Here is a 55,686-nt window from a genome sequence, read left to right on the forward strand (position 1 = left end):
GCCCCCCACTCTTGTCCCCCTCCCCCACCCCCCCCCCCCCCCCCCCCCCCCCCCTCCCCCCCCCCCCCCCCCCCCCCCCCCCCCCCCCCCCCCCCCCCCCCCCCCGCGACGGGGGAGGTCACCAGGTGACCGGCAGCTCCCACAGGCTGTAGATCACCGCGCCCTCCTTGCGCGGGAGGCGGTCGAAGGGCTTGGCGAGCCTCAGGGTCGGGATGCGGTGGAAGAGCTTGCTCCACACGATCTCCAGCTCCAGGCGCGCCAGGTCGGCGCCGATGCAGTGGTGCACCCCGTGGCCGAAGCCGAGGTGCTTCCTGCTGCCTCGGGTGATGTCGAGGCGGTCGGGTTCCGGGAAGATCTCCGGATCGCGGTTGGCGGCCAGCCCCAGGCAGAGGATGCCGTCGCCCTTGCGGATCACCTTGCCGCCGATCTCGATGTCCTCGAGGGCGACCCGGGGCACGGCCGTGTCCCCGATGGTGGCGAACCTGATGAGTTCCTCGACGGCGGGTTTCACCAGCGAGGGATCGCTGCGGAGCAGGTCCAGCTGGTCCGGATGTTCCAGCAGGCAGGCGGTGCCCAGCGAGATCTGGCTCGCGGTGGTCTCGTGCCCGCCGTTCATGAGCAGCCGGACCATGTTGAACAGGTCCCGGTCCGTGTACTCCTCGCCCGACGCCTCGTAGTCCGCCATGGCGCGGCTGAGCAGGTCGTCCCCGGGCTCCCGGCGCTTGGTCTGGATCAGGTCGCCGATGTAGGCGTTGACCTCCACGATCGCCGCCCGCCGCTCCTCGCTGCTGCTGTGCCCACCCAGCAGCGCCGTTCCGTGCTTGATGAAGAAGTCGTGCCGGTCCTGGGGGATGCCGAGCAGCTCGCAGATGACGGTCATCGGTATGGCCAGCGAGAACACCCGGTGCATGTCCACCGGCGGGGAGAGGGACAGCATCTTGTCGAGGTGCGCGTCGACGATCTCCTCGATGCGCGGGCGCAGTCGCTGCACCTGCCGGTGGGTGAAGGTCAGCGCGGCCTTGCGACGGGTGCGCACGTGCTCCTCGCCGTCGTAACCGATGAAGGACGTCTCGGTGCGGTACTCCGGCGGGGCGATGAAGTAGAAGGGGAAGTTGGCGTGCTTGCGGGAGGCGCTGACGCGCGGATCCGTGAGCAGCCCCCGGATGGTCTCGTATCCGGTGACCGTCCATACCCGCAGGCCCGAGCCCCGCAACACTACCTGCGAGACGTCCTCCTCGATCATCGCGGTGTACTCCGGCGGCGGGCTGAAGGGGCACTTCCGCTGGTACGGGAAGTCCTTGCCCTCCGCTGCGGAGCCGGTCCCGGGTTCGGTCGAAATCGTCGTCACGGGTGGGTTCCTCCTGATGGCTTGTCGTCAACGCAGGGTGCGGAAGAAAGCGCGCAGTTCTCCGACGAGGGCGTCCGGCTGTTCGAGAGCCGGGAAGTGGCCCCCGACGGGGTGGTCCGTCCAACGGCGGAGATCCGTGAACCTGCGTTCGATCCACGACCGTGGCATCCGGCCGTCCTTCGGGAAGTTGGAGACCGCGGTCGGTACGCCGGTCGGGGCGAGGGCCAGCTTCTTCTGGCTCTCCCAGTAGATGCGCGCCGAGGACGCCGCCGTCGCGCGGAACCAGCCGACCGAGACGGCGTCCAGCAGCCGGTCCCTGGGGATGACCTTGTCCAGATCCCCGTCGTGGTCGCTCCAGGCCCAGTACTTCTCGGCCATCCAGGCGAGCTGCCCCACCGGCGAGTCGGTCAGGGCGTAACCGAGCGTCTGCGGGCGGGTGCTCTGGATGGCCGAATAGCCGCCCTCCTGTCGCTGGAACTCCTTCATCGCGGCCAGCCCGGCCAGGTCGCGCTCGTCCAGTGCGACCTGCTCCTCGGGCGGCCGGGCGAACGGCATCGTCAGATGGATGCCGGCCAGGTTGCCGCTGTCGGTCTCGGCCATGGCCGCGGTGACGAAGGAGCCCCAGTCCACACCGTGCGCCCCGTACCGGTCGTAGCCGAGCCGATCCATCAGTGCCGTCCAGGCGGCCGCGACCCGGTCCACCGGCCAGCCGGAGTCCACGGGCTTGTCGCTGAATCCGTATCCGGGCAGCGACGGGCAGATGACGTGGAAGGCGTCCGCGGGGTCCGGTGGATCGGTGAGTGGGCCGATGATGTCCAGGAACTCCGCCACCGACCCGGGCCAGCCGTGGCTGACCAGCAGGGGGAGTGCGGAGGGATGCGGCGAGCGGGCGTGCAGGAAGTGGATCCGCAGCCCGTCGATGTCGGTGCGGAACTGGGGAACGGCGTTCAGCCGGGCCTCGGTGGCTCGCCAGTCGTACCGCTGTGCCCAGTACGCGGCCAGATCCTTCGCGTACGCCAGTGGCATGCCCTGCGACCAGTCGCCGACCGTCTCGGCCTCCGGCCAGCGGGTGCTCGCCAGCCGGTGCCGCAGATCGGCGAGCTGTGCGTCGGGGACGTGCACCCGGTAAGGGGTGACGCGCGGGTTCATACAGGCTCCTTTCCGGATCCTCGGGAGGTCGTGGGCGGCCGCGCAACAAGGTCGCGCGCCGGTGTCGAACGGGACTCGAGTCCGCGTGCAGCGGTGGTCCGGCCCGGCACCGGCGCCTACCGCCGAGGCGGGCCGTCCCCGCCGGGAACCGGCGCCGGTGGGGCAGGCGCCGGACGTACGGTGTCCCACAGGTCCCGCATGGACTCGTCGATGTCATAGCGGGGCCGCCAGCCCAGGAGCCGCCTGGCGCGGGAGTTGTCGACGCGGATCCAGTCGGCTCCGGCGCTCCGGCCGGCCACGGGGCCCTGACGCTCACGGACGCTCTCCGGCGGCAGCCCCGTCGCCCTGACCAGCGCGTCGACCAGTGCGCGGATGGGCAGTGCCTCCCCTCGGCCGATGTTCACCAGGGGATCGGCGAGTGGGCTCCGGGCCGCCCGGACGACGGCGTCGGCGGCATCCCTGACATCGACGTAGTCCCGTCGGGCGTCGGCGATGGTCAGCTCGACGCCCTCGGCCGCCCCGCCGTCCCTGAGCCGGGCGGCGAGCGCGCCGAAGAGGCTCTCCGGGGCCGGATGCGGGCCGACCGTGTTGGTCACCCGGAGCACGATGCCGTCCAGCAGGCCGGCCCGAACCGCCTCCAGCACCATGCGCGAGGCGGTGAGCTTCGCCCGGGCGTACAGCGTCTGCGGCTGCGGCGGCACGTCCTCGTCGATCAGCGTGCCGTGCGGCACCGGGCCGTACTCGTGGATGGTGCCCAGATGAACCAGGCGCGGGGGATCCGCCATGCCGCGCAGTGCGCCCACCAGCCGCTCAACCAGACGCACGTTGGTGTAGCCCATCTCCTCTTCCGTACGGCCCCAGCCGAGCGTGGCGTTGACGACCGTGTCGACCTTCTCGGTGGTCAGCACGGCGGCCAGTTCCCCGGCCGTGCACTGGACGGCGTCCATCGGGAGGAACCGGTAGGCGTCGACGACGGGTGTACGACGGCGGGAGACGGCCACGACCCGGGCGCCCCGCCCTGCGAATGCGGCGCAGATGTGGCGGCCCATGCAGCCGGTGCCGCCGAGGACCGCGACGGCTCCGGCCCTCCGGGCCGAGGTCACTCCGGGCCGCCGGTACGGCTTCCGGCACCTGCCGCGCGGGCGGTCGCACGGCCGTGCTCCAGGGCCAGGCATGCGGTGTACAGCGGAAGCCCGCCGGCGGCCTCGGCCTGCGCGAGACCGGGTGCGGTCCGGTCCCGCCCGGAGACGACGAACTCCGTGCCGCTCGGCCAGGGCACGGCGAGGGAGCGGTCGAACGGGTCGATGGCCTGCTCCAGTTCGGCCCGGTACGCCGAACTGACCAGGTAGGACATGACGGTGTCGTCCTCGAGGGCGAGGAAGGCGTGCCCGACCCCGACCGGGAAGTACGTGGCCCGGAAGGTGTGGGGGTCCATGTGGACGACGTCCCACAGGCCGAAGGTCGGTGACCCGACCCGGACGTCCACGACGACGTCCATGGCGCTTCCCCGCGCGCAGTAGACGTACTTGGCCTGCCCCGGCGGAGTGCTCGTGAAGTGAATGCCGCGCAGGACCCCCTTGGCCGATCTGCTGTGGTTGGTCTGGGCGACGGTGAACTCGTGACCGACCGCAGCCACGAACGCGGAGTGCTGCAAGGGGGACACGAAGAGTCCGCGCTCGTCGGTATGCACCTCGGGGGTGAACTCGAAGGCGCCGGCCACGGCGAGCGCGCGGCTACGCATCCCGGGCACCGCCCTCGACGACGCTGAGAACGGGAAGCGGAAAGACCAGCTTCCCGCCGCCGGCGAGGAAGTCGCGCTCCCGCTCGACGAACCCGTCGCGGTAGATCCACGGAAGTACCAGCAACTGGTCGGGTCCGTACGCCTTGGCCTTGGCTTCGGAGACGATCGGTATGCCGGTGCCGGGGGTGAAGCGACCGGCCTTCTCCTCGTTGGGCTCACCGATGCACGGAAGGTCGTCCGGGCCCAGTCCGCAGTACTGGAGGATCACGTTGCCCTTGGTCGAGGCACCGTAACCGACCGTCAGTTTTCCGGCCCTGCGGGAGTCGTCGAGGAACTCCCGGAGCGCGTCGCGGTACCGCTCGGTCCGTTGTGCGAACCGGGTGAACGGCGTGGGGCCGTCCAGACCGAGGGCGGACTCCCGTGCGCGGATGGCGGCCAGGCCCGTCTCGTCCACAGGATGACGGGTGGGGGTCCGGGCGAGCGTGACGTCCAGACTGCCGCCGTACACGTCGGTCAGCTCCGCCTTGATGACCGTCAGCCCCACCCGCTCGGCCATCCACTCGATCTGCCGCAGGCTGTAGTACGCCAGATGTTCGTGGCAGACGACGTCGTAGGCGGTGGCCTCGAGCATCGACGGCAGGTAACTCTGCTCGGTCACCCACACCCCGTCGTCGGCCAGGATGTCGCGGATGTCCTGCATGAACCGGAGGGGGTCCGGAAGGTCGTAGAACATCGCGATCGAGGTGACGGCCTTGGCTCGGCGCGCGCCGAACCGCTCGGTGAACACCTCCTTGGAGAAGAACTTGGTGATCAACTCCGCGCCGGGCGGGTACAGATGACGGAACTTGGCACCGACCGGGTCCACGCCCACCAGGGCTGGGCCGCACGCCGGGTACTGCCGCAACAGGGTGGAGTCGTTGCTGCCGATGTCCACCACCAGGTCACCGGGGCCGGGAGCGACCAGCTTGGTGACGGCGTCCACCTTGCTCTTCAGGTGCCGGATCATGAAAGGGCGTATGCCTGAGCGGTAACCGTAGCCCTCGCCGTACATGAGACCGAAGTCGGCGACGTGCCGCAGCTGCACGAGTCCACAGCCCTCCGGCGAGCACTGGACGAGTTCGAGCGGGACCACGGGGACGACTTCCTCACGCGACCGGGGAAAGGTACCGGTCAGGGCCTGTGGGCCGAGGTCCAGCACGGGCAGCAGCGTGCGGTTGCCGCAGACGCGGCAGCGATCGATGACCACTCGTCCTCCTGGTGGTGAAAGGGCCCTTCTTGTCCCGGCCGGCTCAGCAGGGGCCGGTGAGCCGAGACAGTGCCACGAGGGCCTCGAGGATTCGTCGACTCGCTCCTTCGTGGTCCGTCGAGGGCGACCGGGCGGCTGGAGGACCGTACGACCGGGTCTCCAGACTCCGCTTCTACGGTGAGTGCCGTCGAAGACCGACGGCCCCTCCTGAAAGGGACACCGGCATGAGCGAACCGACCGAAACGGTCCCGGCCGACGCCTCCTCGGGGCGGGCACAGCGCACCAGGCCGGACGGCGGATCACCGACCGGGCCAACCGGTCTGCGGTCCCGGGAGGACGCCACACTGCCCGAGCGGTTCCGGCGTTCCGCGGCGGCCGTCGGATCCGGTGCCGGGATGTCCACCGGGGACTTCTCCCGTTGGCTGGCCGAGCGCAGTGCCGCTCATCCGTTTCGCGTACACAGGATTCCGTTCGACCAGCTCGAGGGCTGGTCGTTCGAACGGTCCACGGGGAACCTGGCCCACGACAGCGGGCGCTTCTTCACCGTGCACGGTCTGCGTGTGCGCGTGGCGGAGGGGGCCCAGGACTGGCAGCAGCCGATCATCAGCCAGCCGGAGGTCGGCATCCTCGGCATCCTCGCCAAGGAGTTCGACGGCGTGCTGCACTTCTTGATGCAGGCGAAGATGGAGCCGGGCAATCCGCGGCTGGTCCAGCTCTCGCCCACCGTGCAGGCCACCCGCAGCAACTACACCAAGGTGCACGGGGGTGAGCCTGTGAAGTACCTCGACTACTTCACGGGCCTGCGGCCGACCCGTGTCCTTGTCGACGTCCTGCAGTCCGAGCACGGTTCGTGGTTCCTGCACAAGGCCAACCGGAACGTCATCGTCGAGACGCGCGAGGACGTGCCGCCCGACCCGGACTTCTGCTGGCTGACCCTGGGGCAGCTCGGCGAACTGCTGCTGCGGGACACCGTGGTGAACATGGACGCCCGGACGGTGCTGGCGTGTGCACCGAACCTCCGGGCCGAGCCGGAGGCGCTGTCCTCCGACGTCGATCTGCTGTCCTGGGTCACGACGGAGAAGGCCCGTCACGACGTGTGCGCCGAGCCGCTGCCGCTCGCCGAGGTGGACGGGTGGGTGCGGACCGAAACGGCCATCCGCCGTCTCGACAACAGGTTCTTCCGGGTGGTCGCCGTCCGGGCGGAGGCCGCGAACCGTGAGGTGGCCGGCTGGACGCAGCCGCTGTTCGAGCCGGTCGCGACCGGCGTGACGGCCTTCCTTTCGGGCCGCTTCGGCGGGGTGCCCCATCTGCTGGTCCACGCCCGGGCGGAGGGCGGGTTCCTGGAGACCGTGGAACTGGGACCCACCGTGCAGTGCGTCCCGGACAACTACGGGGGACACGCGGCACCCGCCGCCCCGCGCTTCCTCGACCTGGTGCTGGACGCCGCGCCGCGCAGCATCCGCTACGCCGCGCTGCACTCGGAGGAGGGCGGCCGTTTCCTCAACGCGGTCAGCCGCTATCTCGTCGTGGACATCGACGACGTCGACGCCGCCGGACTGTCGACACCGCCTCCCGGATACCGCTGGGTGACCCCGGGACAGCTGAACTGGCTCGCCCAGCACAGCCGTTATGTCAACGTGCAGGCCCGCTCCCTGCTCTCGCCCCTCAACAGCGGGGCGGTGAAGCTGTGACGGAACCGCTTCGGGTGGGGGTCATGGGATGCGCGGACATCGCCAGGCGCAGGATGCTCCCGGGCATCGCCCAGGCTCCGCTGACGGAGCTTGTCGCGGTGGCGAGCCGTGACCCCCGGCGCGCGAGGGAATTCGCCGGCGTCTACGGCTGTCGGGCGGTGCACGGATACGAGGCGCTGCTGACGGACGAGGCGGTCGAGGCCGTGTACGTGCCGCTGCCCGCGGCCTTGCACGCCGAATGGACCGAAGCGGCACTGCTCGCGGGCAAGCACGTGCTCGTGGAGAAACCGGTGTCGTTGCGCCGCGAGTCGACCGGCAGGCTGGTCGAGCTGGCCAGAAGCCGGCGTCTGGCCCTGATGGAGAACGTGATGTTCATCCACCACGGCCGGCACGCTGCCGTCCGCAAACTCCTTGCCGAGGAGGCCATCGGTGAACTACGGCTGTTCGAGGCGCACTTCACGGTGCCTCGGCGGCCCGAGGGTGACATCCGCCGTCGCCCCGAGCTGGGCGGCGGCGCCCTGTGGGACACGGGTGTGTATCCGCTGCGCGCCGCCCGGTACTTCCTGGGGCCGGGTCTGCGGGTCGTCGGCGCGTCCCTGGTGCGGGGCAGCGGACACCGGGTCGACTCGGCCGGGACGGCGCTTCTCGTGGCACCGGACGGCACCGGCGTGCACGTCTCCTTCGGACTGGATCACGCCTATCGCAGCACTTACGCGCTGTGGGGGACCGGCGGCAGCATCGTGGTGGACCAAGCCTTCACGCCCCCTGCCGGCCATCGGCCGGTCATCCGGCTGGACGACGGCTCCGGCGCTCGGGACCTGCGTGTTCCCGCCGAGGACCAGGTGTACAACACGGTGATGGCGTTCGCTGCGGCGGCGAGGGCCGGTGGCTCGCCCGGCGGTGTCTGTCTGGAGCAGGCCCGCCTGCTCGACGACGTGCGTGCGATGGCGTCGCTGCGCGGGTGAGCGCCGCGTGAGCGGGCCGTGGGCCAGGACTGTCGGCGTCCTGGCCCACGGCGGTCTGCGCGGCGGCCCGGACCCGCCCGGTGGTTCCGGCGGGACCGCGCACCGCACGGGTCCTCAGTGCGCCGGCTCGGCGACGTCGTCGGAGGTCGGCTCCGGCTCGTCCGCCTTTGCGGCGGGCTTCATCGCGGGCAGCGCGAACATCAGGAGGAAGGCGAGCACCATGCCGCCGATCGCCCACCACAACGAGTTGGTGAATCCGTCGACGAAGGCGGCGCCACTGGACCGCTCCGCGGCGGTGGCCTCGTCGACGATGTTGAAGTAGGCCACCGAGGCCAGACCGAGACCGAGCGCCATGCCCATCTGGTTGACGGTGTTGGTCAGCCCGGAGGCGGATCCAGCGTGCTCGAACGGGACGTTGGCCAGGACCGCGCTCGTCAATGGTGCCATGATCATGCCAAGAGCCCAGCCCGCCACGATCAGGACCGGCGCCAGATCCCAGGTCGTGGTGCCGGTTCCCTGGCGGTCGGCGACCCAGTAGTAGCCGAGCAGTCCCGCGATCATCAGCAGGGCTCCGGCCTGAAGCACTGTGCGCCCGTACTTCGGCATCAGCTTCCGCATGGCGACGTTGGTCGACACCGCCATCGTGGCGCCGAACAGCAGACTCGTGAGAGCGGCGTGGATCGCACTCCAGCCGAGTCCGATCTGCATGTACAGGGTGCCGGTGAGCGAGAAGAGACCGAACGTGGTGCCGAAGGTGAGCTGGACGGCGATGCCGGCCGAGAAGCTCTTGATCCTGAACAGCGACAACTCGATGAGCGGCGTGCTGCCGGCGCGGATCCTGGACCGCTGGTGCACTATGAAGACGACGAACGCGGGAACGCTCGCGGCCATGGCCACGAAACTCCAGGCCGGCCAGCCCGCTTCCCTGCCCTGGGTGAGCGGGTAGACCAGCAGCAGGAGGCTCAGCGAGGCCAGGGCGACTCCGACGAGGTCGAGACGCACGGCGTGCGGCGCCTTCGACTCGGTGAGGTAGCGCTGGCCCAGGATCAGACCGAGGAGGCCGATCGGGAGGTTGATGAGGAAGATCGGCCGCCAGCCGAGGCCGAACAGGTCCCACTCGACGAGCAGCGCACCGATGACCGGTCCGGACACCGCGCCGATGCCGCTGATGGCGCCGAACAGCCCGTAGACCCTGCCGCTCTCCTCGGGACTGAACGTCACATGGATGATCGACAGTACCTGCGGCACCATCATGGCGGCCATGAGGCCCTGGAGGATACGCGCCCCGATCAGCATCTCCGGGCCCATCGCCAGGCCGGAGAGGGCGGATGCCAGGGTGAAGCCCAGCATGGAGAGCTGGAACACCCGCTTGCGGCCCCAGATGTCACCCAGCCGTCCGCCGGTGATCAGACCCACGGCGAACGCGAGGGTGTAGCCGCCCGTGATCCACTGGATCGCGCTGTACGAGGCGTCGAGGTCCCGCTGGACGGTGGGAATCGCGACATTGACGATGGTCGCGTCGACCAGGTCCAGCAAGGACGCGGTCAGGACCACCGCCAGCGCGATCCATCGGCGCCGGTCCTCGGCGGAGCCCGGAGGAGCCTCCTGGGCAGCGTTCATGGTCTTCGCTCCTGAAGGTTGGGGGGGCGGGGTGTTTCGCCCCGCGAACGCTTCGACGCTAGACCCCATCTAGGTCAGCGGACGTCCGAAATGGCGCGCTCGGCGGGAGGTCGTGCGGAGCCGTCGACGGACTGGGTCGCCCTGGCGCCCAGATCTCGCATGTATGCCACAAGGGCGGGCGGTTCGTGCACGTCAAACGGACATCCGATGCTCACCAGACGAAACGCCAGCCACCCGAGAGAGTCCGCCTGCGTGCGGAGCCGGCAGCTGTGTTCCGACAGTTCCTCGAGTTCGTCGCCCGCGCCCCCGAGCCTGTCCTCGATCTCGCTCGCCGGGGCGTGGAGGGTGGCCACGGCCCGGTAGAGGGGAGCGAGCTCCGAGAGCTGGTGGGTCACGTACGCGGCGGCGTCCTCGAACGGCAGGGACCGGAACGGCGCGCGTACGCCCGTCGGCTGCGGATCGCGGATGCGGTCGACACGGAACGTCCGCCAGTCCTCGCGCTCGTTGTCGTATGCCACGAGATACCAGCGGCGGCCGGTCGGTACCAGCCGGTGAGGTTCCACGAGCCGCTGGGAGTCCTGCGGCCGGCCCGGCTTCTGCCGGGGCCGGCCGTACGCCGACCGGTACGCGAAACGCAGTTGCTCCCGGCCGGCGACCGCCGCGGCGAGCACGGTCAGATGCTCGGCGGCGACACCGGGTCCGTAACCCGGCAGCGGTACGGTCGCGGCGCCCAGGGCGCTCACCCTGTGCCGCAGACGCGATGGCAGGACCTGCTCCAGCTTCGTCAGCGCCCGCACGGCCGCGTCCTCGATGCCGTCCACCGCGTGCGCCGCCGTGCGCAGTCCGACGGTGATGGCGACGGCCTCGTCGTCGTCCAGCAGGAGCGGGGGCATGGCGGCCCCCGCGACCAGGCGGTAGCCGCCCACCGCCCCCCTCGTGGCGTTGACCGGATATCCGAGGTCACGCAGGCGGTCGATGTCCCGGCGGATGGTGCGGGGACTGACGCCCAGCCGTTCGGCCAGCTCGCTGCCTGGCCACTCCCGCGGGGTCTGCAGCAGGGACAACAACTTCAATAAGCGTGCTGAGGTCTCGCTCATGGTGTCCAGGATGTCAGTTGTTCACGGGTGGGCCCGGGCCGCGTCCGCGGCTGTACGGCCGGCCGGGGTGCTCCGGCCACGGGATCAGGGTCCCCAGACGACCGGCAGGGACGTCAGGGTGTGATTGATCTCGCCCACGTGCCAGGGCAGTTCCGCCTCGTCCACCGCCAGGCGCAGATCCGGCAGGCGCCGGACCAGGCCGGTCAGCGCGATCTCCATCTCCATCCGGCCGAGGTGCTTGCCGAGGCAGTGATGGATACCGTGGCCGAAGGACAGATGCGGGTTGCGGACCCGGCCCAGGTCCATGCGGTCCGGATCCTCGAAGACGGTCTCGTCCCGGTTCGCCGAGGCCAGCGACAGCAGGACCGCGTCGCCGGCGGAGATCCTGACGCCGCCGATCTCCATGTCCTCCGCTGCGATCCGCGGGAAGCCGGAGGTGTCGGTGGCGAACAGGTTGACGTGGCGGAGAAGCTCGTCGACCGCGGTCGGGATGCGGGCGGGGTCCTTGACCAGCGACTCCCACTGGTCCCGATGATGCGCGATCAGTGCCAGGACCGAGTTGGCGAGCTGGTTCGCCGTGGTGTCGAATCCCGCGCCGATGAGGGTGAAGCCGAAGGTCACCAGCTCCGACTCGCTGAGCCGGTCGTCCTGGTCCCGGGCCGCGATCAGCTCCGACAGCATGTCGTCCGTCGGCTCGGACCGCTTGTCGGCGATCAGCCCGACGATGTACTCGCTCAGTTTCGCCAGGCCCTCCAGCGATGCCTCGCCTCCTGCTCTGTCGTCGACGGTGGCGAAGGCACGCGCCCACACCTCGAACTTCCTCAGGTCCTCGGGCGGGACGCCGAGCAGCTCGCCGATCACCGTCAGGGGGAAGGGGAGGGCGAGCTGCGGCACGAGGTCCGCCGGTGAGCCCTTGGCCTCGATGTCGTCGAGCAGTTTGTCCAGCACCGACTGCACACGTGGCCGCATGCGCTCGACCCGGCGGGCCGTGAAGGACCCGGCCACCAGCTTGCGCAGCCGGGAGTGTTCGGGCGAGTCCATGGAGATGATCATGTCGGGGGTCGTGTACATGGTGCCGCCGATCCGTGCGGCGCCCGGACCGCAGGCCAAGGCCCTGCTCAGGCGGGGGTCGGCCTGGGCTGCCCGCACGTCCTCGTACCGGGTGACGAGCCAGGCGTCCACTCCGCCCGCCGTACGGACGCGTTTCACCGGTTCCTGGGCCCGCCATCGGGCGTACCGGGGGTCCGGCCCCCGATAGGAGGAGCCATCGAAGGGGAAGACCTCGGACTCTTGGGACGACGGCACGATCGCGGCACCTCCACTGGTGCCCGCTGCTGGCGGGCGGACGGCTGGGGACATCGGAAACAGCGCCGGGCATCCGGTCACGACGGGTTGTGGATCTTGTCAGCCCAGTTGGGTGAGTCGTGGGTGACCTTGCGTGAGCGCGTGTACCACTCGCCGTCACGGCGCACCAGTACGTCCTCGACTGTCGTCGTCGGCTCGAAGCTCACCTTGCCGGAGGCGTCCGTCATGGTGACCATCGCCTGGTAGCCGACCCTCAGGACGTCGTCCGACTCCGGCTCGATGCGCATCCTGTCGAACCAGTACCGGTAGACGATCCCGTCGTAGTAGGCCACTTCGTCCGCCCGTGCCTGACGTGCCGACACCTCACCCACCAGCGGCCGGTCGGGATCGCCCCGGCGGGCACGCATCTCGGTGAGCAGCGCGCTCCTGCCCTCGATCCGCCACCCGTTGGGCACGTGCTCGATGGAGCCGTCCTCGGTCATCGTCTGCAGGAACTCCTCCAGGCGCCGCTCCTCGAGCAACGGCATCTGCCGGGCGTAGAACTGCAGGATCTCCACGTAGAGTTCCGCGTCCACCCGCCGGGCGGAACGCTGGGGTGCGTGCATCAGTGATCTCCTCGTGATCTCGGGCGGTCATCCGCGTCGTCCGGCGGACGGGGCAGACCTCACTCCGCCGGTCCGGCGAGTACCGCTGCATAGTTCTTCCTGGCTGCCGTGTCGTACTGGAGTGCCACATGGCTCGTCGCGGAGGTGATGTCCCGCCACAGCCGCTGCAGCGGATGCCGGGACCCGAGACCCGCGGTGCCCGCCGCGGAGACGAGAAGACCGACGGCTTCCCTGACGGCCTCCGCGGCGAAGGCGGCGTTGCGCTCGTTGCGAGCCATGTGTTCGGGCGTGAACCACCGCTCGTCGAGCACCCGGGTGTTCTCCTCCACGAGATGGCGTGCGGCGTCGACCCGGCCCGAGGCACGCACCAGGGCCGACTCGTTGACCACGGTGCGCCGGCGCCCGGTGAGCTGGGCGGCGAAGGCGCTCAGCGCACCGGTTCCCGCCCCGATCACCGGAGCGATGAAGGTCAGTCCGCCCACCGCCTGGAACGGCACGTTGTGGACGGGAGCGTCGGAGTGCGGGTTGCTTCCGGTCAGCATGACGCTCCGGTCGAACGTCAGATGGTCCGGGACGGCGGCGGAGTCCACGACGACCGTGTGACTGGCGGTCGCCCGCATGCCGACGCTGTCCCAGTCCTGGTGAACGGTGTACGCGCCCCGGGGAAGGGCGAAGAACCTGAGCCGGGGCGGCCCGTCACCGGAGTCCACGGCGGCGCAGAGCAGGACCCAGTCGGCGAAGTCGGCTCCGCTGACGTAACTCCACCGGCCCGTCAGGCGCCAGCCGCTTCCGGCGTTCTCGGCCCGTCCGCCGGGCATCAGCGCCGTCGCGATCACCGCGTCCGGACCATCCGCCCACAGCGCCCGCTGTCCCTCGTGCGGGAGGTGGCAGGCGAACCGCGCGGAGTAGGCGCTCAGCGATGCACACCAGGCGGTGGCCGGGCACTCCCGGCCCACCGCGACGACCGCCTGCGTGAGGTCGGCGAACGAACCTTCGGAGCCGCTCCAGCGGGCGCCCACGAAATGGCGGGCGAACCCCGCCTCCCGGAGGGAGTCGGTGACCTCCGGGGCGAGCCGGCCGGTGCGGTCGGCGGTACCGGCCTGCTGTGCGGCCAGGGTGCACAACTTCTCCACGGAAAGGGCCGATCCGGTGGCCCGTGGGGTGCGCTCGTGCATCTCGTACCCTCCCTGTCGGCAGTCCGGGTCAGAGGGCGTTCGCGAAGCGGGCCAGGGTCTCTCCCGGGCTCGGCCCGTCCAGTGCCTTGTGGATGTTCCACGCCCCGTCGCCGTGCCGGTGCAGCTTGACGTGCGCCAGCTCGACACGTGTGCCTTCGCTGCCCGCGGCGGTGAAGTCGACCTCGATCTCGCTCGCCCGGTCGTCGTCCGGGACGGACTGCCAGTGGCCGTCTATCCGCCAGGTCATGGCGAGCCGGTGCGGCGGATCCCATTCCAGGACGCGGCCCCAGGTGATCTCGTTGCCGTCGACGTCCCACTCGTAGTAGCGCCCGCCGACGAAGGGTTCGAAGGCGAGACCCGCCCGCTCCTTCTTCACCAGTACGTGCGAGGGCGGCCACCAGTCGGCGGGGTGCTCGGTGAAGACCTCGAAGCAGCGCTCCACGGACGCTGCCACCACCACCGACTTCCTGACGTCAGGGATCTCTTCCGGCATCGAAAACTCCTCAACTCCGAGCGGCGCGGGGCCCGCGGGTGCGGGCGCCGCCCACCCTCGCGCCGCGTCCTCGACACACCGTGGAACCGTGCTTGACCGGCCGGGGCCTCCAGCCCGTTTCGAGACCCGCGCAAGCGGGCGTTGCCACGGTCGTGCGCGGCGGACTGTCGAGGACGGGAGAGCAGGATGACAGGCACGGAACGGCGGGTGGCCTTTGTCACCGGTGCGACCAGCGGGATCGGCCTGGCCGTGACCGAGCTGCTGGCCCGCCGGGGCATGGTGGTCTTCGGCTGTGCGCGTGGCGCCGAGAACGTGCGTGCCCTCGTGAAGAGGATGCGCGAGGAGGGGCTGGAGGTCTCGGGCACGGTATGCGACGTCACCTCGACCGAGCAGGTACGGGCGGCCGTGGCGGACGCGGTCGCCGCTCACGGACCGATCGGCGTCCTGGTCAACAACGCGGGACGCAACGGCGGCGGCGAGACCGCGCATCTCGACGATGCCACATGGCTGGATGTGATCGACACCAACCTGCACGGCGTCTTCAGGGTCACCCGCGAAGTCCTGGCCAGGGGCGGAATGCTCGAGGCCGGCTGGGGGCGCGTGATCAACATCGCGTCCACGGGCGGCAAGCAGGGCGTGGCGCTGGCTGCCCCGTACTCCGCGTCCAAGCACGGCGTGGTCGGTTTCACCAAGGCCGTCGGCCTGGAACTGGCCCGGACCGGCGTCACCGTGAACGCCGTCTGCCCCGGCTTCGTGGAGACCCCCATGGCTGCACGCGTCCGTCAGGGACATGCCGCGTACCACGGCGTCAGCGAAGAGGAGATCCGCAGCCGGTTCGAAGCGCGGATCCCCCTGGGGCGCTACGTGTCACCGGAGGAGGTCGCCGGGCTCGTCGGCTATCTGACGACGGACGCCGCCGCCGCGATCACGGCCCAGGCGCTCAACGTCTGCGGTGGACTCGGCAACTACTGATGACTCCCACCATCCGGAGCGAGACGATGACACATCCGCTCGACACCACACAGACGCGTCCGGACGCGGCCGTGTTCCGGGCGACGATGAGCTGTTTTCCCACCGGGGTGACCCTGCTCACCTGCGGCCGGGACGACGACCTGGTCGTCATGACCCTCAACAGCCTGACCTCCGTGTCCCTGGATCCGCTGCTGATCCTGGTGTCCGTCAAGGCGGACGGCCGGATGCGCCCCCGCGTACGGGCCCGCGGCGGGTACGCGGTCAATGTGCTGAGCAGCGACCAGCGGGAGCTGTCACGGGAGTTCTGCCTGCCGGACCGCCCTGAGGGCACCACAGCGATGAGCCGCCTCGGCGGGGTGCCCGGCGTCACGGGCAACGCCGTGGTCCCCTCGGCGGCGGCCTGGCTGGAGTGCGAGCTGCACCACGAGTTCGAGGCCGGGGACCACGCGCTGCTCGTCGGCCGGGTGGTCGCCGTCTCCGGCGGCGCGTCGGGCCGGCAGCCGCTGGTCTTCCACCACGGCGGCTACACGGCCCTGTCCGGCCCGTCCGGGGCGGCGACGTGACCGGCGTCGTCGCCCCGCCCGGACGGCTGACACGACTCGCCGACGGCGTGTACGCCTATCTCCAGCTTCCGGGCGGCTGGTGCCTGAACAACGCCGGACTCGTCGTCGGCCCCGACGCCTGCGTACTGGTGGACACCGCCGCCACCGAAGCCCGTGCGACGCACCTGCGAGACCAGGTCGCCGCGATCGCCAAGGACGGCCCCGACATCGTCGTCAACACCCACTTCCACGGCGACCACGTGTTCGGCAACGGCCTCTTCGCACCGCGGGCGACGATCGTCGCGCATGAGGGGACCCGTGCCGACATGGCAGAGGCGGGACTGGGCCTGCGCGGCCTGTGGCCGCAGGTCGCATGGGGCGAGACCCGCCTCGTGCTGCCGACGCTGACCTTCCGCACCGCACTCACCCTGCATCTGGGCGCGTCCGGGCCCCGGGTGGAGCTGCTGCACATCGGACCCGCTCACACGGCGACGGACGTCGCCGTCTGGGTCCCCGAGCGGGGTGTGCTGTTCACCGGTGACGTGGTGTGGTCGGGCGTCACGCCCTACGTGCTCATGGGGTCGGTGGAGGGGTCGCTGCGGGCTGTCGCCCGGATGCGCGCGCTGCGGCCCCGAGTGGTGGTGCCGGGCCACGGCGAGGCCGGCGGACCCGAGCTGCTGGACCGGACCGAGGAGTACCTCCGGTGGTGCCGGGGGGTGGCCGAAGACGGTCTGCTGGCCGGGCTGTCCCCTCTCGAGGCCGCCAGGCGGGCCCTGCCGGGCCCGTACGCCGGACTTGCCGACCCGGAACGCCTCCTCGGCAACCTCCATCGCGCCTACGCCGAGTTGGAGGGACTGCCACCGGGGGCCCGGATCGACGTCGCCGGGTCGTTCAAGGAGATGTGCGAGTTCCACGGAGGTCTGCCGGAGTGCCGCGCCTGAGGACGGGCCGGTGACGCACCATCGCGTCACCGGCCCGTCCGGCCAGGGCCACCAGCGCCGCGGCCCCCGGTGTACCGATCGTCCTCCAGGAGTCGCAGACACCCTTTGGCGCCCGCGCGATGAGGGACGTGCCCCGCCCTCCGTGGTGGGCGGTGGCATCGCGGGTGGGGAAGGCCCGGTCTCGGCCATGGCCCGCGCCGAGGTTTTCTCAGGCGGACCAGGCCGCCGTCGCCCTGCTGGACGAGAACCGTGCCGGACGTGCGGCAGGCTCGCGGCCGGCGCCGCTGTTCGAACCCGGCCGGGCACCCGGCCGTCACCCGGGCCGGGACCGCGGCCGGCCGCGTGAGATCCCGGATGCCCGCCGCCCCCGTCACCGCGGGCGGCGGGAGCGGTGCGCGGACCCGGCCCGTTCGCAGACCGGCAGGCCGGGTGCCAGGAGTCCGCCACGCGGCGATGCAGGCGGCGCACCGGCCGCCGTACGGCCGAAGGGGCGCGCCCGTGCGGACGCGCCGGGGCACGAGGTCCGCGGGCGCCTGGGACAGGTTCTTCCGTCCGATGGGTCCGGTGATCTCCGCCCGCGGCCCGCGGGAGGCGACCGGTGGTCCCGGACCGGGGACGGAGGGGACCGTCACTGCGGGCCGGGAGCGCTTCGGCGGATGATCCGGGAGCGCGTCCGCAGGCCGCCGTCGGACTCGCGCACCAGCACATCGTCCACGGTGTAGGTGGGCTGGAAGGACAGCCCCTCCTCGTCCACCTGGGCGACGAGTGTGTAGTAGGAGACGCCCAGTTCACCGTCGGCCAGGGGTTCGATGAGCACCTGGCCGAACCAGTGCTGCGTCGACGTGCCCTTGTACCGGGGCAGCCTGGCTCGCATGGCGGCGATCATCTCGGTCCGGCCGCGGGTCCGCCCACCGTCGGCGTGCACGACCTCGCCGTCGTCGGTGAACGTCTCGGCGAAGCCCTCGATGTCGAGGGAGTCGGCCCGTCGCATCTGGCGGGCGTAGAACGTCTGGACCTCCGCGTAAAGGTCTCCGGTGACCTGCGAGACCGAGTTGTGCAGGGTTCGGGACACGACGACTCCCCTCGACGATGTACGAGACGCCGTAAACGGTGCCCGAGTCCCCTCCAACTCCACTGGAGACCAGGTCAACCGGAGGACGCTCGACGCGCGGCCCGCCGCAGCCGCCGTGTGGTACGGCTTCGAGTGCTCGTCGAGTCGAAGGGCGCACCGTTGACCCGTCAGCGCATCGCAGCCGAGAGGTGGACATGGCATGAACGACATCCCGGGGACCACGACTCCGGCCGGCACCTGGACCGAACAGCTCACTTTGCAGGGGCGGTCGTACACCAGCACGCTGCGCTTCACCGAGAACGGACGGGCCATGATCCTCGCCGGGCCACGCCCCGGTTCCGTCGGCGCGGGGTACTGGAACAAGACCGGCCCGGACACGTTCTCGTTCCGGATCGTGGAGCTGGAGTTCGACGAGAGCGGGGTCTTCTCCGGCTGGGTGGACATCGAGCAGGCGGGGGTGCTGAGCGGTGACACCTTCACCTGCAGCGGCATCTCCCACGTCTACGACGCGGACGACCGACTGCTGGCCAGCGTACGTGCCGAGGGCAGGTCGACCCGCGTCTGACAGCCCCTCCGCCGGAGCGCGACGGAACGCGCCGCCCACGGAGGGTGTGCGGCGCGTTCCGGCGAGGCTGACGCGACTGTCTCAGTGGCGCAGACGGTGGTGCCGCGTCAGCTCCTCGAGCACCGGCACGACGTCACGCGGGGACGGCATGGTCAGCCACTCGGCGTGAAGGGCGTCCGCCCCCGCGCGGAACGAGGGCTCGTGCAGAACACGCAGGAGCCGCGCGCGCATCACGTCGACGGACTGCCGCTTGTGATCCAGGGTCAGCCCCGCCCCGTACCGCATCACATAGGGCGCGTACGTGGCCGACTCCAGTCCCTCTTCCTCGATGAGCTGCGGCACCCGATGGGCCGCGGCGGCCATGACCGTGCCGCTGCCACCGTGGTGAATGATCGCGGAACAGGTGGGCAGCAACTGGTTGAAGGGGACGTAGTCGAGGGCCCGTACGTTGTCCGGGACCCGTTGCCCGGTCAGTTGAACCTCGTTGAGGGTGGCCACGACCTCGATGTCGAGGTCCGCCACCATCTCGAGCAGCTTCGAGACCAGGGCACCGTTGGTCGCGTACTCCCGGCCCGACATGCCCAGGGACACAGCCACCCGGGGCCGCCGCGGACGCTCGTGGAGCCAGTCCGGCACGATGTCCGTCCCGGTGTAGGGCACCCGGCGCATCGACACGGTCGGTGCCGCGGTGTCCAGGCGCAGCACCGCCGGTGTCGGGTCCAGGGTCAGCTGGCCCAGGAGGAGCTCGTCGTCGACCGTGACGCCGTGCCGCTGAGCCGCCTCCGTCACCGCCTCCGCCAGCGGTTCCTGCTGACCCGTCCACTCCGCCCCGCCCAGCCTCAGGTACCGCTGCCGGGCCCAGCCGCAGTAGTCGGGTCCCCACAGGAACCGGGCGTGCGCCGCGCCGGTGACCCGTGCGGCGATGGCTGCGGCGGGCCACATGTCCCACAGGACGAGATCGGGTTCCCAGGCGCGGGCGATGTCCACCAGGTGGTCCGTGCCGGGGACGGCTCCGTCGGAGGCGCTGCCGGGGGAGTGGAAGATCCGGGTCCCGGCGAGTGCGAAGTAACTGAACATGAACCACGCGTGCTCGTCCGCACCGGTGATGTGGAACGCCTTGGCCAGGCGGCTCCGCTCTTCCTCGGGCAGTACGTAATCGCCCACTTCGGACAGCGATGGCATGGTGTCCGGTGTGCCCACCGAGACCGCGGCGAGGCCGGCGCCGGTGATCTCCTCGACCAGGGCCGGGTGCGAGGCGACGCGGGTCTCGTGCCCCGCGGCCTGGAAGGCGCGCGCCAGGGGAACGATCGGGTAGAGATGCGCCGCCATGGGCCAGACGACGAACAGGATGCGCATAAGAGAACTCCTCAGTGACTCACCAGGGTGTCGGGTGCCTGGGGGCGGATCGTCCGGTACCTGTGCCGCCCCGGCTCCGGGGCCGTCGGCCGGTCACCAGGGCCGGATGCCTTCGTCCGTGACGAAGCGGCCTGTGGGGCCGTCCGCGTCGAGCATGGCGAGGCGGACCTCTATGGCGGCGCCCTGCTCGGCCGTGCGCTCACCGAAGCCGTCGTTGATGTCCGTCGCCACGAACCCCGGGGAGCAGGCGTTCACCTTGATCGGGGTGTCCCGCAGCTCGTTGGCGTACAGCAGCGTCAGCATGTTCAGCGCCGCCTTGGACACGCTGTACGCCGTGATGGCCGGCATCTCGGACCCGTCCAGCCACGCGGGCAGCCCCATCTCGCTGGAGACGTTGACGATCCGGCCCGCCGCCGACCGGCGGAGCAGCGGAAGGACGGCGTTCGTCACCGCCGCCACACCGTGCACGTTCGTCTCGAACGTGGTTTTGAGCTGCTCGACACTGACCTCGCTGGGGACGTTGAACGGCCACTCGACGTTGATCCCGGCGTTGTTGACGAGGATGTCCAGCCGGCCATGGCGCTCGTCGACGCGGCGGGCGGCCCGCTCGATCAGCTCCGGGTCCGTCACGTCCAGATGGAGGAAGTGCGCGTCGGCCCCTTCGGCGCGCAACCGTTCCACGGCGGCCTCACCGCGGGACTTGTCACGGGCCCCGGCAAGCACCACGACGCCCAGCGCGCCCAGACGCCGCGCAGTCTCGAATCCGATTCCCTTGTTGGCGCCCGTGATCAGGGCGATCTTGCGGTCTGCAGCCATGGGGGGAGCATCGCACCGGCGGCTCGTGTCCTTCTGGTGCGGCGCTCATGCACACGAGGGCGGGGGCGGCCCGCCGGCGGTGGGCCGCCCCCGCCCTGTCGCCGTCAGCGCTGCGCGCCGGGAAGGGTCGCTTCCACGATGCTCTGCACCGAGCCGGTCGGGATGAACCGACGGACGGTGAACCCGGCCTCGACGAGCAGCCGCGTGTACTCGTCGCCGGTACGCTCCTGGCCGCCCGCCATGACATGCATGGCGAAGTCGAAGGCCTTGCTCGTGTGCGGGACGTCGCCCGGGGGGATCACCCGCTCGATGAGCAGCAGCCTGCTGTCCGGTTTCATCGCCTGTCGGCAGCCGCGCAGGATGGTGAGCACGTCGGAGTCGGTCCAGCCGTGCAGTACCGACTTCATCAGGTACAGATCCCCGCCCGGGGGCAGCTCCCCGAAGATGTCGCCGCCCACGATCTCACAGCGCTCGCCGAGTTCCGCCTCCCCGATGCAGTTTCGCTCGACCACGTGCGGCAGGTCGAACAGCACGCCGGTCGTCTTGGGGCGATCCTGGAGCACCGCGGCGAGCAGGGTGCCGTCCCCGCCCCCCACATCGACGATCCGGCCCGTGTCGGGGAAGTCGTACGCCTCGATGATCGCCCGCCGTTCGACCCGGCTGTGCTCCTGCATGGCCGTGTCGAACGCGGCGCCCTCCTCCGGGTTGTCCCGCAGGAACTCCCAGAACGGCTGGCCGAAGGCCGTCGCGAAGGCCCCGTCGCCGGTGCGCAGGGCGTGATCGGCGTGCTGGAAGGCCCGGGCCGTGATCCGACCCGACTGGGCGATCGTGGTCCGTACGGAACGGGGATGGTCCGACCGCAGGCACTCACCGACGGGCGTGAGCGCGAAGCGGCCGGGTGACAGCTCCGTGAACACCCCGCAGCCGGCCAGGGCTCGCAGCATGCTGTGCAGAGTGCCCGGATCGGTCGCGGTGAGCCGCGCGAGTTCCTCCGCGGACCGCGGGCCGTCCGCCAGCAGATCGGCTATGCCCAGCTCCGCGGCGAGGTGCAGCGCCCGTGCGTAGATGAAGCCGTCACCGAGCGCCAGCAGGCGCAGACTGCTGTCCTGTTCCAGAGCGCTGCTCATCCACTGTCTCCATTCCTTCGTCATCCCGGTGGGGAGCAACAGCGTGCGGCACAGCGCTCAATGGGGGCTTGAGGGCGGATGCACCGTGAGCGGCCGGTACGTGGGCACGCCGACGACCGGACGGCTCAGGCGTGCCCGCCCACCGACACCGTGCCGATGGTGCGTTCGGGCTTGCCCTCCAGGGCGGCTCCCACACGCTCGATCTGTTCGTCCAGTTCGGCGACGTGGGCGGCGGACAGGGGCTCGAGGGGCTCCACCGTGACGTGGATCCTGCGCCCGGAGCGGCGCTGGTGCCATACCCCCGCGACGGTGCCGTCGATCAGGAGTACCGGATAGTTGCCTGCCTGCCCCGACGGGGTGAGGGCACGCTCGGCGGCGCGGCCGGGGTAGAGGCGGTTGCGTGGCTGGGCGGCCACCACGTAGGCGTCGAAGTACGGCAGCAGCCGCACGCCCCGAGGGGGGGCGGCCGGAACCGTGGTGTCGCCGGCGTTGACCCATGCGGTGGTGCCCTCGAAGGCGACTTGCTGTATCTCGCCGTCGAGGGACTGGAAGAGATTGCTGGCCCACCCCCGGGGCGCGTTGAGCCATTGGGCGAAGTTCTGCGGCGTGGCCGGTCCGTAGGCGTGCAGGTACCGCTGGACGAGCTCGCGCTGGGCCGTGGGTCCGTCGAGGGGGCGGACGCCGCTCAGATAGCGCAGCGGGTTGGTGTAAGTCACCTTGCGGCCGCGGTTCGGGGCGAAGCACAGGACCCCTCGGTGGGCGGCCAGGGTCATGGCCTGCCGCCAGCGGGGCCACTTCCCCTGGAAAGCCTCCATGACGAGGTCTCCAGCCCAGGGACCGGTGGCCTCCACCACGGCGTCGCTGAGTTCGTCGATCGTCAGCTCGGCGCTCTCCAGGGACTTCCCGATGGCCGCGACCACCTGTTCCGTCTGGTCCTCGGTCATCCGGACGTCCTTGGGGAACGGACTGGGAGACTGCGGGATGGAACTGAACGCCCCGATCCACAGGGGGAGGTCGGCGGTGGTCAGCAGATGAACGGTGCCGCGCGGACCGTACATCTTCACCATCTGCCGTCGGTCCCATAACGCGGTGCGGACATCGCTGCGGGTGGCGCCGTCGATCCGCAGCGCCACGGACAACTCGGCGGCCGACAGCACCTGTGCGTGCGCGCCGCACATGGCGCTGACGATGTCGGCGGGACCGGCCTGCCGGGAGGGCGTGGAAAGAGAGCTTCGCTCCATCCGCCTGGCGGAGACTCCGGGCCACGACAGCTCCGGGAGGTCGGGGTTCATGGAATCGTCCCTCTGATTTCTTGTCGGCTCGAAAAGGAGCGGCGAGTGTAGCAGCGGAAGGACAACGCCCATGCCGTCGCCGGTCGTTCACGGACGGCCGACGGCGACATGGGCGTTGACCGGCCCCGGCGCCCCGAAGGCCGGGGTCAGCGGTCCCAGGCCCTCTTGGGCCGTGCCGGTGAGGCCCGGCCTCCTCCAGGTGGGCGACTTCCTTCCCGGTCAGTGCCAGCACATGGGCCGGACCCCGTTCCTCCAGTGCGAGGCGGAACGGGGTACCGACGCCGCAGCCCGTGTCAGCCACCACCACCCCTCCGACAGCGGTCCGGCTGTCAGGCGGCGGGGGCCGGCCGCTCCGTGGCGGGTTCCTCCAACCGCGGAGGAACCTTCCCGGGCGTCCGGCCGCTGAGGCGCCGCATGGCTGGGGCCTCCACGAACGTGTACAGCAGCCAGGCAAGGACCAGGCTGATCACCAGCGTGAGGACCCCGTAGCCCAGCGCCGCAGGGACGCTCATCCGCTTGGCCCAGTTCTCCGGTCGGACGGCACCGATCGGTCCGTAACAGACAACGAGGTAGTGCACCAGATACAGGCTGAACGAGATCTCGCCGAGGCGGACCATGAGGCGGCTGCCCAGCACTTTGCTCCGGTCGAGTACGTCGGCCTTGGCGAGGGCGGCAATCAGCAGGGCGAGGGGGAGCGCGGTGGCGGCCACCCGGTCGTACGTTCCGGGCAGGTTCGCCCCGCCGACGAAGGCTCCCACCGCCAGGAGCAGAGCCGGTCCCGGCCCGAGGAGGACCCGGCGCCGATGGAGAACGATCAGCGCGGTCAGGATACCGAGGACGAACTCGAGCAGGCGGGTGACGGGGAAGTAGTAGGTGAACCACACCTCCCACCACGGCTCGTTCGTCAACGGCATCCGCGGGTGATCGGGCAGCAGCCGGGCCAGCAGTGGAACCAGGGCGATCGTGACGGCCACACCCACCACCCACCGCCACAGGTGCTGCGGCCGGATGCCCCGCGTCAGCCGCAGCAGCAGCGGGAACGACAGGTAGAACAGCATCTCGCAGGAGAGGGACCAACTCGGAGCATTGGAGCCGTAGTTGACGACCGCGTCCTGAACGGGGATCCAGCTTTGCACGAGGAAGACCGTCGGTACCGTGTTGACGGTGGTGATGAGCACACCCGCGGACAGCATCAGCAACAGCGCGGCCGACAGGGTGACGAGGTGATTCGGGAAGATCTTCACGAGGCGCCTGCGCCAGAAGCGCCTCGGGGTGTCGTCCGGCCGGCTCACCCAGGTGAGGATGAAACCGCTCAGCACGAAGAAGAACGAGACGCCGACGTTCCCCGAGGCTTCGGCGTAGCGCTGATAGTCGATCGCCCGTGTGTTCCCGAGCCGGGGGATCAGGGCAATGCCCACATGGCAGACCACCACCATGCAGGCGGCGATGAACCTGGCACCGGTGAGAGAGGGTAACCGGGATCGCTCGTTCGCGGTCGACGACGCAGTCATGACTCCTCCTTTACGTCCTGTCCGGCCGTCAGAGCCGGTGACCCTGGCGAAGCGACGACACGAGTCCCTCCAGGACGGGCACGATGTCGTTCGGGCTCGGCACGGCGAGCCAGTCGCGGCGCAGCTGTTCGGCGGCGTCCTGGAACGAGGGCTCCGTCAGCACCCGCACCAGGTTCTTCCGCATCTCGTCCGGGGTCGTCTCCGGACCGACGGTCAGACCGGCTCCGTAGTCGTGCACATAGCGTGCGTTGCCCGCGTACGCCGCCGTCGCGTCCGCCACCACGAACTGCGGCACTCCGCACGCGACCGCTGCGGTGAGCGTGCCGATGCCGCCGTGGTGGACGATCGCCGTGCAGGTCGGCAGCAGCACGCCGAGTGGCAGATAGCTGACGGTGCGCACGTTGGCCGGTACCGCCCTGCCGGCCAGTTGCGAGGCGTCCAGGGTCGCCACCACGTCGACGTCCAGACCGGACACCACGTCGAGTAGATCCGCGACAAGGTGGCGGTCGTTGTGGTACGCGCGCTGCGTCGTCCCCAGGGAAACGGCCAGCCGCGGTCGGTCGACCGGCGTGTCCAGCCACGCGGGGATCACGCCGGGCCCTCCGTAGGGGATGCGACGGACCGGAACCCTGCGGCACGGGGCCCGCAGTTGCATGTCCGGGAGCATCGGGTCGACGGTGAACTGGCCGAACAGCAGCTCGTCGTCGACCGTGATGCCGTACCGTTCGGCGCTCGGCCGAACCAGCTCCGCCACGGGATCGGCCAGGCCGGCCGTCCGCAGCGCCTCCCGGCCCAGCGCGGTGGTGTGGGCGGCCCAGCCGACGAAGTCGTGACCCCACAGCACCCGTGCGTGCGCCGCGCCCACGTCCCGCGCCGCCACCGCCCCGGACGGCCAGTTGGGATCCCAGAGCACCAGGTCCGGACGCCGGCGCCGTGCCACCGAGACCAGGGCGTCCACACCGGCCCAGCGCTCCTGTGGGGCGCCGTCCTCGGGGTGGAAGATCCGCGAGGACGCGTAGGTGTAGGTGCTGAAAGTCCCCCACACGTGGTCGTCCGGGGACAGTGACAGCGCCTCGGTGAGACACGTGCGGTGCTCCTCGGAGAGGAGGAAGTCGCCCACCTCCGATGGCGAGGGCATCGTCTCCGGCGTGCCGAGCGCGACCGCGTCCAATCCGGCCGCGGTGATGACGCCGGCCAGATCGGGGTGCGAGGCGACGCAGACCTCGTGTCCCGCGCCCTGCAGTGCCCAGGCCAGCGGGAGTGTGGGATAGAGGTGGGCCGGCAGGGGCCACACGACGATCATGACGCGCATCGGGTCTCCTCCGGTGGGACGCGGTCGCGCTGCGGGCCGACGGTCGTCAGGCGGGGACGCACTCGACGATGGACATCAGGGAGGGGGTCGGCAGGATCCGGGTGACCGTGAAGCCGCCCTTGGCGAGGATGCCCTCGAACTCCGCCTGGGTACGCTCCTTGCCGTCCACCACCGCGAGCATGGACACATCGATGGTCTTGCTGGCGTGAGGCTGGTTGCCGGGCGGGATGACGGGGTCGACGACGAGGAGTTTGCTGCCGTCGTGGACGGCTTCTCGGACGGACTTGAGGATACGCAGGCAGTCGGTGTCGCTCCAGTCGTGGAGCACGGATTTGAGGATGTAGTAGTCGGCGCCGGCGGGGACGCTGTCGAAGAAGTCGCCGGCTGCGACGTTCCAGCGGCCGCTGATGTCGGGGGTGTCGAGTTGGTGTTCGTCGATGACGGACTGCTGGTCGTAGAGGGTGCCGGTGATGTGGGGGTGGGCGGTGAGGATCTCGCGCAGGAGGCTGCCGGTGCCGCCGCCGATGTCGGTGATCCTCGCGCCGTCGGGGAAGTCGTAGCTGGTGGCGATGTGTTCGTTCCACAGCCGGGAGAATCCCGCCGTACCGGCGTTGAAGACGGAGGCTGTTTCGGGGACGGTTTGCAGGTGGGCGAAGAAGCCGGCGCCGAAGATCTCGTCGAACACGGTGTGCCCCTGCCGCACCGTGTCGTACATGCGGGCGTACGGCTTCCAGAAGAGGTCCTCGCCGAGCATGAGGAAGGGGTCGTGCAGGGAGCCGGGGACGTCGGTGCGCAGGAGTTCGGCCATGGGGGTGAGGGCGAAGCGGCCGTGTTCGTCCTCACGGAAGACCTCGCGGGTGGCGAGGTAGCGCAGTACGCGGTGCAGGTGGGGTCCGTGCAGGCCGGTCTTCTCGCCCAGTTCGGCCGCGGTGCGGGGGCCCTGGGAGAGCTGGTCGGCGATGCCCGCCTTGGTCACCGTGTACAGACAGGCGGTGTAGAGATAGCCGTTCATGTGTTCCGACAGCTGCGCGCTCAGCTCGCTGGTGTCGCGCGGGGCGGATGTCATCGCGTACCTCCTGCGGATGGGGAAAGGAAGGGGGCGGGTGCTCGGGCAGGTCACGAACCGCTGCGGCTCGTGGAACGCACACGGACCGGGAGTTGACGCAGGCCGCGCATCATCACGCTCGGGTACCAGGTCAGTGCGGCGGGATCGGCGTCGAGGGCCAGCTCCGGGCAGCGTTCCAGCAGGGAGCGGACCGCGGTCTTCGCCTCCAGCCTGGCCAGGGGGGCACCGAAACACGTGTGAATGCCGTGCCCGAAGGCCAGATGGCTGGTCGGCCCGCGCCGGATGTCGAAGCGGTCCGGGTCCGGGAAACGGCTCGGATCGCGGTTGGCGGGAGTGTTTCCGATGAGGACGAGTTCGCCCCCGCCGGGGATGGTGGTGCCGCCGATCTGGACGGGCTGGGTGGTGAAGCGGTGCAGGGAGGTTCCGGTCGGGCCGCTGTGCCGCAGCATCTCCTCGACGGCTCCGTCCAGGAGCGAGAAGTCGGCGCGCAGCGCGCTCAGCTGATCAGGATGCCGGAGCAGCGCGAGCATCCCGTTGGACAGGAGACCGGTGGTCGTCTCGTGTCCGGCGACGAGGAGCAGCACGGCAAGCCCGACCATCTCGGCGTCGGACAGGGCGTCCTCGTCCTCCTCGCGCCGGCGGACGAGTCCGCTGAGCAGGTCGTCGCCCGGGTTCGCTCGCTTGTCCTCCAGCAACGCCTTCAGATAGCCGTCCAGTTCGGCGAGGGCCGCCTCCGCCTCGGCCCCGTTCCACTGCTTGGTCACCTGCGTGGTCCAGCGGTGGAACTTGTCACGGTCGCCGAACGGAACACCGAGCAGCTCGCAGATGATCGCCGCGGGCAAGGGGAACGCGAAGTCCTGGACGAGGTCGGCACGGCCGTCCGGGCGGGCGAGCATCGCTTCGATCAGTTCGTCGGTGACCTCCTGCACCCGTGGCCCGAGCGCCTGGACACGCCGAGGAGTGAACTCCCTGACCACCAGCTTGCGCAGCCTCGTGTGCCGGGGCGGGTCGGAGATCAGCATGTGGGGACTCGACCACGGGTCGTCGTCCGTGTCCGCCGCACCGGGAGCATTGCGCCAGTCGTTCGACAGACGTGGGTCGGACAGCGCTGCTCTGGCCTCCTCGTAGCCCACGACGAGCCAGGCGGTGAAACCCTCCGGCAGCAACACCCGGTGCACAGGTCCCCGCCTGCGCAGCTCCGCGTACGTCGGATGCGGGTCGCGCGCGAAGTCCGGCCCCAACGCCGCCAGATCGACGATTGCCTCTTCACTCACCCCGGGAACCTCCTCCCGACTCGCGGCACCCGCTCAGGCGGGGACGCACTCGACGATGGACATCAGGGAGGGGGTCGGCAGGATCCGGGTGACCGTGAAGCCGCCCTTGGCGAGGATGCCCTCGAACTCCGCCTGGGTGCGTTCCTTGCCGTCGTGAATGACCATCATCATCGCGTCGATGGTCTTGCTGGCGTGGGGCTGGTTGCCGGGCGGGATGACGGGGTCGACGACGAGGAGTTTGCTGCCGTCGTGGACGGCTTCTCGGACGGACTTGAGGATCCGCAGGCAGTCGGTGTCGCTCCAGTCGTGGAGGACGGATTTGAGGATGTAGTAGTCGGCGCCGGCGGGGACGCTGTCGAAGAAGTCGCCGGCTGCGACGTTCCAGCGGCCGCTGATGTCGGGGGTGTCGAGTTGGTGTTCGTCGATGACGGACTGCTGGTCGTAGAGGGTGCCGGTGATGTGGGGGTGGGCGGTGAGGATCTCGCGCAGGAGGCTGCCGGTGCCGCCGCCGATGTCGGTGATCCTCGCGCCGTCGGGGAAGTCGTAGCTGGTGGCGATGTGTTCGTTCCACAGCCGGGAGAATCCCGCCGCGCCGGCGTTGAAGACGGAGGCTGTTTCGGGGACGGTTTGCAGGTAGGCGAAGAAGCCGGCGCCGAAGATCTCGTCGAACACGGTGTGCCCCTGCCGCACCGTGTCGTACATGCGGGCCAATGGCTTCCAGTAGAGGTCCTCGCCGAGCATGAGGAAGGGGTCGTGCAGGGAGCCGGGGACGTCGGTGCGCAGGAGTTCGGCCATGGGGGTGAGGGCGAAGCGGCCGTGTTCGTCCTCACGGAAGACCTCGCGGGTGGCGAGGTAGCGCAGTACGCGGTGCAGGTGGGGTCCGTGCAGGCCGGTCTTCTCGCCCAGTTCGGCCGCGGTGCGGGGGCCCTGGGAGAGCTGGTCGGCGATGCCTGCCTTGGTCACCGTGTACAGACAGGCGGTGTAGAGATAGCCGTTCATGTGTTCCGACAGCTGCGCGCTCAGCTCGCTGGTGTCGCGCGGGGCGGATGTCATCGCGTACCTCCGGAAGGTCACAGAAGTCCCGTGGCGGGCGCTCGGTGCTGACCCACCGTGGCCGAGGCGGCATGAGCAGGGGCACAGCGCGCCTCGCACGGCGCCTGAACGCGGGCCACGGCGTACCGGCGAAACGGCGCGGCGTACGGGCGGGCCGCCCCCCGGCAGCCACCGGGTCCGTTCTCTCGCGTGGCGCGTTCACCCGTTCGGTCGACGCGGGCGGCGCCGACCAGCAATCAGGTCATGTGACGGCCTAGATGTGTCCTACGGTCGGGCCCGTGACACTGAAACTCCACAGCCCCGCCCATGTTCTGCCGGGTGAGCGAGGTGAGCTGCTGCGTGCGCTCGCCGAGCAGCGCGAGCTGTTGCTCATCACCGTCCGTGGGATCACCGACGCGCAGGCCATACGGCGCACCGTCGTGAGCGAACTGACGCTGGGCGGGATCATCAAGCACCTGACCCGCGGCGAGCGGGTCTGGACCGAGATCCTCGTCAACGGGGAGGGGGAGCTGCCCGACGGGATGCTCGACATGGGCCAGTACCGGATGACCGAGGACGAGACGCTCTCCGGCCTGCTGGAGCTGTACGAAAGGGCGGCGTGCGAGACCGAGAGGGCGGTGAGCGGGCTGCCGGATCTGGACGGGGATGTTCCGCTCCCCAGGACTCCCTGGTCCCCGCCGGGGCCGGAGTTCTGGTCGGCACGCCGGATCCTGCTGCACCTGATCAGGGAGACGGCGCAGCACGCGGGCCACGCGGACATCATCCGGGAAGCACTGGACGGGGCCAACACCACGGCCCAGCGGTAAGGAGCCCGGCCGTCTCGTGAAACCGGGGCTTTCCCACGGCGCCACGAGACGGCACTGGGCAGGGGCGGTCAGGATGAGGGGACGGCACCACACGCTTTGCTGCACACCAGACCGTCCGGAAGCCGTGCCGGAGCGGGAAGCTGCGCAGCGCGGGGATCGCGAGGGCGCGCGAGCCAGGAGGACGCGCTGCCCCCACGGTCAGGCGGTCGTGCGTGCCGCGCCGCGAGGGCCACGAGCTGCCGGGTTCCCCTGGCCGTGTACTCCGGTTTCCCCGGCACGCCGTTGCCCCGGCACGCCGTTGCCGCGGCGCGCCGTCACGGCCAGGACACCCGGGCGATCCTTGCCGAAGCCAGCCGGCGCAGGATGGTCGGCGGCCAGGCGGACATGATCACGGACATGGCGCTCGACCTCGCGGCGGCCGGTTGCGTCGACTGACGCGAGTGATCGGTGCGGTGGATTGGCGGCCCGGCGGGCCGGTGCCACCGCTGTCCACGTCACAGGACGGACGGCGGTAGCAGCGGCTCGTGTCGGCGTCCCCTTCGCCATTCTTCCTTCGTCAGCTCGCGAAGGGGACGTGCCCGCGGGCGCGGTGAACGGACGCGCCGCCCTGTCACGCGGCCTACGCTGGAGATACGCGCCGCCCTCGAGGGAATCCGGGAGGTGTGCCGTGTCCCGAGCCCACCGCTTTCACCTCGAAGTGGACGGTCACTCGGTGACGGTCCAGACGCGCCACGCCGTACGGGAGATCGAGCTGCTCGTGGACGGCAAGGTGGTCGGATACCGGCGGAACCCAGCAGGACACCACCCGTCTGTGACCGCGCTCACCGCCGAACTGCCAGGTGACCCGCCGAAGCCCTTCGCCGTCACTCTCCACATCCATGGGGGCGCCGAGGATGCCACGTGTGTCCTGGAGATCGCCGGACGCGGCCACACCATGTCCGAATCGCCACTGGTCCGACCCGGCACCACCCTTCCCGCGGCGGGCCGTCCCCCGCTACGGTCGGCCCGCAGCCTGCTGCGCCGCACCCTGCGGAGATGGGGTTGACGGACAAGGCACGTACGGTGGCCGAGACCGGCGCTCGGCCCAGCGGGTGGCCGCGTTCTCACGGCCGCGGCGTGACCGCACGATCGGCACGGCTGCTTTCGGTGTTCGTGTGTCCCAGTCGCTGGGTGGAGTGCAGCGCGGCGTGAAGCAGGAGCCGTGCGGGCAGTCCCAGGCTGCTGGCATCGATCGCCATGCCGAGGAGAGGTGCGGCAAGGGGGGTGAGAGTACGTACAAGCGATTCCATCCGGGGAACCAGTGGGGTCCCGGGCAGTTTGATGACGATGGTGAGGGGCACGGCAGTGTCCTTTGGCTGATCAAAGCCATGTAGGAAGTGGCTTGTTTTGCCGGTTTTCCTCAGGACAATCCGGTTTCAAGGCGTGTCGTCAGCCTCAGGCCGACATGCGTGTCAACACCTGGTGAACAGGAGATGGCGTGACTTGCTGGGGCGGTGCGGAGCGAAGACTTCATGACCTACCCCGATGAATGCTGGTTCGGGGCCTGGCAGTGCTCCGCGTAATCACGCGGGGAAGTCCGCATGGGTGCAGCGGTGGGGGCGAGCGGCCGGGTGGATGTGGCCGCGATGAGGGTGGCAGTGGTGGTGCCGGTGGCGACGATGGTCCAGGCGGCGGGGCCGGCTGGCTCTGAAATCTGCATGAATCGGACATAACGTAGAAGGAGGGGAGCGAGCGATGGAGTGAGCACATGACCCGGACGACAGCACAAGCCCCCGCAACTGACGCCGCCGCGACGGACGCGACCGGCCAGCACGCGGGTCACGATCATGACGGGCACACCATCACCATCCCGCTCGACAGCGTCGCCCACGCCGCGCAGACAGCGATCACCCTGCCCATCGCCGCCGCCCAGCGCATACTGCCCGCCAAAGGCGGACTCCCTCTCTACGCGGGACTGGGTGCCCTCGCCTTGGCAGGCGTCCTCGAATGGCCCGTCGCCGCCGGAATCGGACTCGGCTACGCCGTACTACGCCGCGGAGGAGCACTCACACCCCCGCGCCCGGCACCCCAGGCGCCCGCGCAGGCGGCCACGACCGACAATGTTCCGGCCCCGACCGCCGGAACCGGCAGCACTCCCTGAAGGGTGCATCGGCGGGCCGCGCCATCCCGGCTAGCCGCCACTGGGGTAGTGATGCCGGGCCCAGACGGGAAGCACGAGCCACACAGCGAGCAGCCAGGCACCGAAGGCCGCTGTCAGCCAAGCGGCGGGCATCTCGTCGAGAGCCGTACGCAGCAGCAGGAGCAAGGTCGACACGGTGGTCGCCGCGAGCAGCACCAGACCGCACTTGGTCATCCAGGCGGCGAGCGCGACCGTCTGGGGCTTGATGCGGCGTCCGGCGACGAGGCGGTGCAGGGAGACCGGGCCGGTGAGAGACCCGGCGCTGGCCGCCCCGAGGGTGACCGCGGCGACGTAGAAGGCACGATCGAGGTTGCCGAGGCCGGCGAAGACGGGCTGGAATTGGCGTCTTCCTTCCCGCAGGTTCGCATCAAGGTCATTTACGCGAACTCTTGCTGGGCGGCTCCGGATGGCCGCTCGTCCCGCCGGACGACTGGCTCGACTACCGGAGGCCCCCGCACGCCGTGGTGGCGCACCCCAGGGAGGTAGGCAGAAGCGAGCCGTAGGGCGAGTCCGAGTCCGGTGCTCGGCTGGCCGTAGAGCGCCATGGCGAGGACGTCTCGCATCGTCGCCATGGCGTCACAGCGGTTCACGCAGCTTCGCCCTCGATCCCGTTCATGACGTCCTGTGTCGACAGCCCGCCCAGGCATCGCGCACGCACGGGGTGGGTCGAAGAGCTTTCTGTGAATCACGGTGCGATGACTGGGGTTATGCCCGCTTTTCCTGCCATTCAGGTCGCACGGTGGCGGTCGGAGTACTCAGGAAGCTCCCAGAATCTCTCCGGGTGTGGTCAGGGAGTGCTGACAGCGTCGATGCCGCACTGACGGCATGCTCGTCGGCCTTCCGAGGAGCCTCGACCTGACTTGGAGCCCTTGCTGTGGCCTCATTCCTTTCCGGGCTGGGCCGGTTCTCCTTCCGGAGGCGCTGGCTGGTCGCGTCGCTGTGGGTGGTTCTGCTCTTGGGGACGGCGGTGCTGGCCGGGAGGGCTCCCGCGGCGCCCCCCAATGACTTCTCGATGCCCGGTACGGAGGCGCAGCAGGCGTACGACCTGCTGGACAAGAGCTTCCCGGAGCTGAATGCCGACGGTGCGACGGCCCGGGTGGTGTTCCGGGCGGCGGACGGCAAGGTCACCGACCCCGCGAACCGGCAGGCGGTCGAGGCGACGGTCCGGGCGCTCGGGAGCGATCCCCAGGTCGCGCGGGTCACCGACCCGTACGTGAGCGGGTCGGTGAGCAAGGATGCCTCCACCGCCTACACACAGGTCTCCTATCAGGTTCCCGCATCGGAACTGAAGGAGGACTCACGCACCGCTTTGCAGGACACGGTCGATCAGGCACGCTCGCGGGAGTTGACCGTGGAGGTCGGGGGCAACGCCGTCAACACGGTGGCGGGCGGGCATTCCTCGGAGGCCCTGGGCCTCGCGGTGGCTGCCGTGGTGCTCGTCATCACCTTTGGCTCACTCCTGGCGGCCGGCCTTCCCCTGCTCACCGCCGTACTCGGAGTAGGCATCGGTGGCCTGGCGATCCGGGCGCTGGCGCAACCGCTCGGCCTCGGCTCGACGACGTCGGGTCTGGCCACCATGATCGGGCTGGCCGTCGGCATCGACTACGCCCTGTTCGTCGTCTCGCGCTACCGCGCCGAACTCGCTCGTGGCCGCAGCCGTGAGGACGCGGCTGGGCACGCGGTGGGTACCGCGGGATCTGCGGTGGTGTTCGCCGGTCTGACCGTGGTCATCGCCCTCGCGGGACTGTGTGTGGTCGGCATCCCGCTGCTGACGCAGATGGGGCTCGCCGCGGCCGGCACGGTCGTCATCGCGGTGCTGATAGCCGTCACCCTGATCCCTGCGCTGCTCGGGATCTGCGGCCGTCGGATCGGCCCGGCCCGCCCGCGGCTCCGGGGGAGGGACGAGGGCGGCCTGCCACGGCCGGGCATGGGCGTGCGCTGGGCCCGGTTCGTCGTCAGGCGGCCGGTCGCCGTGCTCCTGGGTGGTGCCGTGCTGCTCGGCGTGGTTGCGGTGCCTGCGGTTTCCCTGGAAATGGGCCTGCCGGGCGACGAGAGCAAACCCGTCACGACGACGCAGCGCCGGGCCTACGACATGGTCGCCGAAAACTTCGGGCCGGGCTTCAACGGTCCGCTGACGGTGGTCGTCCAGGCCAAGGACGGTGGCAGCGCCCAGTCGGCCGCCCAGAGCATCGTCGGGCATGTCCGTGGCAGAAAGGACGTCACCGCGGTCGGACAGCCACGGCTGCGCGAGTCCGGCGACACCGCCGTCCTGAACGTCGTCCCGGCCGCCTCACCGGCCAGCACCGAGACGGCCGACCTCGTGCACGCACTGCGCGACCCGGCACTCGCGAACGAGAGCGACGCCCACGTCCTGGTCGCCGGCACGACGGCGATGAACGTGGACGTCTCGCAGAAACTGTCCGACGCCCTGCTTCCGTACCTCGTACTCGTGGTGGGTCTGGCGTTCCTGCTGCTGATCGTCGTCTTCCGGTCCCTCCTCGTGCCGCTCAAGGCGGCACTGGGCTTCCTCCTGTCCGTCCTGGCCGGCCTCGGCGCGGTGGTCGCGGTCTTCCAGTGGGGCTGGCTGGCGTCCCTCTTCGGGGTCGCGGAACCCGGACCGGTGATGTCCATGATGCCGATCTTCATGGTCGGTGTGGTCTTCGGCCTCGCCATGGACTACGAGGTGTTCCTGGTGACCCGGATGCGCGAGGCGCACATGCACGGGCAGTCGCCGTCGGACTCCGTGATCAGCGGATTCGAGCACAGCGCGCGGGTGGTGACCGCAGCTGCCGTGATCATGATCTCGGTCTTCGCCTCGTTCATGGGCTCCGACGAGCAGATGCTCAAGACCATCGGCTTCGGGCTCGCGGCAGCCGTCCTCCTCGACGCGTTCGTCGTCCGCATGGCGGTCGTACCGGCAGTCCTCGCCCTGCTCGGCCGACGCGCCTGGGGCCTGCCCGGCTGGCTGGACCGGCTCGTCCCCGACCTCGACGTGGAAGGCGCGCGGATCGAACGGCACCGGGGCGAGCCCACGGTGACGGCCGTCGAGGCATCCGACGGTGACGGCCCGGACTCCGGCGTCGAGACCGCGGGAAGCGGCAGCGGATCCGCCGGCTGAATCCCCTCCGCCACGGGGCTCTTCGCGGCCCCGGACGCGTTCGTGTCCAGGCGGCGGCAGGTTCCGCCTGCCGCTGCATACCTTGCATCTCTCCACACAGGAGCCCGCCCATGTCCTCCTCCCCGTCGCCCTCCGCTCCTCCCGGTTCGCCCTGGCGTCATGCCCTCGAAGGAGGTCTTTCCGTCGTGGCCGCCGTCGTGACGATGGCAGCCGCCGCTTGGGCGGCACTGGCCGTCCTCGGCGCCGGCGCGATCGCACCCGTCTCCCGCCTCGTGCCGACCATGGTGAGCATGGCCGTCGGTGGCGGCGTCACCATGGAGTCGGCCCCCTCCGCCGAGGCCGCCGACGCCGGCGGCCTCGGCGGAGGGGGCCTCGGCGGGCTGCTCGGGGGACTGGGCGGTGGCGGTGGCCCGCATCTCGGCCTGACCGGTGAGGCCGCGCTGACGCCGCTCACGCTGACGTTCCTGGGCACGGCCGTCATGGCGGTCGTCTTCTTCCGGCCCCTGTACCGGCGGCAGCGGCCCGCCCCGGCGATGCTGTGGGCCCGGTGCGGCGGAGCGCTGGTGACCACGGCGGTGCTCTTCCCGGTGCTCGCAGCGGTGGCCCGGGGTACGGCCCGGCTGCCCGAGAGCGTGACGGAACGGTTCGGGAAGGGCGCCTCCGCCGGAGCGTTCAGCCGGTTCACCGGTGGTGGCGGCGGCGGGGGCCTCGCCTCGGGGCTGTCTTCGGTGACCTTCGAGACCGATGCCGTGGCGACCGCGTTCTTCGCCCTGCTGTGGGTGGGCCTCGTGCTCGCCGTCGGCTGTGTCGCGGCCCGCCGTACGACACTGCCGCGCCCCCTCGCCCTGGGCCGCCTGCGGCTGAAGTGGAACGCTGTCAGCTCCACCCTGACGGGGATCGCCGCCGTGCTGTGCTGCTCGGCGGCGGCCGTCGCGTTCCTGGCCGGAGCCGCGGCCTTGACCGGCCGGGAGCAGGCGGCCAAGGCGGCGGGCATCCTCCTGCTCGCCGGCCCCAACCTGATCGCCGTGCTGTTCACCGCCGGTCTCGGCACCTCCTGGGAGGCGGGTGTGCACCGCCTGCGGTCCGACGGCGGCGGGATGCTCGGAATGCTTGGTGGAGGAGCCCAAGGCGGCGCGGGGGGAACGGACAGGTCCGTCAACCTCGGCGCCTGGTCCGGCGCCGGTGTGCCGCTGTGGCTGATAGGCATGCTCCTCATGCTGTTGCTCGTGGTGGTCGCGGGGTACGTCGCCGCCGCCCGCACCCCGGCGCGCACGCCGCGGGAGGACTCCGAGGCCGTCCTCGACCGCCACGCGGAGATCGCCGTACGCATGGGCACCGCGGCCGGCATCGCCGCCCTGGTGCTTCCGCCGCTGGCCGGGGGATCGCTGCGGATCGGCATCGATCTCATGGGCAACGAGATGGGCGGCCTGAGCGCCGGACTCGAAGCGCATCAGGGACTGTCCGCGCTCACCGGCTTCGTCCTGGCTGTACTCGGCGCTTACGGCGGCAGCCGCCTGCACAGCCGACGGACACGGCGCCACAACCGCGCGGCACAGCCGCCCGGCACCGCGACCCGGCGGCCCATGGGAGCCCGCTCCGCCTCCCGGACTTCGTCCGATTCGGTCTCGTAAGCACCGTGTGATCTCCTGGAAAGACCCTTTTCAGCCCTGTTCGTGAAGGCGGCGATCCACACCATGCCGGCACCGACACCTCCCGCGCGCACCGGGGGTCGCCGCGACCACCTGCTCGTCGTCGACGACGAGCCCACCGTCCGGGAACTGCTGCGTACCGCGCTGCGTTACGCCGGCTTCGACGTGGACGCCGCCGCCACCGGGCAGGAGGCCCTCGACCTGGCCGCACGGCGCACACCCGATCTCGTCCTGCTCGATGTCTTGCTCCCGGACCTGGACGGCTTCGAGGTGATCCGGCGCCTGCGAGACCAGCCCCGCTCACCCAGCCCCGGCCGTGGCGGCGACGTGCCGGTCCTCTTCGTCACCGCCCGCGACGACCGGCAGGACCGGCTGCACGGTCTGCGCCTCGGCGGCGACGACTACGTCACCAAACCCTTCGACCTCGAAGAACTGATCGCCCGCATCCATGCGGTGCTGCGCCGCACCCGGGGCGAACAGCCGGCCCGGATCACCGTCGGCGACCTGGCGCTCGAACCCGACAGCCACCACGTCACCCGGGCAGGGCGGACCGTGCGGCTGTCCCCGACCGAGTTCCGGCTCCTGCACTTCCTGGTGGCCAACGCCGGACGGACCATGACGAAGAACCAGATCCTGCAGAGCGTGTGGGAGTACGACTTCGGCGGCGACCCCAGCATCGTCGACACCTACATCAGCTATCTGCGCCGCAAGGTCGACACGGACGAGCCCAAGCTCATCCACACCATCCGCGGCGTCGGCTACGTGATCCGTGAGCCCCGGCCATGAAGGGCACCCCACCGCGGCTGCCCGGGCGCCGTCCGAGCAGGCTGTCGCTGCGCACCCGTCTGCTGTGCCTGTCCATTGCCCTGGTCGCCCTCGGTCTCGTCGGCACAGGCGTGATCGTCACCACGGCCCTGCACGGCTACCTGCAGGACCGGGTCGATGACCGGCTCGTCCTGACCGGGCAGATCGCCGCCCGCCTGGCACCACCTCCCGCGACCGGCACACCGCCGAGCGTGCAGGCCCTCAGCGCCCTCGGAGACACCACGGTGACCTACTTGGACGCGGGCGGCGCCACACGGAGGGCGTTCGACGCGAGCACCGCGCCACCGGGCGGTGGCCCCCAACTCCCCGCCCTCGACCACGCGAACGTCCTCGCCCACGCGGGCCGCCCCTTCACCGTGCCCGCGCGCGACGACGGCCACAGCTGGCGGATCATCGCCCTCACCCAGCCCGCCCAGGCCGTCCCGCCCGAGTGGACCGGCACCCGCGGCAGCGTCGTCGTGGCCACCTCCCTCGACGAGGTCGACCGCACCATCACCAAGACCCGCACCCTCTCTCTGACGGTGGGCGCCGCTCTCCTCGCGGTCCTCACCGCCGCCGGCTGGTTCGCCGTCCGCTCCGGACTGCGCCCCCTGACCCGGATCGAAGAGACCGCGACCGCGATCACCGCCGGCGACTACTCCCGCCGCGTCCCCGAACTGGCCGCCCCCCACACCGAAGTGGGACGCCTGACCGCATGCCTCAACCAGATGCTCAGCCGCATCGACACCGCCTTCCAGGCCCGCGCGGAGGCCGAGGCGAGAACACGGCGCTTCTTCGCCGACGCCGGCCATGAACTGCGCACGCCCCTCGTCGGGATCAAGGGCTACACCGATCTCTACCGCATGGGCGCCCTGCCCACCCGCGAGGACGTCGACCAGACCATGACCCGGATCGCCGAGGAGTCCGAACGCCTCACCCGGCTCGTCGAGGAAATGTTCCTTCTCGCTCGCCTCGACGAGGACGCCCACCGGCCGGGCACGGGTGCGGACCGCGAGCCGGCCTTCACGCTCGACCTCGCCCCTATGGACCTGCGCACCCTGGCAGCCGACGCCCTCCACGACATACGCGCCCTGGACGCCACCCGCCCGGTCACCCTGACCGGACCCGGTGGCGGAAAACCCACCACGGCACCCGCCGTCGCCGACGAGGCCCGCCTCCGCCAGGTCGTCACCAACCTCATCGGCAACGCCGTCACCCACACCTCGTCCGGTACCCCCGTCCGTATCGGTGTCGGCACCGTCGGCGCCCACGCCGTCCTGGAGGTCGCCGACGAGGGAGCGGGCCTCACCCCGGCCGAGCGCGAACGCGTCTTCGACCGCTTCTACCGCTCCGACGACTCCCGCACTCGCACCACCGGGGGCTCCGGTCTCGGCCTCGCCATCGCCCACGCCCTCGTCACCGCCCACGGCGGCCACCTCACCCTCGACACCACCCCCGGCCGAGGTTGCATCTTCCGCATCATGCTCCCCCTGCTCGATTCGTCACGTCACTGAGCCCCTGCACCGGGGCTGCTGGCGTGGGCGCCTTCCAGCGGCGGGGTCAGTGGTTGAAGGCCAGGAGTTTCGCGATGCCGTTGCGCTGGATCTCGGAGGTGCCGGTGAGGATGCGGAACATGCGGATCTTGCGGAAGAGGTACTCGATCTCGTTGCCCTGGGTGAGTCCTTCCTTGCCGTGGATCTGGACGGCCTCGTCGAGGATGCGGAAGGCGGACTCGGCGACGAACAGCTTGCACATGAAGGCTTCCGCGTGCACCTCGCGGCCCTCGTCCAGGGCCGCGAGCGCAGCGTAGGTCATGGAGCGGGCGGCGTAGAACTCGGTGGCCATGTCGGCGACCTTGTGCTGGATGGCCTGGAGCATGAGGAGGGGCTGGCCGCCGGCCACCTTGCGGGTCCGGGTGCGGTCCAGGGTCAGGGCGAGGGCGCGGCGGGTGGCGCCGAGGACGGTGGGGCAGTGCAGCAGCCGGTTGGTGGTGACTCGGCCGAGCGCGATCCGCATGCCCTTGCCCTCCTCGCCGAGGAGGTTGGCGGCGGGTACGAAGCAGTCGTCGAGGACGATGTCGCTCTCGATGTGCTCGCCCGACATCGGGGTCGCTCCGTCCTCGACCCGGCAGCCGGGGCTGTCCAGGTCCAGGAGGAAGGCGGAGAACCGCGGCTTGTCGCCTTCCTGTTCCCCGGTTCCGGCCATGCGGGCGACCACGATCGCGAAGTCGGCGAAGGGGCCGGCGGAGGAGAACACCTTGTGCCCGGTCAGCCGGTAGCCGTCGCCGTCGCGTAGGGCCACGGTCCGCATGGAGCGGACGTCGGAGCCGGCGTCGGTCTCGGTGAGGGAGAAGCAGCACGCCCGCTCGCCCCGGATGAGCGGGAGTAGGTACGTGTCCAGTTGGTACTCGGTGGCGTGCTTGAGGATGTCGCCCGCGCGAAGCGGCCCGCCCATGTCGCCGAGCACGCTGTGTGCGAGGACGCGCCCGCTCGCGCCGATCTCCTCTTTCAGGGCGGCGAGTTGGCTGTAGGTGAGGTTCTGGCCGCCGTACGTCTCGGGGAGGTGGATTCCGTAGAAGCCGAGTTCGCGGCTGCGGTGCCAGACCGGTTCGAGGTCGGCGCGGGTGAGGCGGGTGGCGTGGGTGAGGCCGCGTTCGCGTTCGTGGTCGGCGAGTTCGCCGTCGAGATAGTCGCGCAGGCGGTCGACCAGCTCGGCGGTGCGCGGGTCGTCGTAGGTGGGGCGGAGGGAGAAGGTCACGGCGGGGGCTCCGAACGGAATGTGATCAGTTGACGCGGCGGGCGGTGTTCGCCCAGAACGGTTCGCGTACGGCCTTGCGGTCGAGCTTGCCGTTGCGGTTGTGGGGCAGCTCGGGCACGAAGTCGACCGAGCGGGGCTTCTTGAAGCGGTCCAGCCGGCCGGCGCAGAAGGCGATCAGCTCGTCGGCCGTTGCGGTCGTGCCGGCGTGGGTGACGACGACGGCCTTGACGGCCTCGCCCCACTGCTCGTCGGGCACGCCGACCACACAGGCTTCCCGTACGGCGGGGTGTTCGTACAGGGCGGCCTCGACCTCGGTGCAGTAGATGTTGAAGCCACCCGAGATGATCATGTCCTTCTTGCGGTCGACCAGGAAGAGATAACCGTCCTCCCGCATCCAGGCCAGGTCCCCGGTGTGCACCCAGCCGTCACGGAAGGTCTCCGCGGACAGCTCCGGCTCCTGCCAGTACTCCCGTACGCAGTCCGGGCCGCGCACGATGACCTCGCCGACCTCGCGCGGGCCCAGCTCCCGGCCCGCCTCGTCCACGACGCGTATCTCGGTGTCGTACGAGGCCCGTCCGCAGGACTGGAGCAGCTCCGGGTCCTCCTTCACCGCCCGGGCGATCTCCTGGCTGCTCAGGCCCGCGACCACACTGGTGGTCTCGCCGAGCCCGTAGCCCTGGGCGACGACCGGTCCGAAGAACTCCACCGCGTCCCGCAGGCGCTGCGGTGAGATGGGCGCGCCGCCGATGCGCACGCTCGTCAACGAGGACAGATCACGGTCGGCGGCGCCGGGGTGGGCGAGGACCGTGTTCAGCATGGCAGGCACCAGGAAGGTGGCGGTGATGCGTTCCTTCTCGACCGTCTCCAGGAAGCTCTGCGGGCTCCAGGTGGGCAGGACGTAGGTCGTGGAGCCGCCGAACACCCCGGCCAGCAGGCCCATGCCGGTGGCGTGGGTGATGGGGCCGCAGGCGAGGTAGCGGGTGCCGGGGCGGGGGCGGGACTCGTCGGCCATGAGCTGTTTGCGCATGTTGGCGAGGCGGTTGCCGACCGTCTGCACGGCGGCCTTGAGCGCGCCGGTGGAGCCGGAGGTGAAGTTCAGGACGCAGGGGTCGCCCTCGTCGACCTCGACGTGGACGGGTGCCTCGTCACCCTCGGCCAGCAGGGCGCTGTACGAGACCTCACCCGGCTGTGCGACGTCGGGTGCGTTCGTCGAGGAGGACGGGCAGGCAGTCCGTGCCGGCTGCGGCGATCGCGGCGAGGGCGTCCTCGCGGTGGGCTGCGTCGTAGACGAGGACGCGTACGGGGGCGTAGCGCAGGATGTGCTCGATCTCGCCGCGGCCGAGCCGGGCGTTGACGGGTGCACGCGTCAGCCCGGCCTTGTAGAGGGCGAATTCGACCTCCACCAGCTCGCCGCGGTTCCACGCGAGGGAGGCCACGGCGTCGCCGGGGCCAAGGCCCCGGGCGGTCAGGGCGGAGGCCAGGCGGTTGGCCGCCCGGTCCAGGTCGGTGAAGGTCCGGGAACGATCCCCGCAGACGAGGGCGGGAGCCTGGGGCCAGTAGCGAGCACTGCGCGCCAGATAGATGCCGAGGTTCATGAGGGCCTACTCACTGGAGGGCGAACGAGACACGTCCGTAGATTTACAGGTCGCTCAGTTCCAGACAGACTGTTCAATAACTTCTAGCGTGTCAAGAGTCTCCTAGAATGGGCGCTCGCACGGCACGACGGCCGGGCACGACGATCGGGGAGGGGTGCATGGCGGAGGACAGGCGGACCAGACGCTCCCGCCGGGTCCTGGGAGCGGCCCTGGTGGAGCTGGTTCTGGAACGGGGCTTCACGGCGCTGACGGTGGAGGACATCACCGAGCGCGCGGACGTGGCACGTGCGACCTTCTACGCGCACTTCCGCGACAAGGAGGACCTCTTCGCGCGCGTGACCGCGGACCTGCTCGCCGAGCTGTCGGAGCGCCTTGCGCCCGCGGTCGCCGACAGCGTGATCGGGTTCACCGGCAAGCCGGTCCTGGAGATGCTGCGGCATGCGCGCGAGGAGCGCGATCTGTACCGGATCGTGCTGCGCGGCGAAGGCGACGGCAAGCCCCTGCACATGTTCGTGGACGCCTGTGCGCGGGCCACGGCCGAGGAGTTCCGCGCCCGCGCCGAACGCAACGCCGTCCAGCCGCGCATCGACCCCGAGCTGCTGGCCCGGGTGTGGGTCGGCGAGCAGATCGCGGTGCTGCGCTGGTGGGTCGAGCAGGACACCCCCTCGCTGCCGGCCGAGGAGGTCGTCCGCATGCTCCTCGACCTGGCGCTGCACGGCCGGTACTGGGCCAGCGGCTTCGAGCCGTCGGCCTGAGCCGCGCGCTCAGCCACCTGGTTCAGGCCGTCGGACTCAGCTGCCGTACGTCCCGCTCGGGCCGGATCGCGGTCAGGGCGACCAGCCCGCAGACCAGCATCACGGCGGCGGACAGCAGGAACGCATGCGTGTATCCGGCGCTCTGTGAGGGCGCCGAGTCCAGCAGGTGTCCGGTCAGATACGGCGCGATCAGTCCGGGCAGGGTGCCGGTCGCGGCGACGATGCCGAACACTGCTCCGCGCTGCGCGGGCGGCACCACGGCGGCCGTCGTCATGTAATGCAGCGGGAAGGCGATGGCGTGCGCGCCGAACGCCACCGCGAGCAGTGCCAGGAGCCACGCCCGGGTGCCGGTGAAGGGGAAGGTCGCCATGGCCAGCCCGGCGACGGTGACCGCGATTCCCTGCGGCGCACCGCTCGACCAGCGGCTCGACACCCCGCGGCGCTTCAGCGCGTCCACTAGCGGGGATATCGCCAGCAGCAGCACGAAACTGAACGCTGAGACACCGCTGATGAGCGTCGCCGCCGCGCCGGGTGACATGCCGAGCTGTGTGCGCAGGTAGGCGGGCAGCCACGCCTGGCCAAGCGCCAGGGCCCAGGAGGCGCCGAAGGCCCCCGCGATGCTCCCCAGCACCGTGCCGTTCAGCAGCAGAGCGCGGTACGGCAGCCGGGTTGCCGGTCCGGAGCCGGAGGCTGCGCCGTGCGCGGGCTCATGGCCGTACGGCCCGTCGTGCCCCGTCCGCCACCACAGCAGGCTCCACGCCACGCTCGTCGCGGCGAGCGCGGCGAAGGCCGAGCGCCAGCCGAACACACTGATCAGCCAGGTCACGACCGGCGCGGCGATCAGTGTGCCCAGCGCGGCGCCACTGATCTGCAACGCCGACGGCAGGCCTCGCCGGTCCTCCGGGAACCACTTGTACAACGCGTGCATGGACATCGACGCCGCCGGCCCCTCGGCCGCACCCAGCAGCACCCGCCCGGCCACGAGCGTCGGCACGGACGCGACGAAGAGCACGGGCAGCTGCGCCACCGCCCACACGCCGGCCATGACGAACAGCAGCACCCGGCAGGAGACCCGCGCGGAGACGAACCCGACGACCAGCCCGGAGACGCTGAACAGAAGGGCGAACGAACTCGATATCAGGCCGTAAGTGGTGTTGCTGATGTGCAGCTCGTTCATGATCGGCACGGCCGCGAGGCCCAGGACGGACTTGTCCGCGTAGTTGACCAGCATGAACGTCACGATCAGCGCGGCGACCCCCCAGGCCCGTCGACGGCTGGTCCGTGGATCCGGTGGCGCGGCGGCATGCAGGCGGGGGGCAGGTCGGGGCTGCGGCGTGACCATCGGGGACTCCTGCGGCTCTGGAGTATTGAAAAGGAAGTATGTTGCCGTACAAGCTGTCTGGTAACGGTCGATTGATTTGGCAACCTAGGTGCCGGACAGCCGCGAGGTCAACGCCTCGACGAGCATCACGCTCGGAAACCTGATCAGAAACAGGAGTGACCCATGCCCGAGACGGCCCCGCTGAGTGACCTGCCGTGGACCCGCGGCTACACGGATCCGGCCTGGATCCGCCGCCTCACGTCCCAGGGCCGCGAACTCTCACCCAGCCGACGGGTCTGGCGGGGCGACGCGCCCGCACGTCCCCTGCCAGGCGGTGAAGCCGACCTCGACGCCCTCGACCTCGTCTCCGACAACGCCGGCGCACTCAAGCTCGCCGACCTGTTCGCCGCGGCCCAGACGGACGCGTTCCTGGTGATGCACCGCGGCCGGGTCGTCTACGAGCGCTACCTGCACGGTGCCGACGCGCACACTCCCCACTTCAACGCCTCTGCGGCCAAGTCCTACCTCGGCCTCGCTGCGGCGACGCTCGCGCACCAGGGGCTGCTGGACCGTAACGCCCCTGCCTCGGCCTACGTCCCGGAACTGGCCGGAACGGCCTTCGGGGACGCCCGGGTGCAGGACCTGCTGCACATGGGCACCCGGGTGAGCTATGCGGGCCGCCCCTTCGACAAGGCGATCGAGGCCCAGCGGTACCACGCGGTGATCGCCTCTCAGCTGCGGCCGTTCGGCTACAGCGGTCCCACGACCATTCGCGAACATCTCCTGACCGCCCGCGCCACCGGAGCCCCGGGAGAGGAATTCCGCTACGAGAACGGCAATGTGGAGACGCTGGCCGAAGTCCTCCGCCGGATCACCGGCCTGACCACATCAGCCCTGCTCAGCGACCTACTGTGGGGCAAAATCGGCGCGGAGGAGGACGCCTATTACATCCTGGACGGCGACGGTGTCGAAGCCGCCAGCGGAGGCTTCAGCGCGACAGCACGCGATGTGTCCCGACTCGGCGAGATGCTGCGCTGCGGCGGGGCGGTGGGGGACCGGCAGGTGGTCCCGGCGGAAGTGGCCGACACGATCGCCGGCGGCGTACCCGACGGCTACCCCCGACGGGTCCGCTTCCCGGCCGCGCCTCCCGGCTCACCGGCCACGCTCTCCTACCACGACCTGTGGTGGATCCTGAACGACCCCTACGGCTCCTACATGGCCAGCGGCATCCACGGCCAGCGGCTCTTCGTCTCGCCGGGCCTGGATCTCGTCATCGTCCACTTCGGCTCGCAGGTCATGTCGCCCGCGGTGCCGCCGGTCCCGCTCGTGCAGGCGTTCGTGCGGATCGGCGTCCACCTCAACGCGTGAAGCGAGCGCCGGAAACGGCGGAGTCCGTGACCGGGTGACGGCCACGGACTCCGGTCGGCCCGGGGCCGGCCGCTCGGTCAGTGCGGGTCCTGCGGGAAGGCCCCGCCGACTGTCACGGCCGGACCTGGACCATGCCCGTCGGTGTCTTCCTTCTGCCGGTCTGCCGCCAGCCGTTCGCCCTCGATGTCGAGGTCGGGCAGCACCCGGTCCAGCCACTTCGGCAGCCACCAGCCCGCCCGGCCGACGAGGGCGAGGACCGCCGGGACCAGGGTCATACGGACCAGGAAGGCGTCGATGAAGACGCCGACGGCGAGGGCGAAGGCGATCGGCTTGAGCATGGTGCTGCCGCCGGGGAAGAAGCTCGCGAACACCGCGAACATGATGAGGGCGGCTGCGGTGACCACGCGGCAGGCGTGGCGTGAGCCGGCCAGGACGGCCTCTCGCGGCGCGGCGCCATGGACGTGTGCCTCGCGCATGCGGCTGACCATGAACACCTCGTAGTCCATGGCGAGTCCGAACAGCACCGCCATCACCAGGATGGGCAGGATGCTGACCACAGGACCGGTCTCGGCGACGCCGAGCGCGCTCGCGAGCCACCCCCACTGGAACACGGCCACCACCGCGCCGAAGGTGGCGGCCACCGACAGCAGGAAGCCCAGGCTGGCCTTCACCGGGACGATCACCGAGCGGAAGACGAGCAGCAACAGCAGCAGTGACAGGCCCACGACGACGAGTGCGAAGGGGATCAGGGAGCTCGCCAGCCGGTCGGAGACGTCGATGTTCACGGCGGTCGTACCGGTCACCGAGACCTCGGCCTGTGTCTGCTGCTGCCAGGTGGGTGCCTCGTCGCGGATGTGCTGGACGAGGTCCTTCGTCTTCTGGTCCGAGGGTCCGGTCTTCGGTACCACCTGGATGACGGCCGCGTCCCCGTGGTCGATGACCTGGGGCTTGCCGACCGCTGCGACGCCGTCGGCGGCCTTCAGGTCCTTGACCAGCGTGGCTGTGGCCGCTTGCGGGTTCGTGGCGTGGGAGGTGTCGGCGTGGACGAGCAGCGGCCCGTTGAAGCCGGGCCCGAACTTGTCGGAGATGGTGTCGTACGCCTGCCGCTGGCTGGTGCTCGTGGGGGCGGATCCGTTGTCGGGCAGGGCCAGTTGAAGATCCCTGGCCGGGACCGCGACGGCGAGCAGGCCGAAGAGGACGGCCAGCAGGGTGAGCAGCGGCCGGCGGATGGCGACCCTTCCCCAGCGTTCGCCCATCGGCCGGCGCCCGCCGTGGCCGCCACCGTGCGCCGCCTGCTCGCGGCGGGCGGCGCGCGAGCCGGGCCTGGGCCGCAGCCGTTCACCGGCGAAGCCCATCAGGGCCGGAAGGAGCGTGGTGGAGACGCCCACAGCGATGAGGACGGCACCGGCGCCGCCCACACCCATCACGGTCAGGAACGGGATGCGGACGACGGCCAGACCGCACAGCGCGATGATCACCGTCAGGCCGGCGAAGACGACCGCGCTGCCCGCGGTGGCGGTGGCCCGGGCGGCGGACTCCTCGGTGTCCATGCCGGTGGCGAGCTGGAAGCGGTGGCGGGAGAGGATGAACAGGGCGTAGTCGATGCCGACCGCGAGGCCCAGCATCGAGGCCAGGGACGGGGCGGTGCTGGAGATGGTCAGCACGCCGGTGAGGGCCGAGAGGCCGAGCAAGGTGACGGCGACGCTCGTGATCGCCGTCAGCAGTGGCATGCCGGCCGCGAACAGCGAGCCGAAAGTGATCGTGAGGACGACGAGGGCGACCGCCACGCCCAGCAGTTCCTTGGTGTGGCCCGTGCTCTTGCTGCCGCCGTACGCGGATCCGCCGACCTCGACCGTGATCCCGGCGTCCTTCGCGGGCTGGGTGGTCTGCTCCAGCGAGGTGAGGCTGTCGTCGTGCAGGCCGGCCCGGCTGACCTGGTAGCGGACCTGGCCGAGGGCGGAGGTGCGGTCGGGCGATATGACCTTGGTCTGCACGGGGTCGGTGACGCCGACGACCTGTGGAGCCTTGTCGGCCTTCGCCATGGTGGCGCTGACGGCCTTGGCGTACTGCGGCTCGGTGATCTTGTGGCCTTCGGGGGCGACGAAAACGATCTGGGCGCTGGTCCCGGCCGCCGAGGGAAGCTCCTTCTTGAGGGTGTCCATCGCGGTCTGGGCCGGTGAACCCGGGACGGTGAATTCGTCGTCGGTCGTGCCGCCGAAGGTGATCACGCACGTGACCACCGCGCTCAGTACCAGCAGCCAGGCGGTCAGCACCGCCCGGCGATGCCGGAAGGCACCGCGGCCGAGCCGGTAGAGGAGGGAAGCCATGGAAAAGGTGCTCCTTGAGGGGGATGTGCAGGGTTGAGCGGCACGTCCGGGGAAGAACCAGCGTGCGGGGCCGGGCGGTGCGGGGTCAGGCGTGGAAGGCGGCAGGGCCGCCGCTCAGGGCAACGGCGCGGGCGACCTTGGCCGTGATCTTCTTCGTCAGGGCGTCAAGGAGGGGATTGCCGGCGAACGTGGGCCGACCGGTCGTGACGTGGATCGTCCGGCCGTCCAGGACAGGCGTGACGGGGATGGCCGGGGCACCGGAATGGCCGCGATGCACGACGAGCCGTCCGTTCGCGGGATCGGGCACCACCACGCTGTTCGGGTGACTCGCGCCGGTGCCGGCCATGGATGCGGAGTTGATGTCGACGGTCACGGCGGACGAATCGACCACGCCTCCCTTCCCGCTCCGGCGCACCTGACGGAGGTGTGCCTCGATGCCGAGGCCGGTCATGTTCCGGGCGGGCACCCCGTGCGCCGTCAGCTCGACATCCGGGAGGCTGCCGCGCGCCGGTTGACACGGCGCGGGCGTGCCGCCAAGCCCGACCGCCGGTCTCGTGCCGAGGCGCTTCCCGGCCAGGGTCGGTGATCCGGTCCCGGACCACTGCCTCTTCCGTACGACTGTCGTGCGGCGACGCAAGCGCAGCCGGGGACCAGTCCACCAGAAAGTGTCATGACTGACACGATACACATACTGTCATGGCTGACATTTTTCGTGAGTGCGGCTGCCGAGCCCCGATGGCGGGCATGCCAGGATGAATGCGTGGAGGAGCAGGACGTGCAGGAGATGGGCAGGCGGGACCGGAAAAAGGCCGCCACACGCGGGAGCTTGCTGCGTGCAGCCACCCGAATGTTCGCGGAGCGCGGCTACCAGGAGACGACGGTCAAGGACATCGCCGCGGCGGCCGGTGTGACCGAACGCACCTTCTTCCGCTACTTCCCCTCGAAGGAGGACCTGGTCTTCGCCGAGGTCCTCGACTTCGTACCGCTGCTCGCGAAGAAGATCGCCGGCCGCCCGTCGAGTGAGCCGCCTTACACCGCCGTCCTCAATGGCTTGCTTGCTGCCGCCCAGGACCTTGACGGTGGCCTCGGCATCCTCTTCGTCGGCGCGCCGCCCCGCGCCCTGTCCACCGGCGCACGGCGCACCAGCGTGCTCGCCGACTTCGAGGACGGCATCGCCGAAGCACTCGCCGACCGTCTCGCGCGCCGGTCACCGGACGAACCGGCCCGCACCCGCGCCCTGCACGCCTCCGTCCTGGCCCGTGCCTCGGTCGCCGCCGTACGGGGCGCCCTGATCGCCTTCACCACCCGCGACGGCGTGCCGACCGGGCCACCGCCCTCGGTCGAGGACTTCGCACAACTGCTGCACGCGGCGTTCGCCGTTCTGCCCAGCGGCGGAGTGTGACGGGCCGTCCTGCTCTGCTGCCTCCACGTCCAGGCCGAGCCGGCCACCTCCGCCGACCCGTTCCCCACCGGCCGCGCATCCGCATCCCGCAGACCGGGTTGACACCGGCGGGCCGCCTGGCGCCTCAGCGTCGCGCGGCTTCCCGCTTGGTCCCCGCTGTGGGCGGCGGTGCCGGCCGAGCTGTACCGGTGAAGCCGTAGTGGACCCAGAGCTGCTAGATCACCGGCACTTGTTCGGCGCGCTCTGGCCGCATCGGCGCGACGCCGAGGTCCGTCGCGGTGCTCATGCCGCTGCCGGGACGCCGAGTTCGGCAAGCAGGCCGCGCACGCGCTGCTCGATCTGGTCCCGGATGGGGCGCACGGCGTCGGCACTCTGGCCCGCCGGGTCGTCCAGCTGCCAGTCCAGGTACCGCTTGCCGGGGAAGACCGGGCAAGTGTCGCCGCAGCCCATGGTGATCACCACGTCCGAGGACTGCACGGCCTCGGTGGTGAGGATCTTCGGCGTTTCGGCGGAGATGTCGATGCCGACCTCCTTCATCGCCTCCACCACCGCCGGATTGACGGCGTCGGCAGGGGCGGAGCCCGCCGAGCGGACCTCGACCCGGTCACCGGCAAGGCGGGTGAGGAAGGCGGCGCCCATCTGGGAGCGGCCGGCGTTGTGGACGCAGACGAACAGCACCGACGCACGCGGGGCGGGAGCGCTCATGGCAGGAGTCTTTCTTCGAGAGCGGTAGCGGGTCAGGAGGATGCGAGTTCGGGTTCACCGTGCGGCACGAGGACCTCCTCTGCGGCAGCGGCAGGGCGGCCGTAGACCGTCGCGACGGCCCCCAGTCCGAGCACGGCTCCGAGTACCTGGGCCGTGATGAAGGGCACGAGCGACGTGGGTGCGATGCCGGCGAAGGTGTCGGTGAAGGCGCGGCCGATGGTCACCGCCGGGTTCGCGAACGACGTGGAGGAGGTGAACCAGTAGGCGGCCCCGATGTAGGAGGCCACCGCCGCCGGGGCGAGCGAGGCGCGGCCGATCCGGTCGAGACCGAAGATCAGCAGGGTCAGCCCGGCCGTGGCGACGACCTCGCCCAGCCACAGGTGGCCGGCGGTCCGGTCGTGGGTGGAGAACTTCGTCAGAGGCCTCGCGAACATCGCGTCGGCAAGGACCGCCCCGCCGATCGCCCCTGCGATCTGGGTGGGCACGTACGCGGCGACGTCCGCCAGGGTGAGGCCACCTGGGGTGCGGCGGCCGGTGAACCAGGCGGCGAGGGTCACGGCGGGGTTGAAGTGCGCCCCGGAAACGGGCCCGAGCAGGAGGATGAGCACCCGCGAGGGAGTTGGCGAGCAGTCGCACGCCGACATCGTGCGAGAGCTCGGTGGCCTGGATGCCGGAGCCGACGACGACCGCGACCAGCAGTCCGGTGCCGACGGCTTCGGCGGCGACGCGGCGGCCAAGGGAGGCGGTCATGCGGTGGCCGGCGCGGTCTGCGGCGTGGTCAGGAACGCGGCCAGCTGGTCCAGGACGCCTGGCAGTACCCAGTAGTACACCCACGTCCCGCGGCGCTCGCAGTCGATGAGCCCGGCCTGGCGGAGCAGCTTGAGGTGGTGGGAGATCGTCGGCTGGGACAGCTCGAAGGCGGGCGTCATCTCGCACACGCACACCTCGCCGCCCTCCCGCGAGGCGATCATCGACAGCAGCCGCAGCCGGACCGGGTCCCCGAGGGCCTTGAACACCTTCGCCAGCTGAGCCGCCCGCTCATCGTCCAGCGGCGCGGACGCGAGCCCGGCGCAGCAGCCGTCGGCGTCCTGGCCGATCACCTCAAGTACTTGCTTCGACATCCCTCTATGTTGACGTTTTTCGATGCAGCGCGCAATGTTGCATCAACGAACGTCAATACAAGCCGTTCCTGGGGCACCGCCATGCCCCGTCACCCAGGAGTGAAGTCATGAGCGAGCAGTCCAGCGACCTGCGCGAAACCGTTCGCGAGCGGTATGCCGCCGCAGCCGTGAAGGTCACCGAGGGCGGCACCGTCTGTTGCGGGCCGCAGCCCATCGAGGTTGACGACCGCTTCGGCGCCACCCTCTACGGCGCCGACGAGCGCGAGGCGCTGCCCGCCGAGGCCGTCGCCGCCTCGCTCGGCTGCGGCAACCCCACCGCCGTCGCGGAACTCCGCGAGGGTGAGCGTGTGCTGGACCTCGGCTCCGGCGGCGGCATCGACGTCCTGCTCTCCGCCCGGCGGGTCGGCCCGAAGGGCACGGTGTACGGCCTGGACATGACCGAGGAGATGCTCGCCCTGGCCCTGAGCAACGCAGCGAAGGCCGGCGCGACGAACGTCGAGTTCCTCAAGGGCGCCATCGAGGCCATCCCGCTCCCGGCGGACAGCATCGACGTCGTCATCTCCAATTGCGTGATCAACCTGTCCGTGGACAAGCCCGCCGTCTTCGCGGAGACCTTCCGCGTCCTGAGGCCCGGCGGCCGCCTCGGCGTCTCCGACGTCGTCGCCGACGACGCGCTCACCCCCGAGCAGCGGGCCGAGCGCGGCGACTACGTCGGCTGCATCGCAGGCGCATTGTCCTTCACGGAGTACCGCCAGAGTCTGGAAGCAGCCGGATTCACCGACGTCGCCATCACCCCGACCCACCAGGTGGCCGACGGCATGCACTCCGCCATCGTCCGGGCCACCAAGCCCGAGGCCTCCGACCCGGCCTTGGGAACGAGGAGTTCGAATGGCGCATGCTGCGGCGTCAACGCCTGCTGCACTCCGTCCGAGACCTCAGCCGACCCCGCACTGGCCGTCACCGAGGCCAAGGCGGCATCGGGCTGCGGCTGTCACGGCTGACCGTCTACCAGCCGGCGGTTCGCCGTGCCCTCAGTGGACTTCGCGTCGGGCCCGGTCCATGGCCTCGGCAGCAGCGTCCGCAGCCAGTTGCCCGATCCCATGCGGCGGCTCTCGCTCGTCGAGGACGAACAGCCGGCCCCCAGTCGGGTGCGTGGTCGTCTTCCAACCCAGACGACGCTCAGCCTCGCGAGCCACACGCCGGACGTCTTGAGCCCACCCGTCTCGGCGAGATCGCAGCCGCTCGACGTGGTGGGGATCGGTCCGGACACGGCGGTCACGTTGCTGATCACGGTGGGGGAACAACCCGGAACGGCTGGACAGCGAGGCGTCGTTCGCCGCGCTGTGCGGTGTCAGCCCTGTCGAGCGTTCTTCGGGACGCCGGCAGTTCCGTCGTCTCAACCGCGGCGGCGACCGGCAGGCCAACGCCGCGCGCCATCGCATCGTGTTCACCCGTCTGCGGGTCGACCCGCGCACCCAGGACTGTGACGAGCGCCGGATCAAGGAGGGCGAGACCCGGCGTGAAGTCGTTCCACCTGGTCGGACCTGTGCAGTCGCAACCCCCGTCATAGGGGCAGTCGTGAGACGTGAGAGGGTCTGGGGCGTGAGTGAGACACCCCCGAACACCCTGCAATACCGCTTCGACGGGCCAGAAGACGCTCCGGTCCTGATCCTGGGTCCCTCACTGGGTACCACATGGCACATGTGGGACCGCCAGGTGCCGGAGCTGGCCAAGCAGTGGCGGGTCTTCCGGTTCGATCTGCCCGGGCACGGCGGCGCCCCGGCGCACCCGGCCGGATCGGTCGCCGAGCTGAGCGCCCGGCTGCTGGCGACGCTGGACGCGCTCGGCGTACAGCGGTTCGGCTACGCGGGCTGCGCGCTGGGCGGCGCGATCGGCATCGAGCTGGCCCTGCGCCACCCCGCGCGGCTCGCCTCCCTCGCCGTCGTAGCGGCCTCGCCCCGGTTCGGCACCGCCGACGAGTTCCGCCAGCGCGGGGTGGTCGTGCGCACCAACGGGCTCGACCCGATCGCCCGGACCGCGCCCGACCGCTGGTTCACCGGCGGGTTCGCCGCCGCGCAGCCCGCGATCACCGAGTGGGCCGTGCAGATGGTCCGCACCACCGACCCCGGCTGCTACATCGCCGCCTGCGAGGCCCTGGCCGCCTTCGACGTACGGCCCGAGCTGGGCCGGGTCGGGGTGCCGACGCTGGTGCTGGTCGGCTCCGACGACCAGGTCACCGGCCCGGCCGAGGCCCGCACCCTGGTCGCCGGCATCCCGGACGCCCGGCTCGCGGTCGTCCCCGGCGCCTCCCACCTGGTGCCGGTCGAGCAGCCCGCCGCCGTCACCGACCTGCTCGTCCACCACTTCTCCACCGCCTGGCAGCAGCCCTACGACACCGGCCAGACCGCCCTGCCCGGCATGCCGGCCGCCCCGGTCCCGGCCGCCGCGCCGCAGCCCGCACCGGTCGCCGAGATCGCCCCGGCCGCCGTACCGGAGCGGCCCGACGGGCAGCCGGACCGGTACCGGACCGGGCTGAAGGTCCGCCGCGAGGTGCTGGGCGACGCCCACGTGGACCAGGCGCTGGCGCAGGCCGGCGAGTTCTCCGGGGACTTCCAGGAGTTCGTCACCCGCTACGCCTGGGGCGAGATCTGGGACCGGCCCGGCCTGGACCGCCGTACCCGCAGCTGCGTCACGCTCACCGCGCTGGTCGCGGGCGGCCACCTGGAGGAGCTGGCCTTCCACACCCGGGCGGCCCTGCGCAACGGGCTCACCCCGGACGAGATCAAGGAAGTGCTGCTCCAGACGGCCGTCTACTGCGGGGTACCGGCCGCGAACAGCGCGTTCCGGGTGGCCCAGCAGGTGATCCGGGAGGAGACCACGCCCGCCGAGTAGCGCCCCGGGCGGCCGCAGACGGCAGGATGGGGAGACATGAAGCTCACGAAGAAGTCCCACGCCTGCGTCCGCCTGGAGAAAGAGGGGCAGACCCTCGTCATCGACCCGGGCGGGTTCTCCGAGGAGGACGCCGCCCTCGGCGCGGACGCGATCCTGGTCACGCACGAGCACCCGGACCACTTCGACGAGTTCCGGCTGCGGGCCGCCATGGAGAACAATCCGGCCGCCCGCATCTGGACGCTGAAGTCGGTCGCCGACCAGGTCGAGGCGGCCTTCCCGGGCCGGGTGCACACCGTCGGCCACGGCGACGCCTTCACCGCCGCCGGCTTCGACGTCCAGGTCCACGGCGAACTGCACGCGGTGATCCACCCGGACATCCCGCGCATCACCAACGTCGGCTATCTGATCGACGGCGGGAAGGTCTTCCACCCCGGCGACGCCCTCACCGTGCCCGGCGAGCCGGTCGAGACGCTGCTGCTGCCGGTGATGGCCCCCTGGAACAAGATCTCGGAAGTGATCGACTACGTCCGCGAGGTCGGCCCGCGGCGCGCGTACGACGTCCACGACGCCCTGCTCACCGACCTCGCCCTGCCGCTCTACGAGGGCCACCTCGGCCGCCTCGGCGGCACGGAGCACCAGCGGCTGCACCCCGGGGCGTGGACCGAGGTCTGAGCGCGCGGACCGGCGTTGTCGGACCCGCCGGGTAGGTTGGGAAGCATGCGCATCGCTACCTGGAACGTGAACTCGATCACCGCCCGCCTTCCCCGGCTGCTGGCCTGGCTGGAGAGCAGCGGCACCGACGTGCTCTGCCTCCAGGAGGCCAAGATCGCCGAGGAGCAGTTCCCGTTCGCCCAGCTCCGCGAGCTGGGCTACGAGGCCGCGGTCCACGCGACCGGCCGGTGGAACGGCGTGGCGGTGCTCTCCCGCGTCGGCATCGAGGACGTGGTCAAGGGCCTGCCCGGCGACCCGGGCTTCGACGGCGTGACCGAGCCGCGCGCCCTCGCGGCGACCTGCGGCCCGGTCCGCGTCTGGTCGGTGTACGTGCCGAACGGCCGCGAGGTCGGCCACCCGCACTACGCGTACAAGCTCCAGTGGTTCGAAGCGCTCAGGGCGGCCGTGCACGGCGACGCGCAGGGCAGCCGCCCGTTCGCGGTGCTGGGCGACTACAACGTGGCGCCGACGGACGACGACGTCTTCGACCCGGCCGTCTTCGAGGGCTCCACCCATGTCACCCCGGCCGAGCGCGCCGCGCTGGCCGCCCTGCGCGAGGCGGGCCTGAACGACGTCGTGCCGCGCCCGCTGAAGTACGACCACCCCTTCACCTACTGGGACTACCGCCAGCTCAGCTTCCCGAAGAACCGCGGCATGCGCATCGACCTGGTGTACGGCAACCAGCCGTTCGCCGACGCCGTCAAGGACGCCTACGTCGACCGCGAGGAGCGCAAGGGCAAGGGCGCCTCCGACCACGCGCCGGTGGTGGTCGACCTGGACGTGTGATGCCACGCTGGGTCCATGAACCTTCCGTTCCTGGGCCCCCGGCACGCGAAGAAGGC

53 protein-coding genes and 2 pseudogenes (1 of these 55 only partly in view) are annotated in these 55,686 nt (G+C 70.7%); 23 read left to right on the plus strand and 32 right to left on the minus strand.

Annotated features, from left to right (window positions below):
* Window positions 1–118: 118 nt before the first annotated feature.
* From ACZ5DC_RS02730 to ACZ5DC_RS02750, 5 genes are all read right to left on the minus strand, one after another.
* A complete protein-coding gene (locus ACZ5DC_RS02730; protein WP_468648682.1) occupies window positions 119–1,348 on the minus strand; it encodes a cytochrome P450 in 1,230 nt (409 codons plus the stop codon).
* A gap of 27 nt (window positions 1,349–1,375) precedes the next feature.
* Window positions 1,376–2,497, minus strand: a complete 1,122-nt coding sequence (locus ACZ5DC_RS02735; RefSeq protein ID WP_468648684.1) for an epoxide hydrolase family protein — start codon at window positions 2,495–2,497, stop codon at window positions 1,376–1,378.
* 116 nt (window positions 2,498–2,613) lie between these two features.
* Window positions 2,614–3,600, minus strand: a complete 987-nt coding sequence (locus tag ACZ5DC_RS02740; protein ID WP_468648686.1) for an NAD-dependent epimerase/dehydratase family protein — start codon at window positions 3,598–3,600, stop codon at window positions 2,614–2,616.
* Window positions 3,597–4,238 (minus strand): dTDP-4-dehydrorhamnose 3,5-epimerase family protein, encoded by a 642-nt coding sequence (locus ACZ5DC_RS02745; RefSeq protein ID WP_468648688.1) that lies wholly within the window; start codon window positions 4,236–4,238, stop codon window positions 3,597–3,599. Before ACZ5DC_RS02745 ends, ACZ5DC_RS02740 begins: the two co-directional genes overlap by 4 nt.
* On the minus strand, window positions 4,231–5,484 hold the full coding sequence (locus ACZ5DC_RS02750) for a class I SAM-dependent methyltransferase (RefSeq protein WP_468648690.1): 1,254 nt from the start codon (window positions 5,482–5,484) through the stop codon (window positions 4,231–4,233). Before ACZ5DC_RS02750 ends, ACZ5DC_RS02745 begins: the two co-directional genes overlap by 8 nt.
* Before the next feature lie 224 nt (window positions 5,485–5,708).
* Between ACZ5DC_RS02750 and ACZ5DC_RS02755 the strand changes: the two genes are divergently transcribed.
* Together ACZ5DC_RS02755 and ACZ5DC_RS02760 are read left to right on the plus strand one after the other, a co-directional pair.
* The gene (locus tag ACZ5DC_RS02755) at window positions 5,709–7,175 is read left to right on the plus strand and encodes an NDP-hexose 2,3-dehydratase family protein (protein ID WP_468648692.1); all 1,467 of its coding nucleotides are present in this window, start codon (window positions 5,709–5,711) and stop codon (window positions 7,173–7,175) included.
* Entirely contained in the window at window positions 7,172–8,140 is a 969-nt protein-coding gene (locus tag ACZ5DC_RS02760; protein WP_468648694.1) for a Gfo/Idh/MocA family protein, read from the plus strand. Before ACZ5DC_RS02755 ends, ACZ5DC_RS02760 begins: the two co-directional genes overlap by 4 nt.
* A 114-nt stretch (window positions 8,141–8,254) precedes the next feature.
* Here the strand turns inward: ACZ5DC_RS02760 and ACZ5DC_RS02765 are convergent, their stop codons facing one another.
* From ACZ5DC_RS02765 to ACZ5DC_RS02790, 6 genes are all read right to left on the minus strand, one after another.
* Window positions 8,255–9,760 (minus strand): MFS transporter, encoded by a 1,506-nt coding sequence (locus ACZ5DC_RS02765; RefSeq protein ID WP_468648696.1) that lies wholly within the window; start codon window positions 9,758–9,760, stop codon window positions 8,255–8,257.
* 74 nt (window positions 9,761–9,834) lie between these two features.
* Window positions 9,835–10,857, minus strand: a complete 1,023-nt coding sequence (locus ACZ5DC_RS02770) for a helix-turn-helix transcriptional regulator (protein WP_468648698.1) — start codon at window positions 10,855–10,857, stop codon at window positions 9,835–9,837.
* A gap of 84 nt (window positions 10,858–10,941) precedes the next feature.
* Window positions 10,942–12,162: a cytochrome P450 gene (locus ACZ5DC_RS02775; RefSeq protein ID WP_468648700.1), complete on the minus strand. Its 1,221-nt coding sequence runs from the start codon at window positions 12,160–12,162 to the stop codon at window positions 10,942–10,944.
* A 77-nt stretch (window positions 12,163–12,239) separates the two neighbouring features.
* Window positions 12,240–12,767 carry a nuclear transport factor 2 family protein gene (locus ACZ5DC_RS02780; protein WP_468648702.1) on the minus strand — a complete coding sequence of 176 codons (528 nt, stop codon included), beginning with the start codon at window positions 12,765–12,767 and terminating at the stop codon, window positions 12,240–12,242.
* Window positions 12,768–12,826: 59 nt separating this feature from the next.
* Window positions 12,827–13,942, minus strand: coding sequence for an acyl-CoA dehydrogenase family protein (locus ACZ5DC_RS02785; RefSeq protein ID WP_468648704.1), 1,116 nt, complete (start codon window positions 13,940–13,942; stop codon window positions 12,827–12,829).
* A 28-nt stretch (window positions 13,943–13,970) separates the two neighbouring features.
* A complete protein-coding gene (locus ACZ5DC_RS02790) occupies window positions 13,971–14,435 on the minus strand; it encodes an SRPBCC family protein (protein ID WP_468648706.1) in 465 nt (154 codons plus the stop codon).
* Between the two features lie 186 nt (window positions 14,436–14,621).
* Here ACZ5DC_RS02790 and ACZ5DC_RS02795 point away from each other — a divergent pair, with 186 nt between their 5' ends.
* The 3 genes from ACZ5DC_RS02795 to ACZ5DC_RS02805 are packed head-to-tail and all read left to right on the plus strand — an operon-like array spanning window position 14,622 to window position 16,890.
* On the plus strand, window positions 14,622–15,407 hold the full coding sequence (locus tag ACZ5DC_RS02795; RefSeq protein ID WP_468648708.1) for an SDR family NAD(P)-dependent oxidoreductase: 786 nt from the start codon (window positions 14,622–14,624) through the stop codon (window positions 15,405–15,407).
* Window positions 15,408–15,433: 26 nt separating this feature from the next.
* Complete coding sequence (locus ACZ5DC_RS02800) at window positions 15,434–15,970, plus strand: flavin reductase family protein (RefSeq protein WP_468648710.1); 537 nt, start codon at window positions 15,434–15,436, stop codon at window positions 15,968–15,970.
* A complete protein-coding gene (locus tag ACZ5DC_RS02805) occupies window positions 15,967–16,890 on the plus strand; it encodes an MBL fold metallo-hydrolase (protein ID WP_468648712.1) in 924 nt (307 codons plus the stop codon). The genes ACZ5DC_RS02800 and ACZ5DC_RS02805 overlap by 4 nt, the downstream gene beginning before the upstream one ends.
* A 628-nt stretch (window positions 16,891–17,518) precedes the next feature.
* On the opposite strand, the gene ACZ5DC_RS02810 is transcribed toward ACZ5DC_RS02805, so the two are convergent.
* Complete coding sequence (locus tag ACZ5DC_RS02810) at window positions 17,519–17,962, minus strand: nuclear transport factor 2 family protein (RefSeq protein ID WP_468648714.1); 444 nt, start codon at window positions 17,960–17,962, stop codon at window positions 17,519–17,521.
* Window positions 17,963–18,161: 199 nt separating this feature from the next.
* Here ACZ5DC_RS02810 and ACZ5DC_RS02815 point away from each other — a divergent pair, with 199 nt between their 5' ends.
* Entirely contained in the window at window positions 18,162–18,527 is a 366-nt protein-coding gene (locus tag ACZ5DC_RS02815; protein WP_468648716.1) for a hypothetical protein, read from the plus strand.
* An 81-nt stretch (window positions 18,528–18,608) separates the two neighbouring features.
* On the opposite strand, the gene ACZ5DC_RS02820 is transcribed toward ACZ5DC_RS02815, so the two are convergent.
* From ACZ5DC_RS02820 to ACZ5DC_RS02860, 9 genes are all read right to left on the minus strand, one after another.
* Complete coding sequence (locus tag ACZ5DC_RS02820) at window positions 18,609–19,883, minus strand: nucleotide disphospho-sugar-binding domain-containing protein (protein ID WP_468648718.1); 1,275 nt, start codon at window positions 19,881–19,883, stop codon at window positions 18,609–18,611.
* 93 nt (window positions 19,884–19,976) lie between these two features.
* Window positions 19,977–20,699, minus strand: coding sequence for an SDR family oxidoreductase (locus tag ACZ5DC_RS02825; protein WP_468648720.1), 723 nt, complete (start codon window positions 20,697–20,699; stop codon window positions 19,977–19,979).
* Between the two features lie 104 nt (window positions 20,700–20,803).
* Entirely contained in the window at window positions 20,804–21,826 is a 1,023-nt protein-coding gene (locus tag ACZ5DC_RS02830) for a methyltransferase (protein WP_468648722.1), read from the minus strand.
* Window positions 21,827–21,951: 125 nt separating this feature from the next.
* A complete protein-coding gene (locus tag ACZ5DC_RS02835; protein ID WP_468648724.1) occupies window positions 21,952–23,118 on the minus strand; it encodes a winged helix DNA-binding domain-containing protein in 1,167 nt (388 codons plus the stop codon).
* A 329-nt stretch (window positions 23,119–23,447) separates the two neighbouring features.
* Complete coding sequence (locus ACZ5DC_RS02840; RefSeq protein ID WP_468648726.1) at window positions 23,448–24,629, minus strand: acyltransferase family protein; 1,182 nt, start codon at window positions 24,627–24,629, stop codon at window positions 23,448–23,450.
* Between the two features lie 28 nt (window positions 24,630–24,657).
* Window positions 24,658–25,941, minus strand: coding sequence for a nucleotide disphospho-sugar-binding domain-containing protein (locus tag ACZ5DC_RS02845; protein WP_468648728.1), 1,284 nt, complete (start codon window positions 25,939–25,941; stop codon window positions 24,658–24,660).
* Between the two features lie 46 nt (window positions 25,942–25,987).
* Window positions 25,988–27,007, minus strand: coding sequence for a methyltransferase (locus tag ACZ5DC_RS02850; RefSeq protein ID WP_468648730.1), 1,020 nt, complete (start codon window positions 27,005–27,007; stop codon window positions 25,988–25,990).
* Between the two features lie 50 nt (window positions 27,008–27,057).
* Window positions 27,058–28,281 (minus strand): cytochrome P450 family protein, encoded by a 1,224-nt coding sequence (locus tag ACZ5DC_RS02855; protein WP_468648732.1) that lies wholly within the window; start codon window positions 28,279–28,281, stop codon window positions 27,058–27,060.
* A gap of 33 nt (window positions 28,282–28,314) precedes the next feature.
* On the minus strand, window positions 28,315–29,334 hold the full coding sequence (locus ACZ5DC_RS02860; protein ID WP_468648734.1) for a methyltransferase: 1,020 nt from the start codon (window positions 29,332–29,334) through the stop codon (window positions 28,315–28,317).
* A gap of 278 nt (window positions 29,335–29,612) precedes the next feature.
* Between ACZ5DC_RS02860 and ACZ5DC_RS02865 the strand changes: the two genes are divergently transcribed.
* From ACZ5DC_RS02865 to ACZ5DC_RS02875, 3 genes are all read left to right on the plus strand, one after another.
* On the plus strand, window positions 29,613–30,140 hold the full coding sequence (locus ACZ5DC_RS02865; protein WP_468648736.1) for a DinB family protein: 528 nt from the start codon (window positions 29,613–29,615) through the stop codon (window positions 30,138–30,140).
* A gap of 255 nt (window positions 30,141–30,395) precedes the next feature.
* On the plus strand, window positions 30,396–30,575 hold the full coding sequence (locus ACZ5DC_RS02870; protein WP_468648738.1) for a hypothetical protein: 180 nt from the start codon (window positions 30,396–30,398) through the stop codon (window positions 30,573–30,575).
* Window positions 30,576–30,852: 277 nt separating this feature from the next.
* The gene (locus ACZ5DC_RS02875; RefSeq protein ID WP_468648740.1) at window positions 30,853–31,185 is read left to right on the plus strand and encodes a hypothetical protein; all 333 of its coding nucleotides are present in this window, start codon (window positions 30,853–30,855) and stop codon (window positions 31,183–31,185) included.
* A gap of 58 nt (window positions 31,186–31,243) precedes the next feature.
* On the opposite strand, the gene ACZ5DC_RS02880 is transcribed toward ACZ5DC_RS02875, so the two are convergent.
* Window positions 31,244–31,480 (minus strand): hypothetical protein, encoded by a 237-nt coding sequence (locus ACZ5DC_RS02880; protein WP_468648742.1) that lies wholly within the window; start codon window positions 31,478–31,480, stop codon window positions 31,244–31,246.
* Between the two features lie 407 nt (window positions 31,481–31,887).
* Here ACZ5DC_RS02880 and ACZ5DC_RS02885 point away from each other — a divergent pair, with 407 nt between their 5' ends.
* The gene (locus tag ACZ5DC_RS02885) at window positions 31,888–32,280 is read left to right on the plus strand and encodes a hypothetical protein (RefSeq protein ID WP_468648744.1); all 393 of its coding nucleotides are present in this window, start codon (window positions 31,888–31,890) and stop codon (window positions 32,278–32,280) included.
* Between the two features lie 30 nt (window positions 32,281–32,310).
* Here ACZ5DC_RS02885 and ACZ5DC_RS02890 read toward each other — a convergent pair whose 3' ends face one another.
* Window positions 32,311–32,727: a DUF6328 family protein gene (locus ACZ5DC_RS02890; RefSeq protein ID WP_468649904.1), complete on the minus strand. Its 417-nt coding sequence runs from the start codon at window positions 32,725–32,727 to the stop codon at window positions 32,311–32,313.
* A 466-nt stretch (window positions 32,728–33,193) separates the two neighbouring features.
* On the opposite strand from ACZ5DC_RS02890, the gene ACZ5DC_RS02895 reads away from it, so the two are divergent.
* The 4 genes from ACZ5DC_RS02895 (at window position 33,194) to ACZ5DC_RS02910 (ending at window position 39,404) form a co-directional block, all read left to right on the plus strand.
* Window positions 33,194–35,437, plus strand: coding sequence for an MMPL family transporter (locus ACZ5DC_RS02895; RefSeq protein WP_468648746.1), 2,244 nt, complete (start codon window positions 33,194–33,196; stop codon window positions 35,435–35,437).
* Between the two features lie 110 nt (window positions 35,438–35,547).
* Complete coding sequence (locus tag ACZ5DC_RS02900; RefSeq protein ID WP_468648748.1) at window positions 35,548–37,068, plus strand: streptophobe family protein; 1,521 nt, start codon at window positions 35,548–35,550, stop codon at window positions 37,066–37,068.
* A gap of 63 nt (window positions 37,069–37,131) precedes the next feature.
* The gene (locus ACZ5DC_RS02905; protein ID WP_468648750.1) at window positions 37,132–37,872 is read left to right on the plus strand and encodes a response regulator transcription factor; all 741 of its coding nucleotides are present in this window, start codon (window positions 37,132–37,134) and stop codon (window positions 37,870–37,872) included.
* Window positions 37,869–39,404 (plus strand): ATP-binding protein, encoded by a 1,536-nt coding sequence (locus ACZ5DC_RS02910; RefSeq protein WP_468648753.1) that lies wholly within the window; start codon window positions 37,869–37,871, stop codon window positions 39,402–39,404. The genes ACZ5DC_RS02905 and ACZ5DC_RS02910 overlap by 4 nt, the downstream gene beginning before the upstream one ends.
* 46 nt (window positions 39,405–39,450) lie before the next feature.
* Here the strand turns inward: ACZ5DC_RS02910 and ACZ5DC_RS02915 are convergent, their stop codons facing one another.
* Genes ACZ5DC_RS02915 through ACZ5DC_RS02925 form a run of 3 tightly spaced genes read right to left on the minus strand, consistent with a single transcriptional unit; the run spans window position 39,451 to window position 42,242 of the window.
* On the minus strand, window positions 39,451–40,647 hold the full coding sequence (locus tag ACZ5DC_RS02915; protein WP_468648755.1) for an acyl-CoA dehydrogenase family protein: 1,197 nt from the start codon (window positions 40,645–40,647) through the stop codon (window positions 39,451–39,453).
* A 25-nt stretch (window positions 40,648–40,672) separates the two neighbouring features.
* Window positions 40,673–41,809, minus strand: a complete 1,137-nt coding sequence (locus tag ACZ5DC_RS02920) for a class I adenylate-forming enzyme family protein (protein WP_468649906.1) — start codon at window positions 41,807–41,809, stop codon at window positions 40,673–40,675.
* A 16-nt stretch (window positions 41,810–41,825) separates the two neighbouring features.
* Window positions 41,826–42,242, minus strand: a complete 417-nt coding sequence (locus ACZ5DC_RS02925; protein WP_468648757.1) for an AMP-binding protein — start codon at window positions 42,240–42,242, stop codon at window positions 41,826–41,828.
* A 158-nt stretch (window positions 42,243–42,400) separates the two neighbouring features.
* Here ACZ5DC_RS02925 and ACZ5DC_RS02930 point away from each other — a divergent pair, with 158 nt between their 5' ends.
* Window positions 42,401–42,997 carry a TetR/AcrR family transcriptional regulator gene (locus ACZ5DC_RS02930; protein ID WP_468648759.1) on the plus strand — a complete coding sequence of 199 codons (597 nt, stop codon included), beginning with the start codon at window positions 42,401–42,403 and terminating at the stop codon, window positions 42,995–42,997.
* A 22-nt stretch (window positions 42,998–43,019) separates the two neighbouring features.
* On the opposite strand, the gene ACZ5DC_RS02935 is transcribed toward ACZ5DC_RS02930, so the two are convergent.
* Window positions 43,020–44,228 (minus strand): MFS transporter, encoded by a 1,209-nt coding sequence (locus ACZ5DC_RS02935; RefSeq protein WP_468648761.1) that lies wholly within the window; start codon window positions 44,226–44,228, stop codon window positions 43,020–43,022.
* Window positions 44,229–44,501: 273 nt separating this feature from the next.
* On the opposite strand from ACZ5DC_RS02935, the gene ACZ5DC_RS02940 reads away from it, so the two are divergent.
* Complete coding sequence (locus ACZ5DC_RS02940) at window positions 44,502–45,686, plus strand: serine hydrolase domain-containing protein (protein WP_468648763.1); 1,185 nt, start codon at window positions 44,502–44,504, stop codon at window positions 45,684–45,686.
* Window positions 45,687–45,763: 77 nt separating this feature from the next.
* Here ACZ5DC_RS02940 and ACZ5DC_RS02945 read toward each other — a convergent pair whose 3' ends face one another.
* Together ACZ5DC_RS02945 and ACZ5DC_RS02950 are read right to left on the minus strand one after the other, a co-directional pair.
* Window positions 45,764–48,013, minus strand: coding sequence for an MMPL family transporter (locus ACZ5DC_RS02945; protein WP_468648765.1), 2,250 nt, complete (start codon window positions 48,011–48,013; stop codon window positions 45,764–45,766).
* Between the two features lie 85 nt (window positions 48,014–48,098).
* Entirely contained in the window at window positions 48,099–48,701 is a 603-nt protein-coding gene (locus ACZ5DC_RS02950) for an LmeA family phospholipid-binding protein (RefSeq protein WP_468648767.1), read from the minus strand.
* Between the two features lie 138 nt (window positions 48,702–48,839).
* Here ACZ5DC_RS02950 and ACZ5DC_RS02955 point away from each other — a divergent pair, with 138 nt between their 5' ends.
* A complete protein-coding gene (locus tag ACZ5DC_RS02955; RefSeq protein WP_468648769.1) occupies window positions 48,840–49,415 on the plus strand; it encodes a TetR/AcrR family transcriptional regulator in 576 nt (191 codons plus the stop codon).
* Window positions 49,416–49,697: 282 nt separating this feature from the next.
* Here the strand turns inward: ACZ5DC_RS02955 and ACZ5DC_RS02960 are convergent, their stop codons facing one another.
* The 3 genes and pseudogenes from ACZ5DC_RS02960 to ACZ5DC_RS02970 all read right to left on the minus strand — a co-directional run bounded on the left by ACZ5DC_RS02960 (window position 49,698) and on the right by ACZ5DC_RS02970 (window position 51,241).
* Complete coding sequence (locus tag ACZ5DC_RS02960) at window positions 49,698–50,120, minus strand: arsenate reductase ArsC (protein WP_468648771.1); 423 nt, start codon at window positions 50,118–50,120, stop codon at window positions 49,698–49,700.
* Between the two features lie 32 nt (window positions 50,121–50,152).
* Window positions 50,153–50,870 (minus strand): annotated as a pseudogene (locus ACZ5DC_RS02965) (aquaporin).
* Window positions 50,867–51,241 carry an ArsR/SmtB family transcription factor gene (locus ACZ5DC_RS02970; protein WP_468648773.1) on the minus strand — a complete coding sequence of 125 codons (375 nt, stop codon included), beginning with the start codon at window positions 51,239–51,241 and terminating at the stop codon, window positions 50,867–50,869. The pseudogene ACZ5DC_RS02965 and the gene ACZ5DC_RS02970 overlap by 4 nt, the downstream one beginning before the upstream one ends.
* A 107-nt stretch (window positions 51,242–51,348) precedes the next feature.
* Here ACZ5DC_RS02970 and arsM point away from each other — a divergent pair, with 107 nt between their 5' ends.
* The 6 genes and pseudogenes from arsM to ACZ5DC_RS03000 all read left to right on the plus strand — a co-directional run.
* Window positions 51,349–52,242: an arsenite methyltransferase gene (gene arsM / locus ACZ5DC_RS02975; RefSeq protein ID WP_468648775.1), complete on the plus strand. Its 894-nt coding sequence runs from the start codon at window positions 51,349–51,351 to the stop codon at window positions 52,240–52,242.
* Between the two features lie 340 nt (window positions 52,243–52,582).
* A pseudogene (locus ACZ5DC_RS02980) lies at window positions 52,583–52,660 on the plus strand (hypothetical protein); the annotation flags it as partial.
* 183 nt (window positions 52,661–52,843) lie between these two features.
* Window positions 52,844–54,133: a bifunctional 3-oxoadipate enol-lactonase/4-carboxymuconolactone decarboxylase PcaDC gene (pcaDC, locus tag ACZ5DC_RS02985; RefSeq protein ID WP_366752579.1), complete on the plus strand. Its 1,290-nt coding sequence runs from the start codon at window positions 52,844–52,846 to the stop codon at window positions 54,131–54,133.
* A 36-nt stretch (window positions 54,134–54,169) separates the two neighbouring features.
* Entirely contained in the window at window positions 54,170–54,805 is a 636-nt protein-coding gene (locus tag ACZ5DC_RS02990; RefSeq protein ID WP_468648778.1) for an MBL fold metallo-hydrolase, read from the plus strand.
* A gap of 45 nt (window positions 54,806–54,850) precedes the next feature.
* Complete coding sequence (locus ACZ5DC_RS02995; protein ID WP_468648780.1) at window positions 54,851–55,630, plus strand: exodeoxyribonuclease III; 780 nt, start codon at window positions 54,851–54,853, stop codon at window positions 55,628–55,630.
* A 15-nt stretch (window positions 55,631–55,645) separates the two neighbouring features.
* On the plus strand, window positions 55,646–55,686 hold the 5' end (the start) of the coding sequence (locus tag ACZ5DC_RS03000; protein ID WP_366752576.1) for a DUF6278 family protein. It continues 379 nt past the right edge of the window; only the first 41 of its 420 coding nucleotides appear in the window; the start codon lies at window positions 55,646–55,648; its stop codon lies beyond the right edge, outside the window.

The sequence above is a fragment of the Streptomyces sp. NPDC031445 genome (assembly GCF_055581365.1).

What these genes read in the sequence shown, in the direction of transcription:
- ACZ5DC_RS02845 (WP_468648728.1), bottom strand. Translation starts at nt 25,941, where the DNA reads ATGCGCGTCATGATCGTCGTGTGGCCCCTGCCGGCCCACCTCTATCCC.
- ACZ5DC_RS02825 (WP_468648720.1), bottom strand. Translation starts at nt 20,699, where the DNA reads ATGGCTGCAGACCGCAAGATCGCCCTGATCACGGGCGCCAACAAGGGA.
- ACZ5DC_RS02835 (WP_468648724.1), bottom strand. Translation starts at nt 23,118, where the DNA reads ATGAACCCCGACCTCCCGGAGCTGTCGTGGCCCGGAGTCTCCGCCAGG.
- ACZ5DC_RS02795 (WP_468648708.1), top strand. Translation starts at nt 14,622, where the DNA reads ATGACAGGCACGGAACGGCGGGTGGCCTTTGTCACCGGTGCGACCAGC.
- ACZ5DC_RS02930 (WP_468648759.1), top strand. Translation starts at nt 42,401, where the DNA reads ATGGCGGAGGACAGGCGGACCAGACGCTCCCGCCGGGTCCTGGGAGCG.
- ACZ5DC_RS02770 (WP_468648698.1), bottom strand. Translation starts at nt 10,857, where the DNA reads ATGAGCGAGACCTCAGCACGCTTATTGAAGTTGTTGTCCCTGCTGCAG.
- ACZ5DC_RS02785 (WP_468648704.1), bottom strand. Translation starts at nt 13,942, where the DNA reads ATGCACGAGCGCACCCCACGGGCCACCGGATCGGCCCTTTCCGTGGAG.
- ACZ5DC_RS02820 (WP_468648718.1), bottom strand. Translation starts at nt 19,883, where the DNA reads ATGCGCATCCTGTTCGTCGTCTGGCCCATGGCGGCGCATCTCTACCCG.
- ACZ5DC_RS02780 (WP_468648702.1), bottom strand. Translation starts at nt 12,767, where the DNA reads ATGCACGCACCCCAGCGTTCCGCCCGGCGGGTGGACGCGGAACTCTAC.
- ACZ5DC_RS02960 (WP_468648771.1), bottom strand. Translation starts at nt 50,120, where the DNA reads ATGAGCGCTCCCGCCCCGCGTGCGTCGGTGCTGTTCGTCTGCGTCCAC.
- ACZ5DC_RS02850 (WP_468648730.1), bottom strand. Translation starts at nt 27,007, where the DNA reads ATGACATCCGCCCCGCGCGACACCAGCGAGCTGAGCGCGCAGCTGTCG.
- ACZ5DC_RS02885 (WP_468648744.1), top strand. Translation starts at nt 31,888, where the DNA reads ATGACCCGGACGACAGCACAAGCCCCCGCAACTGACGCCGCCGCGACG.
- ACZ5DC_RS02935 (WP_468648761.1), bottom strand. Translation starts at nt 44,228, where the DNA reads ATGCTGGTCAACTACGCGGACAAGTCCGTCCTGGGCCTCGCGGCCGTG.
- ACZ5DC_RS02970 (WP_468648773.1), bottom strand. Translation starts at nt 51,241, where the DNA reads ATGTCGAAGCAAGTACTTGAGGTGATCGGCCAGGACGCCGACGGCTGC.
- ACZ5DC_RS02925 (WP_468648757.1), bottom strand. Translation starts at nt 42,242, where the DNA reads ATGAACCTCGGCATCTATCTGGCGCGCAGTGCTCGCTACTGGCCCCAG.
- ACZ5DC_RS02800 (WP_468648710.1), top strand. Translation starts at nt 15,434, where the DNA reads ATGACACATCCGCTCGACACCACACAGACGCGTCCGGACGCGGCCGTG.
- ACZ5DC_RS02765 (WP_468648696.1), bottom strand. Translation starts at nt 9,760, where the DNA reads ATGAACGCTGCCCAGGAGGCTCCTCCGGGCTCCGCCGAGGACCGGCGC.
- ACZ5DC_RS02910 (WP_468648753.1), top strand. Translation starts at nt 37,869, where the DNA reads ATGAAGGGCACCCCACCGCGGCTGCCCGGGCGCCGTCCGAGCAGGCTG.
- ACZ5DC_RS02840 (WP_468648726.1), bottom strand. Translation starts at nt 24,629, where the DNA reads ATGACTGCGTCGTCGACCGCGAACGAGCGATCCCGGTTACCCTCTCTC.
- ACZ5DC_RS02790 (WP_468648706.1), bottom strand. Translation starts at nt 14,435, where the DNA reads ATGCCGGAAGAGATCCCTGACGTCAGGAAGTCGGTGGTGGTGGCAGCG.
- ACZ5DC_RS02995 (WP_468648780.1), top strand. Translation starts at nt 54,851, where the DNA reads ATGCGCATCGCTACCTGGAACGTGAACTCGATCACCGCCCGCCTTCCC.
- ACZ5DC_RS02945 (WP_468648765.1), bottom strand. Translation starts at nt 48,013, where the DNA reads ATGGCTTCCCTCCTCTACCGGCTCGGCCGCGGTGCCTTCCGGCATCGC.
- ACZ5DC_RS02815 (WP_468648716.1), top strand. Translation starts at nt 18,162, where the DNA reads ATGAACGACATCCCGGGGACCACGACTCCGGCCGGCACCTGGACCGAA.
- ACZ5DC_RS02755 (WP_468648692.1), top strand. Translation starts at nt 5,709, where the DNA reads ATGAGCGAACCGACCGAAACGGTCCCGGCCGACGCCTCCTCGGGGCGG.
- arsM (WP_468648775.1), top strand. Translation starts at nt 51,349, where the DNA reads ATGAGCGAGCAGTCCAGCGACCTGCGCGAAACCGTTCGCGAGCGGTAT.
- ACZ5DC_RS02830 (WP_468648722.1), bottom strand. Translation starts at nt 21,826, where the DNA reads ATGAGCAGCGCTCTGGAACAGGACAGCAGTCTGCGCCTGCTGGCGCTC.
- ACZ5DC_RS02900 (WP_468648748.1), top strand. Translation starts at nt 35,548, where the DNA reads ATGTCCTCCTCCCCGTCGCCCTCCGCTCCTCCCGGTTCGCCCTGGCGT.
- ACZ5DC_RS02940 (WP_468648763.1), top strand. Translation starts at nt 44,502, where the DNA reads ATGCCCGAGACGGCCCCGCTGAGTGACCTGCCGTGGACCCGCGGCTAC.
- ACZ5DC_RS02860 (WP_468648734.1), bottom strand. Translation starts at nt 29,334, where the DNA reads ATGACATCCGCCCCGCGCGACACCAGCGAGCTGAGCGCGCAGCTGTCG.
- ACZ5DC_RS02735 (WP_468648684.1), bottom strand. Translation starts at nt 2,497, where the DNA reads ATGAACCCGCGCGTCACCCCTTACCGGGTGCACGTCCCCGACGCACAG.
- ACZ5DC_RS02905 (WP_468648750.1), top strand. Translation starts at nt 37,132, where the DNA reads ATGCCGGCACCGACACCTCCCGCGCGCACCGGGGGTCGCCGCGACCAC.
- ACZ5DC_RS02990 (WP_468648778.1), top strand. Translation starts at nt 54,170, where the DNA reads ATGAAGCTCACGAAGAAGTCCCACGCCTGCGTCCGCCTGGAGAAAGAG.
- ACZ5DC_RS02745 (WP_468648688.1), bottom strand. Translation starts at nt 4,238, where the DNA reads ATGCGTAGCCGCGCGCTCGCCGTGGCCGGCGCCTTCGAGTTCACCCCC.